This is a genomic window from Streptomyces sp. NPDC046887, from assembly GCF_040644755.1.
GTDB classification, from domain to species: domain Bacteria; phylum Actinomycetota; class Actinomycetes; order Streptomycetales; family Streptomycetaceae; genus Streptomyces; species Streptomyces lichenis.
In genome coordinates this window covers 341,164-398,834 of sequence record NZ_JBEYXH010000002.1, presented here as the reverse complement: position 1 = coordinate 398,834, position 57,671 = coordinate 341,164, and the positions used below count along the sequence as shown (strand labels likewise).

Sequence of the window (57,671 nt, the reverse complement as noted above, 5' to 3'; positions counted from 1 at the left end):
GGGCCTCGCCGACCTTCGCCTGCTCCAGCAGCTGGGTGAGCTGGCGGACGCGGAGCTCCTGCTTGCCCTGCTCCTCCTTGGCCGCGTGGTACCCGCCGTTCTCGCGCAGGTCGCCCTCTTCCCGGGCGGCCGCGATCTTGGCGGAGATCTCGGTTCGCGCGGGACCAGACAGGTACTCCAGCTCGGCCCTGAGCTGGTTGTACGCCTCCTGGGTGAGCCAGGTGACGTTGTCGCTGGTCTGGGTCACGGGTGCTCCTCGTCGGTACTGGGATACAAAGCATCGCCCTACCCGGGATTCTGTGCCGTCCTGGATGGGCGAAACCACGAGCCTAACAATTCAGGCGGGGAAGAGGGAGGACAAACGTGACGAAACTATCGCCGAGACCGTTGCCGATGGCGTCGGCGAGCGATCGCTTGTGATCGTCGGGGACGCGGCCTCGTCCTGGACCGCTCCTACCCCGGTACGGGGGGCCCTACCCGGGTCAGTCGGAGGTGCAGCCCATCAGCTGGGCGCTGGTCGCCCGGCGGGTGGTGCGCACGGTGACGACCTCGTCGATCCGGTCCACGAGCTGGTCGAAGCGGACGTCCCGGCGGCCCACCTCGCCGCCGTCCTCGGCGAGCGCGCGCAAGGTGCAGGAACCGGTGTCGCCGCTGTCCTTGCGGACCTCCAGATGCACCTGCACCCGGTCGTCGGCGGAGACGTCGAACTTGATCATCTCGGCGCTGACCTTCTGACCGGCGATGTAGTCGTAGCCGAACCAGCCGACCATGGCGATGAGCAGCACACCCAGCACCGAGCCGACCGCCTTGAGCCGCCGGTCGGCGCGCTCGTCCGCCGAGCGGCCGTAACGCCCCTCGGGCCGTTGCTCGCGCACCGTGCTCATCCGTCCGTATCCTCTCGCCCGGCCCCGGGGCCGCCTCCGGCCGTCTCCGGTCTCCGCGGCCGAGCGGGCCGTATGCCGCTCCGTGGCGGAATTTTCCGACCGCTGGTTCCGTCACTATAGAAGCCTGCCGAGCCACGATTTCATCTGAGCCACCCTTTCACCTGAGGACCGAGCCTTGACTGAGCAGCTGCGACTGATGGCCGTTCACGCCCACCCCGACGACGAGTCGAGCAAGGGCGCGGCGACGATGGCCAAGTATGTGTCCGAGGGGGTGGACGTGCTGGTCGTCACCTGCACCGGGGGCGAGCGGGGCTCCATCCTCAACCCGAAGCTCCAGGGCGACCGGTACATCGAGGAGAACATCCACGAGGTCCGCCGCAAGGAGATGGACGAGGCCCGCGAGATCCTCGGGGTACGCCAGGAGTGGCTGGGATTCGTGGACTCCGGGCTGCCCGAGGGCGACCCGCTGCCGCCGCTGCCGCAGGGCTGCTTCGCCCTGGAGGACGTGGACAAGGCGGCCGGCCGGCTGGTGCGCTCGATCCGGGCCTTCCGTCCGCAGGTGGTGACCACCTACGACGAGAACGGCGGCTACCCGCACCCGGACCACATCATGACCCACAAGATCACCATGGTGGCCTTCGAGGGCGCGGCCGACCCGGAGAAGTACCCGGAGTCGGAGTTCGGGCCGGTCTGGCAGGTGGCGAAGGTCTACTACAACCAGGGCTTCAACCGCGCCCGCACCCAGGCCCTGCACGACGGGCTGACCGCCCGGGGGCTGGAGTCCCCGTACGGCGAGTGGCTGGAGCGGTGGGACCAGTCCGAGCACGTCGAGCGGAACCTGACCACCCATGTGCCCTGTGCGGACTTCTTCGAGACCCGGGACAAGGCGCTGATCGCGCACCGGACGCAGATCGACCCGGACGGCGGCTGGTTCCGGGTGCCGATGGACCTCCAGAAGGAGCTGTGGCCCACCGAGGACTACGAGCTCGCCAAGACCGTGGTGCCCACATCCCTCCCCGAGGACGACCTCTTCGCGGGCATCCGCGACAATGCCTGACATGAGCGCACACCAGGCCATGGTCCACCTCGTCCCGCTCGCCAAGGAGCTGGACGAGAACAAGGTCACCCCCGGCGTCCTCGGCTTCATCGTCTTCGCGGTGATGGCACTGGCCGTCTGGGCCCTGATGAAGTCGATGAACCGGCACATGAAGCGGGTGGACTTCGAGGAGTCCCCCGCCGCGGAGGAGTCCGAGCCCGCCGCGAAGGCCAGGGCCGGCGCGGAGGCCGGCGCGGGGCGCGGTAGGTAGCAGGTCGGTACGCGGGCGGTCCGCACCTGCGGTTGGGCGGACGGCCCGTGGGTTGCCCGCGCCGGTGGTACGCGGAGGGCCCGGCCGGCAGGGTGTACGGCCCCGGGGTCGGGGCCGTACGTCTGCGTGCCCGCGCGTTGCGGGGCCCCGCCTCCGTAGCGCCCCGGGGTCAGGCTTTCGCGTCGCTGGGGCCGGGGGCGTCCGTGGGGAGGCCGACTGTTTCGGCGGCGGCGCGGGTGGGGGTGAGGCCGAGGGCCCAGGCCTGCCAGGGGGATTCGAGGCGGATGCCCCGTTCCAGGACCAGGCCCCAGGTGGCGAGGGCGTCGGCGAGGCGGGGATCACGGGCCGGGTGGTCGTCGGCGGCGAGACGGGTCAGCTCCTCCTGGGCGACGACCGTGCCGACCTCCACGCCGCCGGGTGAGGCGTACGGCAGCAGGGTGCAGCGCAGGAAGCGGGCCCAGTCGCCGCCGCGCCGGTCGCCGGCGGTGCCGAACAGGACGGCCGCCTCCTCGCAGAGGGCGAGCGCCTGCGGGGCGCGGCCGTTGCCCGCGTCGATCACCGCCAGTTCCAGGCAGGCCCAGCCCTCCCCGTACGCCAGACCGATCCGCCGGAAGTCGGCGCGGGCGTCCGTCAGCAGCTGGCGGGCGAACCCAGAGTTGCGCAGCCCCCCGGTGCGGGCGGCGCCCTGGTCCCGGGTGGCCCGGCCGGCGTGGTGGCGGGCGCAGGCCAGCCCGTAGACGTCCCGCATCCGGGAGAACATCGCCCGGGCCCGCTCCAGCTCCCGTACCGCCTCGTCCCGGTCGCCGCCGTCCTCCAGCGCCTGGCCCAGGTAGTACAGGGTCCACGCCTCGCCGCGGGCGTCCTCGTTGTCCCGGTGCCGGGCCAGGGCGGTCCGCAGTCCCTCCACGGCCGGGCCCGGGTCGCCGTCCACCAGCCGGGCCCGGCCCAGCTGGGTCAGCGCCCAGGCCTCGCCGCGCTCGTCCCGGGTGCGCCCGTACAGCTCCAGCGCGGTGCGCAGCTCCTCCTCGGCCCGGGCCACCTCGCCCAGCCGCAGCCGTGCCTGGCCGAGCTGGAAGTGCGCCCAGGCCTCTCCGTGCAGGGACTCGCCGCTCCGGTGGAGGGCGAGTGAGGTGTCCAGCAGGGCCAGCGCCTCGGCGACCTCGCCCCGGTCGCGCTCCACCGCCGCGAGGGCGTGCAGGGTCCAGGCCCGGTCGGCCGCCAGCTCCACGGGCTGCTGGAGCGCCAGCGCCTCCCGGAGCCGGTCCGCGGCCTCCGCCAGGTTGCCCTGGTGGTGCAGGGTGATGCCGAGCGAGCAGAGCGCCAGCGCGGTCTCCGCGTCCTGGTTGGCCTCCTGGTAGAGCGAGACCACCGAGGTCAGAGTGGTACGGGCGGTGTCCAGCTCGCCGAGCTGGCGGGCCGCGATACCGGTCCGCCACTGCACGGAGCGCTGGAGCAGCCCCTGGTCCACCTGCTCGGCCAGCTCCTGGAGTACCCCCAGCCGGTAGAGGTCGCCGCGCAGCAGGCAGTAGTCGCAGAGCGCGCCCAGCAGCTCCAGCACCGTCTGCCGGCTGACGTCCGCGGCGTGCCGCAGGGTCGCCGTGATGAACCCGGACTCGTCGTCCAGCCAGCGCAGCGCCGCCTCCAGCGAGGTGAAGCCGTGCCCGGTGAAGCGGCCCGCGCGGGTGGACATCTTGCCGTCGACCATCCGGATCACGGTGTCCGCCAGCTCCGCGTACGCCTTGATCAGCCGCTCCCGGGCGGCGGTCACCTCGGCCGGGTCCTCCTCGGCCCGCAGCCGGCCGGCCGCGAACGCCCGTACCGCGTCATGGAGCCGGAACCGCTCACCGCGTACCCGGTCCAGCAGCCCGGCCCCGGCCAGCTCGCGCAGCAACGCGGCCGCCTCCTCCTCGTCCGCGGCGATCAGCACCGCGGCCGCCGCCGCACCCAGTGAGGCCCGGCCGGCCAGCGACAGCCTCCGCAGCAGCCGCCGGGCCTCCTCGCCGAGCCCGGTCTCGTACCGCGCGGCCACGGCCCGCTCCACCGGGCCGCCGTCCCGGGCGGCCAGCGAGGCGGCGACCTCGGCGGCCGGACGATCGCCCACCGCCGCCCCGGTGATCCGCAGCGCGAGGGGCAGCCCGCCCGCCGTCTCCGCCAGGCTGTCCCACCCCTGGGCGTCGTAGGGGCGGCCCTCGGTGGTGTGCCCTGCCCGCAGCAGCGCCTCGGCGTCCGCCGGCTCCAGGGCGCCCACCGCCAGCTGGTGGGTCCGCGCGGGGACGTCCTCGCCCAGCTCCAGCGGCTCCCGCGCGGTGACCAGCACCAGGCTGTCGGAGCGCTCCGGCAGCAGGGCGCGCACCTGCCCGGCGTCCCGTGCCTCGTCCAGCACCACCACGACCGGCAGATCCCGCAGATGCTGGTGGTACAGCTCGGTGAGTCGGCGCAACTGCGGCTCGCTGTCCCCGCGTTCCCGGAACAGCAGCTGCTCGCGCGGCGCGCCCAGCCGGTTCAGCAGGTGCAGCAGCGCGTCCCGGGTGGACAGCGGCCGTCCGCCCGGCCCCGAGCCGCGCAGATCGACCAGGCAGGCGCCCCGGAAGAGGTCGCGCGACTGGTGGGCGGCGCGCACCGCGAGCGCGGTCCGGCCGGAGCCCTCCTCGCCATGCAGGACGACCACCACCGGCTGCGTCCCGGTGGCCGCCCGGCCCGCCCGGACCCACTGGCCGATCCGCTCCAGCTCGGCCCGCCGCCCGGCGAACGGCTCAGCCTCGGAGGGGAGTTGTGCGAAGGACTGCTCCAGGGCGGTACGGCGGCGGGCCAGCGCGCTGCGGTCCACCCCGCGCAGGGCGGGTCCGGAACCGGCCTTGGCGGCCGCGGGTGTGCGCTCGCCGGCCGCGGCCAGGACGCGCTGCTGGTCCAGGAAGGGCCGGATGCCCCGTACCTCCAGCGCGGTCAGCCACTGGAGCCGCAACTGCTCGGCGCCGCCCGGCTGGCCCGCCGCTCCGGCCCTGCGGTGCGCGGCCGGCCAGTGTCCGGCGGTGGCCCGCAGCACCGTGGTGGCCGCGCCCGCCACGGCGACCACGGCCCCGGCGCCCAGTGCGGTCCCGGCCGCGGTGCCCAGCGCCAGGTCCGCCCCGGCGGCGGCCACCGCGGCGACCGCGGTGACCAGCGCGGGCCCGCCCACCGCCTGCCGGCTCAGCCGCGCCGACAGCGGCGGCCGGTCCGCGCCCGCCTCGGCGAGCGCACCGGTGTAGGCGGCGTACTCCTCGGCGGCGCTCACCGCCATCCCGTCCAGCGCCGCCCGCCCCCGCGACAGCAGCACCCCGGCGTCGGCCCGCCCGCCCGAGCGGCGCACCTCGTCCTCCACGGCCCGCGCCAACAGCCGCTCCGCCTCGGTGCGATGGCTCTCCCGCATCCGCTTCCCCTCCGCCGGCGCCCGTCCCCATGGACGGTCTTCACGATCGTCGCCGCCCAGTCTCCGACGTTCGGCGGACGGATGCGAGGGGGTCGAGGGTCGGGGGAAGTCCGCCGTCGGCCGGGTGGAGGTGTGCCGTCAGCCGTCGACGTGCGTGCCGAGCACGCGTGGGCGGAACCGGAGGATGGCGGCGGCGACCGTGTCGAGGTGGCTCTCCAGGAGGAAGTGGCCCCCGTCGAGCAGGACGATCTCCGCGTCCGGGGCGTCGCGCCGGAACGCCTCCGCGCCGGCCGCCGCGAAGATCTCGTCGTTGCGGCCCCAGATCGCGAGGACGGGGACGCGGTGGGAGCGGAGCCACTCGTGCACCGCCGGGTACAGGGCCCGGTTGCCGGAGTAGTCGCCGAACAGGGCGAGTTGGGCGCGGTCCACGCCCGGGCGGGCGAGCAGGGCCAGATCGTGCTCCCAGGCGTCGGGGTCGATCAGGCTGGGGTCGGGGACGCCGTGGGTGTACTGCCACTCGACGGCCTCCCGGCCCAGGGCGGGCCGCAGCGCCGCCTCGGTCGAAGGGGTGGGCCGCGCCCCGTAGGCCCAGACGGGCTCCCAGAACTCCGGGACGAAGCCGTCCTCGTAGGCGTTGCCGTTCTGCGAGACGACGGCGGTGACGGCCTCCGGGGAGGCCAGCGCCAGGCGCCAGCCGATGGGTGCGCCGTAGTCCTGGACGTAGATCGCGTAGCGGTGCACCCCGAGGGCGGACAGGAAGCCGCGGGTCACCTCGGCGAGGGCGTCGAAGGTGTAGCTGAAGTCCGAGGTGCCGGGCGCCGAGGAGCGGCCGAAGCCGATGTGGTCGGGCGCGATCACCCGGTACGGACCGGCCAGCGCCGGTATCAGGTGCCGGAACATATGCGAACTCGTCGGATAGCCGTGCAGCAGCAGGAGGACGGGGGCGTCCGACGGGCCCGCCTCCCGGTAGAAGACGGTCAGGCCGTCGACGTCCACGGTCCGGTGATGAACAGCGACCACGGTAACCCCTAAAGTCGATTTAAGTGGTTAGGTTACTCTTATGGTGCACAGGGCCGGGTGGCGCGTCAAGGAGGAGGGTGGGTCGGTCGTGGTGGAGGACGAGGAACTGCTGCTCGCCGTGCTCAACAGCGCCCCCGTGGTCGACGGCCGCCCCACGGACGCCCTGGACGAGCCGGAGGCGGCCGACTGGGCGCGGGCGCTCGGAGGCTGTGGAACGGAGGGGGAGCGGGACCGCCTGCGCCAGGTGCGGGACGCCTTGCAGTCGCTCGTTCGGGGCGGGCCGGTGGAGGTGGGCGGCTTGGCCTCGGTGCTCGACCGGGTGCGGCTCCGCCCGGAGGTCTCGGCGACGGGGGTGTCCTGGCGGCTGGAGGCGGCGCCGGACGAGGAACTGGCGGCCCGGGTGGTGCTCGCCTGGTCCCGGGTCACCGAGGAACTGCCACGGCGGCTGCGGGCCTGCGCCAACGCGGAATGCAACCTCTTCCTCGTCGATCACAGCCGGCCCGGCACCGCCCGGTGGTGCTCCATGGCGACCTGCGGCAACCGGATGAAGGCGCGCACCCACGCGCGCAGGCGGCGCTCCGAGGGCTGACCGGCCGGTCCTTGGGCCGCCCTCAGCCCCTGATGTCCCGGGGTGCGAACACCTCCCTGAGGGTCGCGGTGGCCAGTTCGCGCAGCCAGGTATGGGCGCGGTCGTCGTCGTAGCGCCGGTGCCACAGCAGATGGAGCGGGACCTCGGGCAGGGGGACGGGCAGCGGCAGGGTGACCAGACCGAGCCGGTCCCGCTCCGCCCGGGTGGCCAGGTCGGGCAGGGTGACCACCACGTCGCCGTCCAGGGCGAGCCGCAGCGCGAACGCGGCGGTGGGACCGGCGGCGACCACCCGTCGCGCCAGGCCCCGTGCGGCCAGGGCGTCATCGATCGGGTCGCGCAGGCTGCCCCGCCGGGAGACGGTGACATGGTCGGCGGCCGCGTAACGCTCGGCGCTCAGCGGCTCGTCGGCGCTCAACTTGCCGTCGGTGCTCAGCGGGTCGTCGGTGCTCGACGGGCCCTTGGTGAGGGGGTGGCCCGGTCGGACGGCGACGATCAGCCGGTCGCTGCCGACGAGGCGGTGGCGGATGCCGGGGGCGGTCGGCTCGGTGGAGCCTGAGGCGAGATCGACCTCACCCCGGCGCAACTCGGGGTCGTCGGTGCCTGGTTCCGCCGACAGCCGCAGCCGGACGCCCGGGGCCTGCCGGTGCACGGTCGCGGTCAGGGCGGTGCCGCAGGCCGCGATCAGGGCGTCGTGCCAGCGCACGGTGAACACCCGCTCCAGGGACGGCAGATCGAGCTCCGCCTGCGTGGACAGCAGGCGGTGGGCCTGCTGTACGAGGGCGTGGACCTCGGCGCGCATGGCCAGCGCGCGGGTGGTGGGGACCATGCCGCGGCCGGTCCGGACCAGGATCTGGTCCCCGGTGACCTTGCGGATACGGCCCAGGGAACGGCTCATCGCCGGTGCGGTGACATGGAGCCGGGCCGCGGCGCCGGTGACGCTGCCCTCCTCCAGGAGCGCGTCCAGGGCGGTCAGCAGGTTGAGGTCCAGTTGCATGGCGGTAACTCTACAAGTGACAAGCATGCACTTGTTGTTAAGTATGCGGCGCCCTACGTTCGAGGTGCGTGGACGGGACGGTCCCCGGCCCCATGAACCCCGACTCCGAGGAGCCCACCATGACCGCAGCCATGCCCTTCGCCGCCGGAACGACGCTGCTCGCCGAGGTGACCGAGGCGGTGCGGACCGCCGGCCGCACGCTGCTCGACCGCCACACCCCGCACGCCCGGGGGGTGAGCCTGGAGGAGGTCGTCGCCGAGATCCACGCCAACGACGACGCGGTGCTGGAGGTGCTGCGGGAGCCGCTGCTGCGGGCCCGCGAGGGGTCGCGGTGGGCCGAGGACGAACTGGCCGGCGGCGCGCTCCCGCCGGGGGAGTGGTGGGTGGTGGACCCGGCCGAGGGCAACATCAACCATGTGCACGGCATGGACGACTGGGCCGTCACCGCCACCCTGGTCCGCGACAACCGGCCGGTCCTCACCGTCGTCCATCTGCCGCTGACCGGCGACACGTACACGGCGGTCGCCGGTGGTGGCGCCCAGCTGAACGACCGGCCGCTGAAGGCCTCCGCCAAGACCGACCTGGGTGCCGCGCTCGTCGGCACCGGGCAGGCCAGGCCCGGCGAGGACGAGCGCACCTTCCGGCGGATCGGCGACTCGGTCACCGCGATGCTCGTCAACGGCCTGGTGGTACGGGTCTCGGTGCCCGCCACGATGCAGCTGATCCATGTCGCCGCCGGACGCATGGACGCGTTCTGGCAGTTCTCCGACGTCCGCTCCGGCCTGGTCGCCGGCGCCCTGCTGGTCTCCGAGGCCGGCGGCACCGTCACCGATCTGGCGGGCGAGCCCTGGCACACCGGCAGCCGTGACTTCCTGGCCTCCGCGCCCGGCGTCCACGGGGCCGCCCGCAAGGTTCTCGAGCCCCTCGCCTGACCGGACGCCCTGCCTGGGACCGAGTGACCCGCCGGTCTTAAGGCTCAGACGTCCTTGACGATGACGCGCTCGCCGCACAACTTCGACCAATCGTCACGGTCGGAGGTCAGCACCAGCACGGGCCCCCGGGAGCGGAGGGCCAATGCGGCGACCAGAGCGTCGATGGCGTACTTGTGGCCGTGCAGCCCGCCGGCGTCACGGAGTAGTCGCACCGCGGTGGAGGAGTCCTCCGGCGTGACCGGCTCGACACTCAGCCGCGAGAGCACCCACCTGAGGCGCGCCAGGTCGGTCCGGGAATGCGCGGCTTCGACGACGGTCAACGCGGATACCAGTACAGGGACGCCAGCACGTCGGGACGCTTCCACACGAGCGGCCATCTGGCGGTCATTGCCGACGAGCAGCGACAACGCTTCGGAATCCAGGACCAGCGAGCGTACGGGTGGTTCTTTCACGCGGCGTCCCGTTCCGCGTCGGCTGCGGCGTCCTCTCCGAAGAGCTCCCGCTGCGCGGCGGCGATCTCCTCTTCGGTGAGCGCTCCGTGCTCGCTCTCGTGAGCCGCGACGATCTCGGCAAGCCCGTCCATGGCGAACTGGTGCCGGACCGCCTCGGTGATGTAGCCGGACACCCCTCGACGCCCTGCCCGAGCGCGGAGCTCGCTGAGCAGGTCCGAGGGTAGCGAGATCGAGATGTTCTCCGTCGTGCCGGGACGGTTCGGGTTCATGGCCACCATTCTACGACAACTTCTATTACAACGGGGTCCGACGTGAAAGGGTCCGATCACCCCGGCCTGCTCCCCGGCGCGAGGGGCCGGGGAGCTGCGCCGGCCACGTGGGGTGGCCAAGTGCCGGGGGTGAGGAGGCCGGTGGCGTAGGCGCGGGCTACCAGGGCGGTACGGCTGCGGGCGCCGAACTTCTGGCGCAGGCGGCCGATGTGGTAGTCCAAGCCCTGGCGGCTGAGGTGGAGTTCGCGGCCGAGCTCGGCGTTGCTGAGGCCCAGGGCCAGGCCCTCCACGATGAGCACCTCCACCGCCGAGAGGGCGGGGTGGACGGCCGGGGGCGGGGCGTCGGGGGCCGGGCCCGAGGGTGGGAGGAGGCAGCAGACCGCCTCGGCCGCGGTGTGGCCGGGCGGCACCAGCCAGGCGACCAGTTGGACGGCGGGGAGTCGGTGGCCGGGGAGGGTGAGGGGGACGGTGGTGTGGACGTAGCCGTACGGGCCGGAGAGCAGCCGCCGCCAGAGGGCCGTGTGGGTCTCCGGGCCGAGGTACGGGGAGAGGGAGGTGCCGGTGAGAGTGCCGGGCGTCCGGCGCAGGAGCCGTTCGGCGGCCGGGTTGGCCTCCCGTATGCGGCCGGTCCGGTCGAGGAGGGTGACGGCCATCCCGGCGCGGTCGAACAGGGCGGTGCGGTAGGGGTAGGGGGACTCGGTGCGGGGGGTGGGGAGGTCGGCCGGTGCGGGGCGGGGGCGGGCGGGGTGGTCGGTGTGGGGGGCTGGGGTGGGGTAGGGGGCGTTGGGGGTGCCGGGGTGCGGCGAGGTGTGGGGGGCGGCCATGGCGGGTCACCGCTGGCGGGAGGGGGAAGCGGGTGCGGTGTGGTGTCGCGGGGTCATGGACTGCTGGTGCGTCCGGGCGGGGCGTTCCAACCGCGGCCGACGGACATTGCACTCAAAAGCGGTCATGGGTGCCGGGCTGATCACCGGACCGCTCCGGGTTCGTGTGCCGAGTCGAGGCGGGAGTGCAGCGCCGCCGCGTAGGGGCGTATCCGGTGCAGCAGGGAGCGGGTCAGCCGGTCGCCCTCGTCGCGGTCCAGCAGCGCGGCCACCTCGCGGGCCAGTCCCGGCGGCAGGTCGTGGGCGACCCAGTCGCGTACCGCCTGGCCCAGCCAGCGGCGCTGGAGCAGGACCGCCGGATCCTGGTCGGCCTCCCGTACCGCCCGGGTGTCGGGGGCCGGGCCGGCCGCCAGCAGGCCGCGGCCCAGCAGCACCGGGGAGGTCCCGCCGCGCGGCAGGAAGCGGCGCACGATCTCGGCGCGCTCGGTGGCGGTGAGGGTACGCCGTAGCCGCTGGGTCTCGGCCTCCGCGTACCGCAAGTAGGCGGTCCTGGCCCGGCGTTCGCCCCGGGTGAGCGGGTCCTCGGCCCGCGCCGCGCCGGTCCAGGCGTTGCGCAGCCGGGCCTTCAGCAGCGCCGGCCACACCTCGTACCGCCGCCAGTCGATCCGGCGTACCGCCTGGAACACCTCCCACAGCACCTCACCGCGCACCGCCTCCCGGTCGGCGCCGGCCGGCACCCGTGCCGCCTGCGCCTGGGCGGTGCGCAGCGCCCAGGGCCAGAGCGTCTCCAGCAGCCGGTCGGTGAGCTCCCGCCGCGCCCCCTCGCCCCGGGCGTTCGCCTCCTCGGCGAGGGCCCGCAGCTCGGTGTCCACCCAGGATCTGCGGAAGGGGTCGGCTGCCGGGGCGGTGTCCGGGCGGGGGTCCTGACACGGTGGCGGCTGCATGAGCGCGCTCCTTTCCACGTGCTCGATCAGACGGTCAGGCCGACTGCTCGATCAGGGCCGCGGTCAGTGCGCCGCCCAGGCCGATGGGGGTCGTCCGGGCGTCCCGGGAGGACCAGCCCCGGTGCAGGTCGAAGCCGAGGTGGGCGGGACCGGGGCGGGCCAGGTCGAGCAGGACGGTGGGCCCCACGATGTCCCCGGCCGGGGCTCCGGGCCGCAGCGGCCGGGTGCCGAACGCCAGGGTGATCCGGGGCAGCGGGGTCAGGAAGACCAGGTGCCCGCCGTGGAGCGGGACGGCGCAGTACGGTGCCGGCAGCCCGTCGCCGTCGCCCGGCGGGGTCTGGGCGAGCCCGCAGGTGTACGGGTTCGGGGTGGTGTTGAGCACGGTGACCGCGCCCGGGTCGCCGCCGGGGCGGTCGTACGGGGCGGTGGCCGCGTCCGTGCCGACCGCCACCACCTCCCCGGCCCCGACCGGGCAGAGCCGGGGCGGGGCGGGCGGGGCGGCGGCGTAGGCGTAGGTCTCCGCGTTCCACGCCAGGGTGGTGGTGGGGGCGAGATCCCGGAGGACGGCCCAGACCAGCGGGACGCCGTCCCGCTGGTCGCAGCCGACCGCGTGGCAGAGGGAGAGCGCGTACCCGCCCTCGCGGAGGGCCCGCACGGTGGGCTCCGGCATGGTCAGGACGATCAGCCGCCGGGTCCCGTCGGTCTCGGGACGGACATCGGTGCCGATGTGCGTCATGCCGTTGCCCCCTCTCCCGGTCCGCCGGTCAGGGGTTGGGGATCTCCCGCAGCTTCTTGAAGTCGTACGGGTTGCCCGGGGCCTCCGGCACATAGGTGCACTGCACCTGCCAGGTCTCCATCACCGTGGGCCGGACGAAGAACTCCGCGATGTACACCTGGTCCTTGCGGATCACGGCGGCCCCGGCCTGCGGGGTCAGCACGGCGGCCAGCGAGTTCTGGTCGACGGAGCCGGAGGAGGCCCGGGCGATGATGTTGTTGGGCTGGAAGGGCTTGGTGCTCATCGGCGTCCAGATGGACACCGAGGTGACGGCGTCCCCGAGGAGGTTCGGCAGCCCGACGGACTGACCGAGGCCGGAGGGCACGATCAGGGTCTCGATGAACTGGTCGGACGGGATGTCCGAGGCCTGGTTGCCGGTCCACGACCAGCCGTTGTTGATGTCGTAGCCGAGGCTGATGTTGTTGCTGAGGGTGAGGTCGGCCAGCACGGCCGGGCCGATCGAGCTCTCGATGACCATGCCCTCCTGGTAGGGCGCGGCCGCGAAGACCAGGGCCACCTTCTCCAGCGGCACGATGAGGTCGAGGTTCAGCCCGTACAGCGGGAAGGCGCAGATCGGTGTGGGCAGTCCGCCGCCGGTCGGGTTGGGCTGGGCCAGCCCGCAGGTGAACGGGGTGGTGACGGTGTTCTGCACGGTGACCGCCCCGGGGGTGCCGCCGTCCACCACCGAGCCGACCGCCTGGCCGGAGACCTGGAGGATCTGGCCCAGGTCGATCGCCTCGGTGTCGCTGCTGCTGAAGTCGACGCCGTTCTGGATCTCCTCCATCGAGGCGTACGCGTAGTAGTCCTCGGTCCATGCCACCGACGTGGAGGTCGAGTACTGGGTGGTGGCGGCCCACACCGTCGGCGCGCCGCCGCCCACGGCGCTCTGCACCGCCTTGAACATGAACAGCTTGTAGTTGCCCTGGGCGAGCTGCTGCACGGTCTCCGGCGACATGGCCACGTTGATCATGTACGGGGTGCCCTCGGCGTCCCGGAACCGTCCGGCCGGCGGGTTGACGGCGAGGTGGGGGTTGCGCATGGGGACCACTTCCCTTCGGTGGGCCCGGGCGGTCGGCCCGGGCGGCTTGCGCACCTTCCAGTAGGCAGTCCGTCCCCCGGTCCGGAGCGGTCCGGACCCGTGCGCGGATCAAACCAGGCAAACGCCAGAGGCCAACCGGTGAGTAAACGATCCTTCGGGGAGATTCCTCAGGAGGGGCGGGGAGGGGGCTCAGCGGTCCGCCCCGCCGCGCGGGGCTCGACGTGGCGACCGGGGGGCCGGCGGCCGGCGCCGGGCGGAGCCGTCCATGGCCCCGGAGGAGGCGGCACGGTCGGCCTGATGCTGTGAGCCGCGTCTCAGCCGGTTGCCCCTGACGTCAATGTCACCGGTGAGGATGGCGACCGCGCCCGGAGTCGCCGGGCCGGTCGGACGAGAGGCGGCGGAAGATGGGGCAGGCGTGGGGTTTCGGCAGGTATGGCGGGCCTGAGGTGCAGGAGTCCTTCGATCGTCCCGATCCCGTCCCCGGTCGCGGCGAGGTGCTGATCCGGGTCACCGCGGCCGGGGTGAATCCCCTCGACCACCTGCTGCGCTCGGGTCTGGTCGACGGGCTCGACGGCGGGCGTCCGTTTCCCCGCGTGCTGGGCATGGAGGCGGCCGGAACCGTTCTCGCCCGGGGCGAGGACGTCAGCGGGCTGGAGGTGGGCGACGCGGTCTTCGGCTTCGCGCTGACCGGCGGCGGCACCTACGCCGAGACGACGGTGCTGTCCGCGCCCCACACCGCGCGCGTCCCGGAGGGCCTGTCCCCGACCGTGGCGGCGACGCTGCCGGTGGCCGGGACGACCGCGGTGGACGTGCTGGACCAGCTCGGCCTCCCGGCCGGTGCCACGGTCCTGGTGAACGGGGTCGGGGGCGGGGTCGGCCTCGCCGTCGCGCGGCTGGCCATCGGGCGCGAGCTGCGGGTGATCGGCACCGGGAGTACCACCAAGCGCGAGTACGCCGAGGCCATCGGGGTGCGGTTCATCGACTACACCGCCGAGGACGTCGCCGCCGCGGCACGCGAGCTGGTTCCGGGCGGCTTCGACGGAATCGTCGACCTGGTCGGAGGCGCCTCGCTGCGGACGGTCGCCCCGCTGGTCCGGCATCCCCGCGATGTCATCGCCGTGGGTGACGTGACGGTGCCCGATCTCGGTGGCCGCCTGGTCGAGCGCCGCATCGACCGCGAGGACCTGGAGCGGTCGGCCCGGCTGGCCCTCGACGGAGTCCTCGCACCCGTGATCACCGCGGTCCAGCCGCTCTCCGACGCCCCGGCCGCCCTCGCCACGGTCGAGAACGGACACGCCCCGGGCAAGGTGGTCATCACGGTGGCCTGAGCGGCGCCCGGCCGCCTGACACCGCCCGCCGCCCCGCCGGGCTGGTGCTCGGCGGGGCGAAGTGGTCGGGACTCCGGCCCAGGGACGGGGGTTGCCCTGGGCCGGAGGTCGAGGGGTCAGCGGCTGCGGTCGCCCTGCGCCGCGTCCTTGCGGGCCTGCTCCTCGATGCGGCGCTTGGCGTCCGCCCAGGTGATCGGCAGCTCCGCCACCGGCACCTCCCAGAAGGTGAACGTCGACTCGCGCATCACGGAGCGCAGACCGGTCATGATCGTCTTGTGGGGCTCGGCCTTGGCGTAGGCGTACAGGGCGTCCCTGTCCTCCCAGGCGGAGAGCGTGTAGAAGACGCCCTTCAGCAGCTGGGCCTCCAGGGAGGCGCCGAGCGCTCCCGGGGCCTTGCGCACCTGGCCCCAGGCGGAGAGCGACTTCCAGAAGAAGCGTGGGGTGTCCTTGCCGGACCGCACATCCAGCCGCGACGCCATGACGAAGGCGGTGGTGTCGGGCCGGGCCGGGTTGGGCGTGGTCCACGGAAGAGTCGGCACGGTATCCTCGCATCACAGTTGGTGAGTGGCGGTATCTATATTAGACAGTGGTACTGCCTAGTTGCCAGTGGGGAGCTGAAACCGGGTGAGGATTTCCGAACTGAGCCGTCGCAGTGGAGTGGCCACCGCGACGATCAAGTACTACCTGCGGGAGGGGCTGCTGCCGCCCGGGCGCGCGACCGCCGCCACCCAGGCGGAGTACGGCGAGGCCCATGTACGCCGCCTCCGGCTGATCCGGGCCCTGATCGGGGTGCGGGGGCTGAGCGTGGGCGCCGCCAAGGACGTCCTGGACGTCATCTCCGAGGGCAAGTCCGACACCCATGAGCTGCTGGGCCTGGTCTTCGGTATCTGGCCGTCCGGTGACGGGGGCGGGAAGGGCGCGGAGGAGGGGGAGAAGGGGGACGGGCTGGGGGTGGACCATCTCCTCGCGGAGATGGGGTGGGACGTCTCCGAGAACAACCCCGCCCGGGAGGTGATCACCCGGACTCTGCACACGCTCAACTCCCTCGGTGTGGAATACGGTTGGCGCGAACTGCTGCCCTACGCCGCGCTGGCCGAGCAGACGGCCACCCTCGACCTGGACCAACTCGAAGGGCCTGACGACCCCTTGGAGAAGGCGGAACGGGCCGTGCTGCTGACCATCCTGCTGGAGCCCGCGCTGCTGGCCCTGCGCCGGCTCGCCCAGGAGGCCGAGTCCACGATCCGCCACCGCGGTTGACCCGCCCCGATGACAGCGACGACAGCGATGACAGCACGGGGGCGGGTGGGGGTGCGTGAGTGGCGGGTACTCACCTTGTCCTGCCCTGTGCGGCGGCGTCGGTGGGGGATGGGTGGCTGAGGCCGGGGGGAAGTGAGTGGCCGGCCCTCAGGTGCGCCGGACGCGGCGGATGGTCTTCTCGCGGGTGGAAGGGCGCGGGGCGGAGGCCCTGCGTGCCGCGTGCGGGGAGGCAAGGACATGCAGTTCAGGATTCTGGGCCCGCCCGATCTACTGGACGAGGAGCGAGGCCTTCGGGCGCCGCTGACCAGCCCCAAGCAGCGGCGGTTGCTCGGCGCGCTGCTCGCCCGGCCGAACGCTCCGGTGCCCCGGGAGGAGCTGGTCCGGGAGGTCTGGGGCGGCGATCGGACCCCCAAGCACGCGCGCGCCGCGCTCGGCGCCCATATCGCCGGGGTGCGCTCCACCATCGCGGCGGTGGAGGGACCGGGCGGTGCGCGGGCACGGCTGACCGCCGGCCCGGACGGGCTGCTGCTGCGGGTCGCGGCCACGGAGACGGACAGCGGGCGGTTCGGCCTCGCCCTCGCCCGGGCCGGCCGGCTGCGCCGGAGCGACCCGGAGGGCGCGTACACCGTGCTGCGCGGCGCCCTGCCGCTGTGGCGCGGGGCCGTGCTGGACGGCGGAGGAGGACCGTACGGGCCCCTCGGTGCCGCGCTGGCGGACCGGCTCCAGGACGAGCGGCACCGGGCGCTGGAGCTGCTGTTCGACGCGGCGCTGCGTACCGGACGCCATCGGGAGATTGTCCCGGAGCTGCGGGAGGCCATCGCCGCCCATCCGCTGTGCGAGCGCTTCCATGACCAGCTGATGCTGGCGCTCTGCCGCTCGGGGCGGAGCGGGGAGGCGATCGGGGTCTACACCGAGGCCCGGCGCCGACTCACCGAGGCCCATGGCCACACCCCGCTGCTCCGCGCCCGGCTGGAGCAGATCAGTACCCGGGCCCCGGAGCTGTCCGGGGAGGGCACAGGGGAGCATCCCGCACTCCCGGCGCCTCGGCCGCCGCTGGACGGGCCCGTGCCCGCCGGGCGGCAGCGGTGCGCGGTCGTCGAACGGGAAGGCGGGCCGGCGGAGCGCTCCGTGCTGGGGTTTCTGACCGATCTCCTCAGTGGGCGGGAGCTGTACAGCGGGGGACGGTGAGGGGGAACGGCAAAGCCCCGGGGAGCGGGTTCCCCGGGGCGCTGCTGTGTGGACGGTCAGAGTTCGCTGATGATCCGGGCGGCCACGTCCATGCCGGAGGAGTACGCGGCCTCATGCGAGCCGATCTGGTCCACGCCGTGGCGCTTGGCGTGGAAGTAGGAGCCGCACAGCTTCACCCGGGTGCCGTCGTTGACGTCGTAGATGTGCTGCTGCATCTCGCGGACCGGCACGTCGATGACGGGGTGGGTGTACGGGAACTCGGCGATGACGGTCGCCGGGTCCACCTCGCCCGGGTAGTCCAGTGTGACGAAGTAGTCCTGCTCCGCGGTGAAGCCGTGCAGCTTGTTCATGTAGTAGGCGACATAGGTCTTCGGCTGCCCGTCGACCTCGACCTTGCCGTAGTTCCACGCCTCCCAGCGCTCCCGGTCGGCCGGCACCACGGAGGGGTCGGTGTGCAGAATGACCGTGGAGCCGTTGTAGGCCACCTTGGAGAGCACCTCGGTCTGCCGGTCGCTGGGGTTGTCCAGCAGGGCGAGCGCCTCGTCGGCGTGCGCGCCGATGACCACGTAGTCGAAGCGCTCGGAGCCCCGCGCGGTGGTCACCGTGGCCCCGTCGCCGTCCTGGTGGATCGCGGTCACCGGCTCGGCGGAGCGGATCTCCGGGCCGATCGCGGCCAGCGCCTTGCGCACGTAGGAGACCGAACCGCCGCCCACCGTGCGCCAGTCCACCCCGCGCCCGCCGAGGCCGCCCTCGTCGTGGCCCATGAAGAACGCGATGGCGGTGCTGGCGGGCATCTGCCAGATCAGCTCGGCCGGGATGGACCAGACCGCCGAGCAGAGCAGGATCACATACGAGTGGCGGAACGCCTGGCTGTAGCCGCCCCGGTCCAGGTACTCGCCGAGCGGGATGTCGGCCTTCTTGCGGACGAAGTCCTTGCGCCCCTCGGTGTGGAAGCGCCGTGCCTCCCGCCAGATGGTCAGGAACTCCTCGGAGTAGCGGGCGGTCACCTCCTCCTCGCTCAGGTCCAGCTCCCTGGTCCCGTACTCCAGGCCGCTGTCCCGGTCGAAGAAGTTGAAGGCGCCTCGGTGCTCGACGGTGTCGACGCCCAACTCCTCGAAGAACTCGCAGAGGTTGGTGTAGGCGGGGCGGTTGAAGACGACGAAGGCGGTGTCGATGCCGAGGGTGCGGCCGTTCTCCACCACCTCGACCGTGTTGGCGTGACCGCCCAGGCGGTCCTCCCGCTCGTAGATCGTGAGGTGGGCGCGCTCGCGCAGATGGTAGGCGGCGGAGATCCCGGCGGCACCGGCTCCGACGATGGCCACGCGCGGGCGGGTGGGCTGTGACATGGGGTGTCCTTCGGTGGGGTGGGGCGCGGTCTCAGACGGGGGAGAGGCGCGGGGGCGGGAGCGGGGCGAGGTCGGTGCGGCGCAGGGCCCCCGGGCGGCCGTCCTCGGCGGCGACGGCCACCAGGTGCCCGGGGGCGGGCCGCAGCAGGTCGAACCACCAGCGGGAGGCCGGCCGGTGGGGGTCGTGTACGCGGATGGGGCCGGCGCCCCGGGGGCCGAAGGCGAACGAGCCCAGGTCCCGGGTCAGCCCGGTGCCCAGCGCCTTGAGGTAGGCCTCCTTGAGCACCCACAGCTCGGCGGCGAGGGCGTCCCGGGCGCCGGGGTCCGCGGCGGCCAGCTCGGCCCGTTCGGCGGGGGCGAGCCGGGCCGCCAGCCGCGGTGCCAGCCCGGCGGGCGCGGGATCGGGGCCGGTGTCCACCCCGCACCCCCGGCCCCGGGTGACCACGCAGGCGATCAGCCCGGGGGTGTGCGAGAGGTTGAACCGCAGGCCGTCCCCGTCCCCGGACAGCTCCGGACGGCCGTACGGGCCGGTGGTGAACCGCCAGTGGGCGAGCGGCCGGGACGCGGTGGAGCTGAGCGCGTGCCGGCAGAGCAGCCGGGCGCCCAGGAAGCGCCGGCGGGCCCCCGGGGCCGGGCGCCGGGCCAGGGCGGCCCGTTCCGGGTCGGTGAGCAGCCGGACCCCGCCGAGGGCGGCGGCGAAGCCGTCCACCGCGTACTCCGGCAGCAGCCACAGGGAGGTGGGGTCGTCGTCCATCGGAGGGGCTTCCCGGGCGGTCAGCGGCGGGCGGCGGCGAGGTCGCCGGCGCGCTTGGCGAGCGGGAACTGCCAGTGCGAGAACAGCCGGTCCTCGCGGTGCAGCCGGCGCAGCACCGCCATCACCTCGTCCACCACCGACTGGTCGGTGACCTGCTCGACCGGGTGGACATGGCGGCGCAGCCGCTCCAGCATCAGCAGCAGCAGCGCCCCGCTGGGCAGCGGCGCCTCCGAGACCTCGGTGGAGTGGACGAAGGTGAGCACACAGGCGGAGACCGCGTGCAGCAGGCAGTACTCCTTGGACAGTTCGAACAGCTCGGCCGACTGGGAGTACGCCCGGCCCAGCTCCTCCTTGAGCGCGGCGGCCCGGTCGGCCAGCGATGCCGTCCGGTCCAGCAGCTCCTCGGCCACCTCGGCGGACCGCTCCAGCCGGTCCCGTTCGGTGTCCTCCGCCGCCTCGGCCAGCTCGCGCAGCCGGCGTATCCCGTCCGGGGCGGCGAGCAGCGCGTCGTCCGCGCCCCGGCTGAACAGCTCCTGCCGCCACGGCTCGTAGCGCGGCAGCTCCCGGTCCATGGAGAACAGCACCCCCGCACGGTCGGCGGCGGCCGCCCGGGTCTCGGGCGAGGCGTCCAGGGCGGTGGTCAGCAGGCCGCCCAGCTGCTGGCCCAGGTTGCGCAGGTTCACCACGGTGTTGCCGTCGGCGATATTGGCCACCAGCAGATCGCGCAGCATCTTCTGGTACGGGCCGTAGTGCGGGTGGTCGCGCAGGAAGAACCGCGCCCCGAGCACCGTGTTCAGCTGGGCCATGGTCCGCTCCAGCAGCGTCGGCACCAGGTACTTCACCGCCGACGACCAGACGCTGATCTGCTCCGGGGCGGCCTGGAGGCAGCGCACCGCGCCCAGGCTCATGGCGTCGGCGATCATCAGGTCGGCGAACACCTCGGTCAGCTGGCGGCGGCTGTAGGGGACGTCGCTGACCGCGGTGCCGAAGAGGATCCGGCCCTCGGTGAAGTCCAGCGTCAGTCGCAGCCCGGTGTCCACCGCGGACATCGGCAGGCTGCCGATCACGCAGCGCGCGACCTGGGTGGCCTTCAGCGCGATCTCCAGCCCCTGGCCCTCGGCCCCCAGCAGCGCGCCGTCCGGGACGAAGGCCCGCTCCAGGCGCAGTCCGCTGAGGTCCAGGGCGCGCAGCCCGTGCAGCTTCTCGATCGGCAGCTCCTCGACGGTCTCGGCCGCGAGGGTCCACTTGTCGACGAGGAAGATGGAGTACGCGGCGGGGCCGTTGCGCTTGCCGGTGCGGGCGTGGACGACCATGGTGTCGGCGACGGTGGCGTTGCCGATCAGCCACTTCTCACCGGTCAGCTCCCAGCCGCCCTCCACCTTGACGGCGGTCATCTCGTTGGCGACCAGATCACTGCCGTGTTCGCGCTCGGACAGCCCCCAGGACAGCCCGCCGCCCCGCTTCATCGAGGCGATGGCGGTGCTCTTCTGCTCCTCGGTGCCCGCGATCCACAGCGGCATGAAGCTGAGGTTGGTGATCACCAGCGCGGTGGCGGTGGTGGCGTCCCGGCGGGCGACCAGCCGCATCAGATTGAAGCCGGTCTCCACATTGCCCGCCCGGCCGCCCTGCTCCCCGGGCAGCGAGTACTCGTGTGCACCCCAGCGGCGCAACTGGCTGACCAGGCCGAAGGGGTACTCCTGGTTCTCGTCCAGGTCCAGCACCCGGTGGAAGGACATCCGGCTGCCGTCGTCCGACGGATCACCGAGATACTGCTCCAGATCGGCTGCGAGGGCGGTGAGATCGGCCTGGGACATCAGGACTCCTGTCGGGTCGTCGGCGCCAGCGCCACGGGCAGGGCGGAGAACAGCTGCCCGGACTCCCGCAGTGCCGACACGGCGTCCAGGGCGGGAAGCAGGGCGGCGCCATGGCGCCGGGGGTCCACGCCGTCGGCGCGGGCGAGCAGATAGCCGAGCACGGCACCCAGCCAGCCGGTGGAGCCGGGCTTGGTGCCGTACAGCGGGCGGTGCCGGTTGGCCTGCCAGAGGTGTACGCAGGTGGCGGCGGCGTGCAGCCAGGCGTACCGCTCGGCCGTGTCCACCAGGGCGTTGGGGTCGGCGCCGGGCCGCTGGGCGGCGCGGGTCAGCTCGCCGAGCCCGCCGGTGGCCTCGGCCAGCCGCGTCAGCAGCCCGGCCGTCACCCCGTCCTCCTCCGGTACGTCGTCGGTGACCGCGGCCAGGGCGCCGGGCAGGCCGGCGAGGACCGGGTCGGCGCCCCGGGCGAACAGGTCGAGCCGGTCCGGTCGGTACGGGGGGAGCTCCGCGTCCAGGTCGAAGACCGTGGCCAGGGCGGCCGGGTCCACCGGGGCGCCGGTGCCGGTCAGGGTGGGCAACTGGCCCGCGTAGGACCGGAGGTTGGCCAGGGTGCTGGAGTCGATGACCCGGACCACCCCCGAGTCCCGCGCGAGCTTCTGGAACAGCCCGGCGCCCGGCGCCCCCTCCCGTAGCACCGAGCGGGTGGCCAGCACGGTGCCGCAGCGGCGGATCAGCTCCTCGCAGGACTCCGCCACGATGTGCTTGGCGACCGGGGCCCAGACGCTGAACGCCTCGGGAAAGACGTGCACCCCGCGAGCCGCGGCCAGGGCCACCGCGTCCGCGGCCAGCAGCGCCGCCGAGGCGACGGCCAACTCGCGCCGGGGGTGCGGCGACTCGGTGAGCGCGGTGCGCCCGACCTTGCGGGACGAGGCGAAGTCCAGGGTGAGGCGGACCGCGCTGTCGGCGATGCCGAGGCTGCCGGCCATGGACATCAGCCGTACCGCCTGCTGCGCCTTGACCGCCGCCTCCAGACCCTCGCCGACCTTGCCGACCAGCGCGTCGTCCGGCACCCGCAGCCCGGTGAAGCGCAGCCGGGCCAGGTCGATGCCGCGCATCCCGCCGGTACGGGCGGCGGGCGCGCGCTCCAGCCCGCCGGTCTCCGCCGACGCCGTGTCGAGCAGGACGGCAGAGAAGGCCGCGGGGCCCCGGCCGCCGGTGCGGGCCACCACGTAGACCGCCTCGCAGCGGGTGCCCAGGCCTACCATCCACTTCTCGCCGTCCAGCATCCCGTCGGTCAGCCGCACCTCGCCGGACAGCAGATCGCTGCCGTGCGCCGCCTCGGTGAGCGCGAAGGCCACCGCGCCGCCGCCGCGCAGGATCTGTGCCGCCCGCTCCCGCTGCGCGGCCGAGCCGTGCAGTTGCAGACAGGTCGCGGCGATGATGCTGAACATGGTGCCCGGCATGATGTTGACGTCCCGCCGGGCCGCGCACCGCACCAGGGTCAGACTGCGGTCGAACGACTCGAAGGTGCCGCCCCACTCCCGGGGCAGGTAGTTGAGATGGAACCCGGCGCCCACCAGCGCCTCGCACAGGGCGGTGGGGAACTCGTCCCGCTCGTCCCGGGCCACCGCCGCCGCGAACCCGTGCGGCAGGCTGTCGTCGCCGGGGTCACCGAGCAGCTCCTCCAGCCGCTCCGGGGTCAGCGCCGCGCTCATCGCAGCCCCGCCGGGGTGTCGTCCACCGGGGCCTCCAGCGGCACCGGGCGGTAGTCGCCGACCCCCGCCGGGATGCGCACCCCGGCGCTGCGCAGCTGCGCCAGCCGGGTGTGGAAGGCCGCGCCCAGCATCAGATGGTGGGCCACGTCGGCGACCCGCCGGTTGCCCGGGGTCTTCAGATAGCTGCCGGTCACCCAGTCGTTGAAGCTGCCCATCGCCGGGCCGCACCAGACCTGGTAGTCCATCGTGCGGTCGCTCTCCCCGGTGACCGCCCAGCGCGAGGACATCCCCAGATACCAGCGGAACACCAGCGCCATCCGGCGCTTGGGGCTGCCCGCCGCGCGGGCCAGCTGCTCCGGGTCGCGCCGCTCGAAGTAGCCCACGCACTCCTGCCAGACGTCCTCCAGCGGCCGCCGGAACAGCTGCTGCTCCAGCTTGGCGCGCTCGGCCGCCGGGATCGCCTCGATACCGTCGTAGGCCTGGTACAGCTGGTAGAGCTTCCGGGCCCGCATCGGGAAGAGGGTGCCCTTCTTCAGGACCTGGAGCTCCACCCCCATCTCGAACATATCGGCCGCCGGTGCCATGTCGCAGTCCGCGATACCCGCCTCCGCCAGCATCGCCTTGGCGGCGGTGGACGCCCCGGACTCCACACAGGACTGGTTCACCGAGCCGGTCACCACATAGGCGGCCCCCATGGCGAAGGCGGCGCTCACCGCCACCGGGGTGCCCAGACCGCCGCCGGCGCCCACCCGCACCGGCACCGGGTAGCGGTGCTCGCGCTGCACGGTGTCGCGCAGCCGCAGGATCGTCGGCAGCAGCGCGGGCAGCGGACGGCGGTCGGTGTGGCCGCCGGAGTCGGCCTCCACGGTGATGTCGTCGGCCAGCGGTACGTGATGGGCGAGCGCGGCCTGCTCCTGGGTGATCAGCCCCTGCTCCAGCAGCGAGCCCACCAGGGCCGCGGGCGCCGGGCGCATAAAGCGCTCCGCCGTCTCGGTCCGGGAGACCTTGGCGATCAGCCGGTTGGCGGCCACCACCGTGCCGTCCGCCTCCCGGTAGAGCCCGGCCAGCCGGTAGCGGACCACATGCGGGGTGAGGTCAAGGTAGGCGGAGGCCTCCACACAGCGCACCCCGTGCAGCAGGAACAGCTCCACCGCCTCCCGCTCCAGCCGGTCCTCACTGGGGCTGTGGATGAGGTTGACCGCGTACGGCAGCTCCGGGATCTCGGCGGCGAACCGGCCGAGCGCCTGCTCGATCGTCCTGGGCAGCAGCCCGGCCGCCCCGTAGGAGGCCAGGAAACCCTCCCGGGCCAGGGCGATGACCAGGTCCGCCGAGGCGATACCGCCCGCCATGGCGCCGGCCATATAGGGGCTGCGCACCCCGTGGGCGGTCAGAAAGGCGGCCGACCCCAGCCGGTGCGGCGGCAGCGGTTGGGCGGCGGCGAGCAGCGGCCAGCCGGTGGCGTCCGTACCGGAGACCACCCCGCCGCCGGAGACGGCGCCGATCCCCTCGGGAGTGACGACGATGAAACAGGGTTGGTCGAGGTCGGCGAGGGCGCCGTAGATCCCCGCCGCGTCCGTGCTGGGGTACCGCTCTCCGCGCCAGCGCAGAGGCGTGTCATGAAGGTGATGCATGGGTAGACGAAGCTCCTAGGACTGGGCGCTGGACGGGCGGTCAGGCGCCGGGGCGGACCTCGATGGCCACGTCGGTGAGTTCGTAGATGCGCAGACCCGGCTTGGACAGGTCCGCGTCGGCGATCACGAGCAGCCGGCCCTCCTCGCGGCGGACCTCCTTGATGTGCACGTCGAACCGGAGCTCCCGGTCATGGCGCAGGATCTGGCCTCGGTACTTCCAGGCCGTCTCCACCTCGGTGGCCATCGCGAACCGGGGCCGCTCGAAGCCGGCGGCGAGGTCCTGCTCCAGCACGAACAGCCGCATCGCCTGGAGGATCGCCTCCACACCGAGCGAGCCGGGCATCACCGGGTCGCGGTGGAAGTGGCAGTCGAAGTACCACTCGTCCGGCCGGATGGCGCGGTACCCGTGCAGATACCCCTGGCCGTGCCGGCCGCCGTCGGTGACCAGGTCCACATGGTCCACCAGGGCGAACTGCTCGCCGGGCAGCTTCAGATGGCCGCCGGTCGGGTCGCGGTAGGCGGGGGCGTCCGGGCCGAGTTCGATCCGGCGGACCCGGTCGGGTGCCGGCTGCTCCCGCTCGATCCAGGGGGCCACGTACGTACCGCCGTCCAGACCCACCTGGTTGGCCAGGGCGGCGTCGCTGAAGTAGCCGAACAGCGACTCACCGGTGTAGAAAACCTCACCGTCGGCGGAGAGTTCGTAGCTGAAGTTCTGCAGCACCGCGCCGGAGACCGCGCTGGTCATCAGCAGCTTGGAATGGTGCCGGATGGTCTTGCCGCGCAGGTCCACGTCCTTGACCAGGGTGGCCCGGCCGTCCAGATTGCGGATCGCGTACTGCTCCTCGGGCGCCTCCAGGGTGGCGCCGAGGTAGTAGCCGAGGAAGATCGCGGCCTGGAGGGAGGTCTCCATATAGACCGCGTTCGGCATATGGGGGTGGGAGTTCTGCTGGTAGTACCAGGCGTCGGCCGGTGAGTCGTACTCGGTGACCATCTCCGAGCCAGGGCTGCGCAGATCGCCGCGGGTGCCCTTGAGGGACATCACCCGGTCAACGAACTGGAAGTCGCCATTGGGGATGTAGGGGGCCCGGCTGTCCCGGTAGACCTCGAACTCCGGGCCCATCGCCACGTCCAGCAGCCCCTTGGCGGCATGCGCCAGATGCATCTCGTTGATCATCGCGGCCTCGCCGTCCCGGTTGCGGCGGCCGAGGAACCGCGGGACGCCGCCCAGCTCGGGACGGAAGGGCGTGCCCTCCTTCTCCCGGACCTGGAGGCCCAGCCCCTTCATCCGGATCACCGGCAGATCGCCCAGGTAGATCAGTACGTCGGCGATGACCGTGGCGCGCGGCAGCAGCGTCAGCTCCATCACCTCGACCTCGTAGCGGATCTCCCGGTGCTCCTGGGTGATCTGGCCGCGCACCTGGACCTCGATCGGGACGTCGGTGACGCACTGGAAGCGGGCGTCCGGCAGGGTGAGGTGCATGCCCTGGTGCATCAGATAGATCTGGAGCAGCTGCACCGCGCCCTCGGCGACCAGCGAGCCCGCGAGCACATGGTCGTCCGGGAAGTGGCAGGTGAAGTACCAGGCGTCCGGCTCCAGCCGCTTGGTGGCGCTCAGCGTGCCCAGGCCGCGCGGACCGCCCTTGCGGTCGATGACCACCTCGTCCACCATCCGCAGCCGGGCGTCCGGCAGCCGGATCGCCGGGTTGACCCCAGGGTCCTGGGCGTGGTCCGGGCCGAAGACGTCACCGGGGCGGCCCTCGGAGAGGGTCTGCAGGTCCTCGGCGGTGAGGTGGTTCTTCTCGGTGTACGCCAGGGGCTTGAAGTACCCCTTCGGCAGCGCCGCGCGCTCGGCCTTCTCCTTGTCGGTCATCACCACGCCGAGCGGGGTGGCCAGCTCCTCCTTGCTGAAGAACCCGGCGCAGGCGTCGTGCAGTTCGAGGATCAGCTCGCCGTCGGCGTAGCACTGGTAGCTGAAGAAGAAGAGGGTGGTGTCGCCCTGGTGGACGAAGCGGTCGATGGAGATGTCGTAGCGGAGGGTCTGGCCGGTCCGGGGCAGATTGCCGCGGAAGATCAGGGTGCTGTCCAGCAGGCGGTAGACGCGCTCGCCCTTGTTGCGGAAGTCGATGCCCAGGTAGCTGACCAGCAGCAGGTCGCACTGGCCCGCCTCCACGGTGACGGCCGGCGGTACACCGCCGTCCACCGCGTACCAGGCGTCCTCGGGTACGTCGTACTCGGTGGTGATGGTGGAGGGCTTCAGCTCGCCGGTGGTGCCCTCCAGCGCGGTGACCCGGGAGACGAAGTGGTAGGGCTGCGCGGGCAGCCGGACCCGCTTGGCGTAGCCGTCGACCACGCCGAACTCCGACCCGAAGACCTTGGCGACCGAGCCGACCGCGAACTCCAGCAGATCGGCCTCGTCCCAGATGACCCCCTCCTTGACCGCCCGCTCCGGGGCCGGAGCGGCCGGGGGCAGGGCGGGGGCGGCCGGGGCCGCCAGGGGCGCTACGGGAAGGGGTGCGGGTGGGGCGCTTGCGGCGGGGGTGCCGCCGTCGAGCAGCGCCTCGACCCGGGAGAGGGTGGCGCCCTGGAGGATGCGCTGGGTCTCCATCACCACCGAGTGGGTGGCGACCATCTGCTGCCGGATGTCCCGCACCAGGTCGGCGGCGGGGGTGGGCGAGTCGGGGGCGGGGGGCGAGGCCGAGGTGGTCGCGGGGACGGCGGGGACGGGTGCGGTGGGGGCCGGGGTCGCGGGGACGGCTGGGGCTGCGGTGGGGGCCGGCGGCGCGGTGTCCTCCCCGTGCGGTGCGGGCACCCACGGCAGGAAGGAGACCGGGTCGCCGTCGAAGGCCATGGCCTCCGCGTCGGCGAGAGTCGGATCGGCAGGCATGGCGGGGTCCTCCGGCGGTACGGGCGGTACGGGCAGGACGGGCGCGGACGGTACGGCGGGGCGGGGGGTGCCCGGGCCCACGGCGGCCGGGCGGGCGGTGGCCCTCTCGCCGTCCGGCACCGGGGCGGCACCGGCGGCGACCGGGCCCGGTCGGGTGCCGACGGCGTGGGCGGTGGGTGCACCCGAGGCGGCGAGTACGGCGGGGACGGCGTCCGCGGCCGCACCCGCGGACGCCGTCGCGGTGGCGATGTCCCGGGCCAGGCGGGCCGGGAGCGGGTCACCGCCACCCACATGGAAGCGGTGGACGGGGGCGGTGTGCACACTGGTCGTCGGGGACTCCAGCAGCGCGGAGAGGTCCAGATCCAGGCCGTTGCCGACCAGCCGGGCCACCAGCCGGGCGACCGACCGGGCCGCCGGCACCCCGCGCCGGTCCACCGGGACCGCCACATGCGGGGCGTCCCCCAGGGTGTCCTGGATCCAGCGCGAGCAGGTCGCCCCGGGGCCGACCTCGACGAAGTAGCGGTACCCCCGGTCGTGTGCGTCCCGCACCAGTTGGGCGAAGTCGATGGTGGAGCGCAGGGTCCAGGCGATCCGGCGGGCGATCTCGCTCCGCTCCAGGGCCGGGAGGGCCTGGTAGTCGTAGGCGCTGAACAGCTCCAGACCGCCGGACGAGCCGGTGGGGTAGTCGTTCAGCGCGGCCAGGCCGTCCAGCTCGGCGTCCACGGCCGGGCAGTGCATCACCACGTTGACGGGTGAGCGGGCCGCCGGGCAGCCGATCTCCTTCACCAGCGCCTTGCACTGCTCGGGGTCGCCCGCGATCACCAGCTCGGCCGGGGTGTTCACATGGGTGAGGTAGACCCGGTCGTAGCGGGGCAGGGCGGCGCGCACCGTGTCCGCGTCGGTGAGCAGCACATGGCTGGCCCAGAGCGAGGCGTCCCGGGCGGAGTCCGGCAGCTGCCACAGCTCGCGCACGGTGCGCCGGGGACCGCACAGCCGGTCCTTGAAGACCGGGGTGTCGCTGATCAGGTCGTCGCGGCGGCCGGCCCGCTGCCAGCCGCCGGTGGCGAACAGCATGCTCGACTCGCCGAGGCTGTAGCCGAACGCGCCATGCGGCCGGACGCCCAGCACCTCGCGCACCAGATCGGTGTAGAGCAGCGCGAAGTTGGTGCCGGTGGCCAGCATGAACGGCACATCCTCGCCGAGCCCGGCCTCCAACTCCATCAACTCCCGCCGCCCCAGGGCGCTCTGGGCGCGCGGGTAGAGCGAGGCGGCGCGCAGCTGGCGCTCCGGCTCGGTGGCGTCCTCCTCGAACCGGTCCAGCAGTCCGGGGAAGGCGCGGAAGAAGTCCTGGCCGAGACCGGGGTACGAGTTGAAGGCGCCCGGGTAGACCAGGGCGACCTTGCCGTCCGGGCCGATCGGCCGCGCGGTGGAGTAGCTGCCCGCCGGGGTGGCCCACTCGCCGCCCTTGGCGTGCACCCCGGGCAGATCACGGGCGGCCAGCCGCAGTTGGGCCAGCAGCTCGTCCCGGTCCTGGCCGACCAGCACCACCCGGGGCCCGCTGCCGCTGAGTTGGCGGGCGGCCTGGCGGGCCAGGGCGTACGGGTCGCCGTCGGCCACCAGCTCCGTATGCCGCTCGACCGAGGCGAGCAGCGCGTCGAAGGAGTCCGCCGACAGCGGCAGTACGACCGGTCCACCGGCCCGCCGCCAGTCGGCCGGGGCGACCCGGCCCCGGGTGGCGTCGGCGGAGAGCACCAGATGCCCATGGGCGCCGGAGGGTCCGACGAAGTCCACAGCGGCGTACCGGCGTCCACCGGTGCTCCGGCGCATCCAGGGCCGGGAGGCGGTGGGTACGTAGAGCGCCGAGGCGCCGAAGTCGCCGGCCAGCTCCTCGGCCGGGCGGGTCCAGCCCTCGGTGCCGGGCAGATAGCCGTGGTGCAGGCAGAGCACGGTGCGGATCAGCCCGGCCATGGTGGCCGCGCATCCGGCGTCACCGACCAGGGCCTTGGCGCTGCCCAGGGCGACGCTGCCGCTCCCGGCCGGGTAGACGCGGGCGAGCGCCGCGATCTCGGCGCGGTCCTGGACCTCGGTGCCGCCCGCGTGGGCCTCCAGATAGCCGATGTCGGCCGCGGTGACACCGGCGGCGGTCAGCGCCTCCTCGGCCGCCGCCGCCAGGACCGCCGCATCGGCCTCCGGCAGCGCGCCGTCCACCGGGGCGGCGTGCCGGATGGCGACCGCGTCCAGCCGGGCATAGGCGGGGCGCTCCCGCTCCCCGGGCCGGGTGACCACCAGCGCCCCCGCGCCCTCGCCGATCCGCCGGCCCCGGGCGCCCTCGGCGAAGGTCAGCCCGGCCTCGGCGACCACGTCCGGGCGCAGCAGCAGGTTCTCGGCCGAGCCGGCCAGGTCGACCGCGCCGACCAGCACCGCCTCGATACCGGGGTCGAGCAGCAGCAGTCGCGCCACCTCCAGTGCCTCGGCGGTGCCGGAACCGTCGGAGGAGACCGTGAAGGAGGGGCCGGTCAGGTTCCAGAGCGAGGAGATACGGCTCGCCATGACGTTGCCGATGAAGCTCAGCACCTCGTTGGCGACGATGGGGTCCACCACCGCGTCCCGGCCCGCCGCGCTCACCGCGGCCAGCCGCTCCTCGTCCACCGCGACCCCGGCCCGGGCGAACTCCTCGCGGACGAAGGCGCCCAGGCTGCGGCGGGTGAGCCGCAGATGGGTCATCGGCTCGATCTCCATCCCGACCACCACCGCGATCCGGCGGGGCTCGGGCGCGCCGCCGCCGGGGGCCGTGGCGCGGCTGAACCCGGCGTCCCGCAGCGCCTCGTCGGCGACCTTGGTGACCAGGGCGTGCTGGAGGTTGTACGTCCGCAGGTCGGCCGGCGGGATCTTCAGGTCCACCGGGTCGATGCCGAGGCCGTCCACGAACGCGCCGTACGGCAGCGCGTCCGGCGAGACACCGGTGGCGGCCTCCAGCGAGCCGCCGCGGGTCTGGTCCAGCCCGCGCCAGCGCCGCTCGGGCAGCGGGACGAGGGAGCCGGCGCCCCGGTGGACCGCCTCCTCGAAGGCGTCCAGCGACTCCAGCGGGCCGAAGTGGGCGCCCAGTCCGACGATGTCCAGCGCGGGTACGGGGGTGGGCTCGGCGTCCCCGGTGGCGCCGTCCGCCGCGGTGGCCGCCTCGGAGAGCACCACATGGGCGTTGGTGCCGCCGAAGCCGAACGCGGAGACCGCGGCCCGGCGGGGCCCCTCGCCCTGGGGCCAGGGGCGGCCGGTGCGGACCAGCGAGCCTTCGCCGACCCGTCCGTCCTTGGAGGCCACCGGCTGCTCGACGCCGGTGGTCGGCGGGATATGGCCGTGGCCCATGGCCAGGATGACCTTCAGCAGGCTGCTCAACCCCGCCACGGTGAGGAGATGGCCGATGTTGCCCTTCACCGAGCCGACCAGCGGGACCCGGCCCGCGCCGCCGAAGAACTCGGCGACCGAGTCCGCCTCGGTGGCGTCCCCGATCGGGGTGCCGGTGGCGTGGCACTCCAGGTAGTCCACGGTGGCCGGGTCCACCCCGGCGTCCGCGTAGGCCTGCTCGTACGACTGGAGCTGCCCGCCGCCGCGCGGGACCAGCAGATGGCGCCCGCTGCCGTCGTTGGTGAGCCCGATCCCGTCCACCACCGCGTACACCCGGTCGCCGTCCCGTACCGCGTCGGCCAGCCGCTTCACCGCGACCATGCCGGCGCCCTGACCGGTGAGGATGCCCCCGGAGCGGCTGTCGAAGGGCTGGCTGAAGCCGTCCCGGGGATAGGCCTGGAGGTCGGAGAAGGAGAGGTGGATCAGGGTGGGGTCGGGCGCGCAGACCCCGCCCGCCAGCACCAGATCGGCCTGGCCGGCGGCCAGGTGGTCGCAGGCCAGCTTGAGCGCGTACAGCGCGGAGGAGCAGGCCGCGTCCAGGGCGTAGCGGGGGCCGCCCAGGCCCAGGGCGCCGGCGGCGACCGAGGCCGGTGAGCCGCTCACCCGCAGGTCCTCGGGGCGCAGCCGGGACGGGTCGATCCGCCGGCTCTCGTCGGCCAGCGCGCCGAGCGCCGGGTGCCCGGCCCGGCGCAGGCCCTCCAGGACCGCTTCCCGCACCAGGGGGACGCTGACCCCGGCGGAGGCCGGGGTGGGGAAGGAGTAGTTGCCCAGGATCAGCCCGGTGCGAGCCAGGCCCTCGGGGCGCTCCAGCTGCCCGCTGTCCCGCAGCGCCTCCCGGGCCACATGCAGCGACCAGTGGAAGATCCGGTCCAGGCCGGCGAGGTGGCCGGGGTCCAGCAGAAAGCCCTCCGGGTCGAAGGCGAAGTCGGTGACAAAGCCGCCCCGGGTGCAGTAGACGGCGTGCCGCGGGTCGGCGTCCCGTGCGTCGATGCCGGGCCCGAAGACCCGCTCGCCGCCTTCCGCGCGGCTGTCCGTCCCGGCGCGGAGGTTCCGCCAGAACTCGGCAGGGCTGCCGGCCCCCGGGAACAGGCAGGAGAGGCCAACGATGGCGTACTTGCTCATGAGAGCTCTACGGTCCCTTCTTGGGGCGGGCCGGCCCGGGCGGCGCGGGGGAGGCGCCGTCCGGGCCGGACCCGATCGCGTGCGTCGGGTACGAAGGGGGGATCAGCCGCTGATGAACTTGGCCGCCAGCTGGGGCGCGGAGACCACGGAGACGTCCTCGAAGCGGGTGATCACCTCTCCGCCCGGGGTGCACGCGGTGATGGTGAGCGAGGCGCCGGAGCCGGTGGAGGCGGTGGAGGAGGAGGCGGCGGGCTCGACCACGACCACGAAGGGCTCACCGTCCGGCAGCGGCCGGTGCAGGTCCGCACGGCCGACCGACAGCGGCAGACCGGCCGTGCCCCGGAACAGCCGCACCCAGACCAGACCCGCCTGGAGCAGCAGGTCCGCCGCGCCGGGGGCGAACCGGCCGCCCGCGAACGCGCCTCCGGCGGTGCGGAGTTCGGTCAGCTCGCACTCCAGGACCAGCCGCTGGGCGGTCTCGTCCTCGGCCAGTACCCGGCGCACCCCGCGCAGCGAGGGGCCGTGGAAGAGGGTGCCGTCGCCGTAGAGCTCGTCGGCGGAACGGCCGCTGCCGAGGGCGGGCAGCGCGCCGGGGGAGACCGGGGCGAGCGCGGCCGCCGGGTCGAGGACCGCCCCGTAGTGCGGCCGCACGGCACCCTGGGCGTCCGTGGACCGGATCGCGCCGCGCACCGAGGTGCCCTCGGCGGTCAGCTCCAGGGCGATCCGCTCCGGCTGGGAGCCGTCGAAGACGATGCCCTTGTGTACGGAGAAGTCCCGGACCTGGCGCACCTCGGCGCCGTGGATCCGCTCCGCCGCCCCGATCATCCAGCCGAGCGCCAGCACCGCCGGGAGCACCGGGGCCTGCCCGATGACATGGTCGGCGAGGATCGGCTCGCCCTCCAGCGGGGCCGTCGGCCGCTCCACCACGGTGGCGGTGGGAACGGTCCGCTCCGGCACCGACAGCGGGGTGGTCGGGCCCAGCACGGTCACCACGTCACCGGCACGGTCGGGGGCGAACTGCTCGGTGAACAGCCGGGCACCGGTGTCCACCGGGATGAGCGTGAGGCCGCGCTCCCGGAAGACGGCCTTGACCTCGGGGGAGACCATGCCGCTGTCCCAGGCGCCCCAGTTGAGCGAGGTGACCCGGGCCGCCGGGTGGCGCTGCTTCCAGGCGGACGCCCAGGTGTTCAGCACCTCGTTGGCCATCGCGTAGTCCGACTGGCCGCGGTTGCCGAAGAAGCCGGCCACCGAGGAGAAGAGGACCACATGGCGCAGGGCGCCGGTGTCCAGCGCGGCGGTCACCGCGCGCAGCCCGGTCAGCTTGGGCGCGAACACCCGCTCCACCTCGGAGGCCTTCTTCTGGGCGATCAGCTGGTCCGCGAGGACCCCCGCGCCGTGCACCAGACCGGTGACCCGGTCCCGGTGCGGGGCGAGGGCGGCGGCGGTGGCGACCGGGTCGGTGATGTCCGCGGCCAGGTACTCCACCTCACTGCCCGCGGCGCTCACCTCGGTGAGGGTGGCGCGGATCTCGCGGGCGCCGACGACGCCCTGGTAGAGCTGCTCCACCCGCTTGGGGGTGGGCTTCTCGCCCGCCGACTTCAACCGGGCGGCCGCGGCGGCCTTCAGCGCGGCGGTGTCCACGCCCTGGGCCCAGTCCGGCTCGTCCGCCAGCGGGGTGCGGCCGAGCAGCAGCAGACCGGGACGGTACCGCCGGGCCAGCTCGATCACACAGGCGGCGGTGATCCCGCGCGCCCCGCCGGTGACCACCAGCACGTCGTCAGCGGTCAGTTCCGGCACCTCCGCCGTCTCGGCAGCGGTCGGCAGCTCCTCGGCGAGGGTCAGCCCGACCCGCCGGGCCCCGTCCAGGCCGACCTGCACCGGGTCGGTGACGGCGTCGCCCAGTTCGGCGAGAAGCAGCTCGGCTCCGGTCTTCGGGCTCAGCGCCGGGGCCAGGTCGACCGCCCGGCAGAACAGCTCCGGCGCCTCCACGGCCAGCGTCTTGACCAGCCCCCCGGCGCCACCGGCCGGGGCCAGCTCCTCCGCGACCCCGCCGAGCCCGAAGGCCCCGTCCAGCCGGGTGACGGTGAGGAAGGCGGCGCGACCGGAGGCGGCGGCGGACGTCAGGGGCCGGACCGCGTGCTTGGCGACCAGCAGGGTGTGCGCCAGCCGCCGCACCCCGTCGGACCAGTCCCCCTCACCCGCGGCGGTCAGGTCGATCACGGTGCTGACCCGGTCGGCAAGGATCTCCTCCATCCGCTCGGCCAGCTCGGTCACGCCCCAGCCGCTCAGCGCATGGTCCTTCACCCCGCTGGCCCGCTGGGCCACCCCGGGCAGCCGCAGTACGTGCACCCGGCGGCCGGACTCGATCAGTCGCTGGGCCAGCACCGGCGCCAACTCGGCGCCGTCGTCCACGATCAGCGCGCCCGAACCCTCGGCGAAGGCGCCGACCAGCTGGTCCGGGGTGGGCAGGGTCACCAGGGCGGCCTGCGCCCGGCCTATGCCGCCACCGGTCGGGGCGGCCGGGTCGGAAGCGGCCGGCTTGGCAGCGGCCGGTGCGGGGGAGGCGGCGGTGCCGGCCGGGGCGGTGCCGGCCGACGGGGTGGCTGCCCCGCTGGTGAACTCCACGATCTGGCGGAGGGTGCGGAGTTCGGCGAGCTGCTCCGGCCCGGCGGTGATGGCTCCGGGGAAGCGTTCTTGGAGGATGCCCATGATTTCGACGCGTTTGATGGAGTCGATGCCGAGGTCGGCTTCGATGTCCATGTCGAGTTCGAGCATGTCGGCGGGGTAGCCGGTCTTGAGGGCGACGACATCGAGGAGTGCGGTCTGGGCGGTGGCGGTGTCGGGGCCGGTGAGTGCGGCCTGGGTGGCGGCGGGGGCGGTCTGGGTGGTGGCGGTGAACTCGACGATCTGGCGGAGGGTGCGGAGTTCGGCGAGTTGTTCGGGGCCGGCGGTAATGGCTCCGGGGAAGCGTTCTTGGAGGATGCCCATGATTTCGACGCGTTTGATGGAGTCGATGCCGAGGTCGGCTTCGATGTCCATGTCGAGTTCGAGCATGTCGGCCGGGTAGCCGGTCTTGAGGGCGACCACGTCGAGCAGCGCGGTCTGGGCGGTGGTGGCGTCGGGCCCGGTGGGGGCGGCGGGGGCCACAGGGGCCGCCTGGGTGGAGATGGCAGCGGTGGTGGCGGTGAACTCGACGATCTGGCGGAGGGTGCGGAGTTCGGCGAGCTGCTCCGGCCCGGCGGTGATGGCTCCGGGGAAGCGCTCCTGGAGGATGCCCATGATCTCGACGCGCTTGATGGAGTCGATGCCGAGGTCGGCTTCGATGTCCATGTCGAGTTCGAGCATGTCGGCCGGGTAGCCGGTCTTGAGGGCGACCACGTCCAGCAGCGCGGCCTCGGCGGTGGTGGCGTCGGGCCCGGTGGGGGCGGCGGGGGCCACCTGGATCGGGGCTGTGGGTGCGGGCTGGGCGGGGGCCGCGGGGGCGAGGGGCTGCGGGGCGGGGGCCAGGGCGGCGGGGATCTGGACGGGGGCGGGCCGGTGGAGGGCGGGCGCCGCGGGCGGGGCCGGTACGGCGGGTGGTACGGGGGTGGGGGCCGTCGGGGCGGGGGCGGCGCCGAACTCCAGGCCGGCCAGGTCGCGCAGGATCTCGTTGGCCCGCAGATGGCTGCGGCCGATGTCCAGGCCGTGCTCCTTGACGGCGTTCACCCCGGCCAGCACCTGGTGCACCTGGCCCTGGGCGGCGGCCCGCTCCAGCAGCCCGGCCAGCCGCTCCGCGCTCTGCAACTGGCCGGTGAGGTAGTCGTCGTGCAGGGAGAGGTGGTCGGCCACCAGACCGGCCAGGCGATCACTGTCCACGTGAGGGGTCTCCAAGGCGGTGGGTGCGGGCACGGCCGGGGCCGGGGCGGTGACTGGCCGGACGGCCGTGACCGTCGACGCGGCGACCTGGGCGGCCGCCCGTACCGGTGCGGGGGTCGGCAGTGGCGCGGGCCGGGGGGCGGGGATCGCCGGCAGTGCCGTCGCGGCGGCGGGCGCCGGGGCGGCGGCCTGCCCGGGTACCACCGGGGCGGCGATCCGGTAGCCGTGGTCGATCGCCTCGCGGTACGCGGCCCGCCGCTCGGGCGAGACGTAGTTGATGCCGTTCAGCAGAATGGACATGCCCTTGGTGGGCTCGGCCACCGGCGCCGGGGCGGTATAGCGGTCGGTGGTCTCCAGCGGCAGTCCGAGGACCGCCAGTTGGGCGACGGCCTGCTTGACGGCGGCGTCGGCGTCGCGGCCCGGGCCGGCGTCGAGCGCCACCACCCAGTGCTCCCGGTCGCCGAGGATGCGCCGCACCAGCTGGGTGAGAACGTTCTTGGGCCCGAACTCCACGAAGACCCGGAACCCGGCGGCGTACATCTCCTCCACCCGCCCGGCGAAGTCCACCGGGTTGACCAGCTGTTCGGCCAGTAGGGCGCGGTTGGCGGCGATGTCCTCGCCGTAGCCCGCGCCCCGGGTGTTGGCGAACACGGTCCCCCGCGGCCGGCCGACCTCGACCCGCTCCACCTCGGCCCGGAACGCCTCCAGCGCGTGGCCGACCAGGGGCGTGTGGAAGGCCGCCGAGACCGGCAGCCGGCTGGCCCGCAGCCCCGCCTCCTTGGCGGCGGCGACCAGCAGGTCCACCTCGGCGGTGGGGCCGCCGACCACGATCTGGTCCAGCGCGTTGCGGTTGCAGACGACCACCCCCGGCCGGTCGGCCAGCAGTGCGGCGACCCGCTCCTCGGGGGCGGAGACCGCGGCCATCGCCCCGGGGTCGAACCCGGCCTCCGGCGGCGGGGCCATGGCCTTGCCCCGGGCCCGGGCGAGGGTGAAGAACGCCTCGTCGTCCAGGGATCCGGAGGCCCACAGCGCGGTCAGCTCACCGAAACTGTGGCCGAGGAACCCCTCGGCGGCGAAGCCCAGTTCGGACAGGTAGCGGAACTGGCCCGCGGAGAGCGCGCCGATGGCCGGCTGGGCGTACGCGGTCGCCCGGAGCGCGGCCTCCTGCTCGGCCGGGACCTCCGCCCCGAACAGCGGCGGCGGGAAGGCGACCCGGGACAGCGGGGTCTCGCCCGGCGCGGCGGCGTTGGCCCGGTCGAAGGCGGCCCGCAGCGGGGGCAGCGCCATTACGGCGCTCCGGCCCAGGTTGACGTACTGGCTGCCCTGTCCCGCGAAGAGCGCCCCGACCCGGCCGGCCGGTGCGGCCCGGCGGCGGTAGTGCAGGCCCTTGGGGTGCGACCACGCCTCGGCGTCGGGGCGGGCGCGCAGTTCACCGAGGGCCAGCTCGCGCAGGGAGGCCAGCTCATCGGCGGTGCGGGCGACCAGCGCGAGGCGGGCGTGGCCCTCGGGGGCCGGGCCGCCGGTGGCGGGCGCGTCGGCGGCGAGCAGCGCGGTGAGGGCGGCGGTGTCCGGGGCGTGCCACAGCTGGACCGCGGCGACCGGGTAGGTGACCTTCAGATCGTCGCCGTCGCCGTGCTCCTCCAGCACCATGTGGAAGTTGGTGCCGCCGAAGCCGAACGAGGAGACGGCGGCCCGGCGCTTGGGGCGCTCCGGGTCGCGGATCCAGGGGCGGGCCTCGGTGTTGACGTAGAACGGCCCGGAGGCGAAGTCGATGGCCGGGTTGGGCTCGTTGACGTTGATGGTGGGCGGCAGGACCTTGTGGTGCAGGGCGAGTGCCAGCTTGATCAGCCCGGCCGCCCCGGCCGCCGCCTTGGTGTGCCCGATCTGGGACTTGACGCTGCCCACGGCCGCGTACTGCCGGTGGTCGTTGCCCTCGGAGACGACGGCGGACAGCGCGCTGAGCTCGGTGGCGTCTCCGACCGCGGTGCCGGTGCCGTGCGCCTCGAAGAGCTCGATGCTGGACGGGAGGCAGTCGGCGTCCTCGTACGCCCGGCGCAGCGCGACGACCTGGCCCTCCTTGCGCGGGGCGTAGATCGACTTGAACCGGCCGTCGCTGGAGGTGCCCATACCGCGCAGCACCGCGTAGATCCGGTTGCCGTCGCGCTCGGCGTCGGCGAGCCGGCGCAGCGCGAGCATCCCGATGCCCTCGCCGATCAGGGTGCCGTCGGCGTCCTTGTCGAACGGGCGGATCCGCCCGGACTTCGACAGGGCCGGGGTCTTGCTGAAGCAGAGGTACATGAAGATCGTGTTCTCGGCGTCGCAGCCGCCCACCAGCATGGTGTCGGAGCGCCCTTCGAGCAGTTCGCTCACCGCTGTGCGGACCGCGCCGAGGGAGCTGGCGCAGGCGGCGTCGATCGTCATGTTGATGCCGCCGAGGTCCAGCCGGTTGGCGACCCTGCCCGCCACCACGTTGCCCAGCATCCCGGGGAAGGAGTTCTCCTCCCACGGGGCGTACGCCAGGCGGAACTTGGCGGTGATCTCCTCGGCGTCCCGCTCGGACAGGCCGCAGCTGCGGACGACCTCCTTGAGCACCGGGCTCTGGAGGCGGGCGGTCAGCGGCTGGGTGAGCTGGTTGGCGCCGGTGATGCCGAGGACCACGCCGGTGCGCGAGGCGTCGTACCAGGGCTGGTCGGCGCCGGCGTCCTTCAGCAGGTCGCGCGCGACGACCAGGCTGAGCAGTTGGAGGACGTCGGTCACCTCCAGGGTGTTCGGCGGCAGGCCGAACTCCAGGGGGTTGAACGGGACGTCGGGGATGAAGCCGCCGCGCTTGGAGTAGGTCTTGTCCGGCACGGTGGGGTCGGGGTCGTAGTGCTCGTCCACGTCCCAGTGGCCCGCGGGCACGTCGTCGATGCAGTCGGCGGCCGAGACGACGTTCGCCCAGAAGTCCCGCACGTTGCTGGACTTGGGGTAGAGCGCGGAGAGGCCGACGATGGCGATGGGGTCCCGGGCGAGCCGACGGTCGAGGTCGGGTTCCTGCGAAGGGTTCACGGCAAGTCTCTCTGGATCTGGGCGAACAGGGACTCGGTTCGGGGCACGTCGGCCCCGGCTCCGGCGCGGAGGGGCCGAGGGGCCGCGGGGGCTGCGGGGGCTGCGGGCAGGTCGTCCTCAGGGGCGGAGGAGGGGCCGCCGGGACCGGTGGTCTCGCGGTGGCGGCGGTACGGGCGTGGTGCGGGCGGTCGTACGCCGGGAGCGGCCGGCCCGGTTGTGGCGCGGGGGCCGAGATGTCCTGGGGCGGCCGGGTACGGGGCGGGACCTGCCGGGAGTGCCGGGTTCGGCCGGGGGCGCGCGGCGCCGCCCGTCGGTGGGCCGCACGGGGCGGCCGGGCCCCGGCTCGTCTCCGTACGGCCGAGCGCTGTACGGGCCGGGTAGAGCCCGGGAGCGCGGTCACCGGAGCCGTGGCCACCGGTCCCGTACCGTCACCGGTCCCGTACCGTCACCGGTCCCGTACGACCACCGGGCGCTGAAGTCGGCGCGGGCGATGGCCCGCGCGGCCCGGGGGCCGGGGCGGCCAGGCCCACGGCGGCTAGGCCGCGGCGGTGTGCTTCTGGCTCTCCTCGGCGATGTGCGCGGCGAGCGCCTCGATGGTGGGGTGGTACCAGAGCGCCGTGGTGCCGAGCTCGAAGCCGAGCCAGGTCTCCATCTCACCGGCGATGATGAGCGCCTGGGTGCTGTCCAGGTCGAGCTCGTCGAAGTACTGGTCGGGCGGAACGTCGGCCGGTGCCACGCTGAGCCGCTGGGCGATCTCCTCGATCAGCCACTTCTGGGCTTCCTCGGCCGATATGTTCTTCGCCATTTCCCGTCCTCTCGAAATGTCTGCTGCCCGCGTCCGGGAAACATCAGGGAATTCCCCGGGGCACGCCTCTCGTCCGAGGCGCCGAAGGGTGGTGAGCGGGGGAGTCGGGGCGGTAGCGCGCCCCGGGCCGTCCCGAGATCCGTGACCCTAGGACGGCACCCGTCGCGGAGCAACCGGACCCGGCCCGCGCCAAGGCGGGCCGATGCCCTTTCCGAGCGGAATGTCAGCGGCGTGACCGGTAACGGCCACGCTGAGCTGGGCTGATAAGCGCTGAGGGGGAGGGATGGCAGGCGCTGTCAGCCTGCCGTAAGGCTGTCAGCGGCCGTGTCAGGCAGTCGTGTCAGCGCGGCCATGTCAGCCGGTCGCGGCGGGCCGTCAGGCCGGAGGCCGGGGCGGGGTGGTGCGGGCGAGGTCGGCGGCGAGCCCGGCGAGGGAGCCGGACGGGGTGGCGGCGAGCTCGGTGACGGCCCGGCGCAACGGCAGCGGCAGACGGCCGCAGACGGCCGCCAGCTCCTCGGCCGCGCCCGGTTCGGCGGCCGTGCGCTCGGTGCCCAGGTGCGTCACGATCAGCTCCTGCGCCTCCTCGGCGGTGAGCGCGCCCAGGCCCAGCGAGAGCGCGCCCTCGCGGGTCTCCAGGTCGGCCAGCGGGGTCCGGCTGGTGGCGACCACCGCGTTGCCGGGGGTGCCCGGCAGCAGGCAGCGGACCTCGGAGGCGTTCTCCACGTCGTCCAGCACCACCAGGAAGCGGCGCCCGGCCAGCAGGCTGCGGAAGAGGGCGGTCACCTCGTGCGGGGTGTCGGGTATCCAGTCGTCGCGTACGCCCAGGGAGCGGATGAAGCCGGTGACCACCGTGCACGGGGTCACGGTCCGCTGCTCGGGGTCGACGCTGCCCTGGAGGCTGGCGTAGAGCTGCCCGTCGGGGAACTCGGCGAGCCGGTGGTGGGCCCAGCGCACCACCAGGGCGCTCTTGCCGATGTCCGCCGGGCCGTGCACCACCGCGATCCCCGGGGAGCCGTGGCCGCCGTGCCGCTGGAGCAATGCACGGTCCAGGGAGGCCAGTTGGCGGGCCCGGCCGGTGAAGGGGGCGGGTACCAGGGGAAGCTGGGCGGGCGCCCCGATGCTGGGCGAGCGGCCCGCCGGGGCGGCCGCCGGGTGGACCGGGCCGGGGGCGCCCGCGCGGGGCAGCGGGCCGGACGTCCGCGACCTCGGCGACCGAGGTGCGGGGATGGCGGAGAGAACCCGCTGCTCCGGGGCGCCGCCGCCCCGCAGGACGGTCTCCCGCGCCCGCCGGATGTCGTCGCCCGGCTCGACGTCCAGCTCCTCCTTCAACCGGGTGCGCAGCTCGGCGAAGAGCTGGAGGGCCGCCGCCCGGCGGCCGGAGCCCGCGAGCGCCAGCATGATGCGGGCCTGGAGGGGTTCATGCAGCGGTTCCTCGTACGAGGCGGTACGCAGATGCTCCACGGCGAAGCCGGGCCGGTCCAGCCGCAGGGCCAGGTCGGCGGACTCGATGGCCACGTCGATATGGCGCTGGGCCACCCGTACCACCGAGGGGTGGTGCCAGAGCTGGGGCAGGTCGTGCAGCAGCCGGCCCTGCCAGCAGTGCAGGGCCTGCCCGTAGAGGTCGAGCGCCACCAGCGGTTCATGGGTCACGGTCCGGCGGGCCAGGGCCACCCGGTCCTCGAACCGGCACAGGTCCAGCCGTACGTCCGTACTGTTGAAGACATAGCCGCCGCGTACGGTGCTGATCCGCCGGGCGGTGGCGGTGGCCGCCCCGGCGGAGGGCTCCACGATCCGGCGCAGCCGGGCCACATGGGTGTGCACCAGCTGCGGATAGGAGGACGGGGCCTCGCCGTTCCACAGCACGTCCGCGATCTCCTCGTGGCTGACCGTCCGGTCCGGCTGGACGGCGAGCAGCCCGAGCAGGGCGCGCTGCTTGCTCGGCAGCGGTACGGGCCGGTCGGCCGAGAGCACCGCGAGCGGCCCCAGTACCCGGATCTCCTGGGCGGCCGGCCCGGTATCCGGCGCGGAGCCCGGCTCGTCCGGTGGATCCGCGGGCCGCCAGCCGACGACTTCGGCGATCCGCGTCAGCGTCTCGCGCCGGGGCGTCTTCACCTGGCCGTGCTCGATATGGCGGATGGTACGCACACTCACGGAAGCCCTTCGCGCCACCTCTTCCTGGGTCAGTCTCGCCCTGGTGCGCGCGGTGCGCAGTTCAGAACCTCGTATAGTTCTCAACTAATCCCCCGTCCTGAGCGGGTCGGCGAAGAAAAAAGAAAACCCGCCGGTTTCTTTCCGCTCGGCTCCTGGTCGTTCCCTTGCGCAGAGATTATGGGAAAGGGTCGTCGGCCATACGGAGATCGTGCGGTCCGGTGGCCCGGACCGCACATTCCCGATCAATGCACCGGCGGCGCGATTCCCATCAACTCCCCGGTTCCGGCGGTCCGATCAACTCTCCGGTGCCCGGTGACCCGATCGATTCCCGGTGCCCGGTGGCCCGATGGATTCCCCGGTGCCGTCGGCCCGGGGCGGGGGTCATACGGCGGCTGCCGGGCTTTCCGCGGCGGGCCGCGCCTGTGTGCCCGGCCCGGGCTCCGCGGTGTCCGGCTGCTCGGGCGACCTGCGCACCAGCACCAGCACCAGCACCCCGGCCAGCACCGCCGCGAGGCCGCTCACCAGGAAGGCCCGGTCGAGCCCGGCGGCGTAGGCCTGCTCGATCACCCGCTCGCCCGTCTCCCGTGCCCCGGCGGGGAGTTCGGCGATCAGGCGGGCCGACTGGCCGCCGGTGGCCAGCTCGGCCACCGCGTCGGAGTCGGGGAACACCCCGCTGTCGGCCGCCTTCCGCCCGATCACCCCGGACAGGATGGCGCCCACCACCGGGATGCCGACGGCGAAGCCGAGCTGCCGGAAGGTGTTGGCCGCGCCGGAGGCCATGCCCGCCCGGCTGGCCGGGGCCGCGGCCAGGGCGGCCGAGGCGAGGATCGGCGAGGCGATGCCGACGCCCACACCGCTCAGCAGCATGCCGGGGAGCAGCGCCGTCCAGCCGGATGTCGCGGTCAGCCGCATCTCCAGCAGGGTGCCGGCGCCGATCAGCAGCAGACCGATGCCGATCGGCCACTGCGGGGCCACCGAGGAGAGGAACCGGCCCGCGAGCCCGGCCGCCACGAAGGACATCCCGCTCAGCGGCATCAGGATCAGACCGGCCTCCACCGGGCTGAGGCCCAGCAGCGACTGCGCCCAGACGGAGACGAACACCAGGTTGGCGAAGGCGGCGGCGCTGAACACCACCGCACCGGCCATCAGCCCGCCGAACGAGGGCGAGCCCAGCAGCCCCAGGTCCAGCATCGGGTCCCGCTTGCCGCGCTCGACCAGCAGGAAGGCGATCAGCGCGACCGCGCTCCCGGCGAACAGAGCGAGCGTGGTGGACGAGCCCCAGCCGTCCTCACCGGCGTGGATCAGGGCGAAGATGAGCAGGGTCGCGGCGAGGGTGAAGCCGATGGTGCCCGGCAGGTCGATCCGGCGGGCGACACCCGAGGGCGCGCCCTTCAGGTGCCGGTGGCCGACGAAGAGCGCGATGGCCGCGACCGGCAGGTTGACGAAGAAGATCCAGCGCCAGCTGGCGTGTTCGGTGAGCAGACCGCCCAGGATCGGCCCGGCGGCGGCCGCCGCGCCGTTGACCGCGCCCCACAGGCCGAAGGCGATACCGCGGTCCTTGCCCTGGTAATTCCCGGCCAGCAGTGCGGCGTTGGTGGCGAACATGGCCGCGGCGCCCAGACCCTGGACGCCCCGGGCGGCGATCAGCAGCGCACTGCCGTCGGCCAGTCCGCAGGCCAGCGAGGCGGCGGCGAAGACGGCCAGGCCGATGAGGTAGACCCGGCGGGCGCCGACCAGGTCGGACAGCGAGCCGATCGACATCAGCAGGGCGGCGAGCACCAGGACGTAGATGTCCACCACCCACTGGAGGGCGGAGAACGAGGCGTCGAGCGAGTCCGTCATCTGGGGCAGGGCGACGCTGACGATCGTCACATCGATCAGCAGCATGAAGGTGCCCAGGCAGACCGCCAGCAACGGCATCCATTTGCGCATGGCGCGGTGCCTTTCTCAGGAAAGGATCAGGAAAGGAGGTGACGTGAGGGAAAGGAGGTGTCTTCTGAGGGACAGGAGGTGCGGGAGGCGGGACCGAACGGTGGGGGAGGCGGTCGGTCCGACGGAGCGGGGCGCGCTGTCCGGTTCGCGACGGGCGGCGCGGCGCATGGGGGTGCGCGGCCGATACGAGCCGGTCTTAGACAGTGGCTAATAGGTTAGGCTGACTCTATGCCCTGCGGGACGCCGGGCGTCAAGTCGCACCGGGTGCCGTACCCCCGGTAGCCCCCCAGCGTGAGGTGACAGCCATGCCCGAATCCGTATCGCGCGCGCCCGAATCGGCTCCCCGCCGCCGGTCACGCGCCTCCGCGGGCCTGCCGCCGATCACCGCCGAGAAGATCGTCGAAGCGGCCGTCGAACTGACCGCCGAGCGCGGCCTGGACGGCTGGTCGATCCGGCAGATCGCCACCCGGCTGGATGTCTGGCCGGGCGTGGTGGCCCACCATGTGGGGGACCGGGAGGCGGTGGTGATGGCGGTGACGGACCGGATCGTCGGCCGGATACCCGTGCCCGGCACCGATGTCGGCTGGCGTGAGTGGTTCAGCCGGCTGACCTTCGAGGGCCGCGCCATCCTGAAGGAGTACCCGGGGGTGGCGCGCCGCCTGGTGGTGGTGGGCCCCACGGTGCGGTCCGCGCTGCCGACGATCGACGCGGGCATCCGGGTCCTCCAGGCGGCGGGCTTCGGGGACCGCGCCACCGACATCTACCGGTACCTGCTGAACAGCGCCTTCATGCTGGTGGCGGTGGAGGACGACCGGGGCAGCTACTTCCCCCAGGCCCGCGCCGAGATGGGCCGCACCATGGCCGCCTTCGCCGAGGACCCCGAGCGGCCGGGCCTGGCGGCGGCGGGCGCGCGGGCGCTGGCCAGCAGCGAGGACCCGGCCGACCAGGACCTCGCCTTCTTCCGGCTCACCGTGGAGCGCTCGCTGGACGGCGCGGAGGCGCTGCTGAACCGCGACTGAGGCCGGACCGCAGGGATACGGGGGAGGTACGGGCCCGGGGCAGAACGGGGCCGCGCCCCGGGCGGGAGGCCCGGGGCGCGGCTGGGTGCGGATGTCCCTGTGGGGGTACGGGGTTGAGGCGGGTTACGTTCCGGCGGGGGCCTCGTCGGGGGCGCGGGTCGCCAGCACACCCGCCAGGAAGCCCGCGATCTCGCTCACCGACGGGTAGTTCCACAGCAGGGTGGCCGGCAGCGCCACCCCCAGGTCGCGCTCCAGGGCCACCCGTACCGCCGCCGCCAGCAGCGAGTCCACGCCCGCCTCGGTCAGCGGTCGGTGCACCCCGATGGCGTCGGGCCGCAGCCCGAGCACCGAGGCCACCCGACGGCGTACGTCATCCAGCAGATACGCCGCCAGCTCGTCGCCCGACAGGCCGACCCAGTCCGGGACTTCGGTCGGTGGGGCCGTCTCGTCCCGGGCCAGCTCCGCCAGCAGGGCGGGGCGCGGGCCCCGGTGGCCGCGGAGCAGCCCGAGCACCGCGACCAGCGGACCCGCGGCGCCCGCGGCGATCTGGTCGAAGGCGCGCAGCGCCCGGTCCGGGGCGATGTCGGCGGTGCCGCGGGCGGCGAGTTCGACGTCGGTCGCCTCCGCCGCCGTGGCCATGCCCATCCCGCGCCAGCTCGTCCAGGCGATGGACACCGACTCCCGGCCGCCCAGGGCCCGCCGGTGCGCGGCGAGCGCGTCCAGATAGGCGTTGGCCGCGGCGTAGGCCCCCTGACCGGGCAGCCCCAGGAGCGGGCCGGCCGAGGAGAACAGCACGAAGAAGTCGGTGGAGCCGGGCGGGAACAGCTCGTGCAGCACCCGGGCGCCGTCCACCTTGGGCCGCATCACCTCGCGCAGCGCCTCGGCCTCCAACTGGTGCAGCAGCGCGCTGTGTACGGTGCCCGCCGCGTGCACCACACCCCGTACCGGCGGCAGTCGGAGCCCGGCCAGGGCCGTGCGCACCGCCTCCCGATCGGTGATGTCCACCGCGAGGGTGGCCACCGTGACGCCCGCCGCCTCCAGCCGCCGTACCGCGGCGGTCCGGCGGTCCTCGTCGGACCACTCGGCGCGCGGCGGCAGCGGGGTGCGGCCCAGCAGCACGATCCGGCGGGCGCCCCGCTGGGCCAGGTGCTCGGCCAGCTCCAGGCCCAGCACGCCGAGGCCGCCGGTGACGAGGTAGGTGCCGTCGGCCCGGCAGGCGAACGGTTCGCCGTCCGGCGCCGGTGCGGCGGGCACCAGCCGGGGTACGTGGACCGCGCCGCCGGCCACCGACAGCACCGGCTCCGGGGGCCGCAGCGGGAGCAGGTCCAGCAGCAGCGTGGCGGACTCCTGGTCCAGGGGGCCGGCCGGTACGTCCACCACCCCGCCCCAGAACTCCGGGTGCTCGCTCGCCGCCACCCGGCCCATGCCCCAGAGCGGTGAGCCGCCGAGGTCGCCGGCCGAGGCCGCCGCGCGCACCCCGGAGGTCAGGCACCACAGCCGGGGCTTGCGGCCGGGCAGCGCCGCGATCTCACCGACCAGTCGGGTGAACTCGCTTGCTGCGGCGGCCGGTTCGGCGTCTCCCGGCGCGTAGAGCACGTGGTCGGCACCGGCGAGTCCGGTGGCGTCCACGCTCACCGTGGCGCCCTGCCCCGCGCAGGCGGGGACCAGGGAGCGGGCGAGCGGATCGGGGCCGAGCACCAGCACGGTCCGGCCGGGCAGGGCGGTGTGCGACCCGCCGCTCACCGGGAACGGCTGCCACTCCACATCGAAGCGCCCGCTGGTGCTCCGCTCCTCACCGGAGAGGTTGCCGTCGAGTTCCCCGTACCGCAGTCCGCGCAGCGAGCACAGCGACGCGGCCCCACCCCCCGCCGTCTCCGGCAGTCCGCGTACGTCCACATGGACGGTGGTGGGGCGGTCGGGGTCGAGTGTGACGGTGATCGCGGCGGTGCGCGGCGCCGGGCCGGAGCGGCTGACCCGGTCGATATGCGCGGGCATCCGCAGCACCGCGGGGCCGGTGAAGATCACCGAGGCCATCGAGAGGGCGGCGTCCAGCACCGCCGCCCAGCTGCGGTCCAGCCCGGCGCTGACCACGGCGGTCAGCACGCCCTCGCCACGGTGCAGTTCGTCGATCCGCCAGGGGTATCCCATGTCGGCGACGCCGAGTTCGGCCAGCCGGTCGACCACATGGTCCGGGTCCACCGGCTCCGGGGCGCTCACCGCGCCGATCGGCTCGGTCTCCCCCTCGCCGCCGATGGCCGCCAGAGTGTGGGTGGACCAGGCGGTGTCCGGGGCGCCCAGTCGGCGGGTGACCAGCCGCAGTCCGGCGTCGTCCCGGACGATCTGTATCTCCCGGGTCTCCTCCCCGGGCACCACCACCGGCTGCCGCAGCCGCAGATCGGTCAGCACCTCGGTGCGGCCGGCGGCGAGGAAGGTGTTCACCAGCACGGCGGCCGGGATGATCTCGGTGCCCTGGACCGGGTGGCGGCGCGGGTAGGGCCGGGTCCGCAAATCGAGCGTGGTCCGCCAGATCCGCAGCCGGGCCCCGTGCACCGCCGTCTCGGTGCCGAGCAGGGTGTCCACGGGCGACTCGGTGAGCCCCCGGGCGTCCACCCAGTGCCGCTCGTGCTGCCAGGCCCTGGTGGGCAGCTCGGCGCGGTGCCCGGCCGGCTGGAGCACCGGCCAGTCGACCGGTACGCCCGCGCAGTGCAGCCGGGCCAGCGAGGCGAGCAGGGTGGCGCGCTCCGGCTTGTTGCGGCGCAGGGTCGGGACGACCAGCACGCCCGGGGTCCCGGCGGTGGTCTCGGTGACCGAGTGGCTGACCACCGGGTGCGCGGAGACCTCCAGGAAGGTGCGGTGCCCGTCCTCGGCGGCGGCCCGTACGGCGTCGGCGAACCGCACCGGCTCGCGCAGGTTCGCCGCCCAGTAGGAGGCGTCCTGGCGGCGGCCGGAGCGCGGGTCCCGGACGGCGGTGAGATAGAGCGGTACGCGGGCGGGGCGCGGCTCCAGGTCGGCGACGGCCAGCGCCAGGTCGGCGCTGATCTCCGTCATATGGGCGCTGTGGAAGGCGACGTCGGAGTCCACCCGCCGTACCGTCCAGCCCTGTTCCGCCCACCGCTCGGCGGCCTGGTCCACGGCCGGGATGTCCCCGGCGACCACGGTGGAGGAGGGGGCGGCGGCGATGGCGGCGCAGAGGGTGTCGGTGGTGCCGATGGCGGCGGCCACCTCGTCGAACGGCCGGTCCACCATGATCATGGCGCCCATCCCGGCGACCTTGCGCAGCAGTGCGGAGCGGCGGCAGACCAGCCGGGCGCCGTCCACCTCGCCCAGCACCCCGGCCGCCACGGCGGCGGCGATCTCGCCCACCGAGTGGCCGATGATGGCGCCGGGCACCACCCCGTAGTGGCGCCAGACCTCGGCCAGCCCGATCTGCAGGGCGAACAGCATCGACTGGATGGTGTCGACCGAGCCGAGGTCGCCCCCGGTGAGGACCTCGCGCGGGGTGAGGCCCAGCTCCTCGGCGTAGACGGGGCCGAGCCGGTCGATGGCGGCGGCGAACACCGGCTCGTCCGCGAGGAGTTCGCGGCCCATGCCGGACCACTGGGCGCCGTGCCCGGAGAACACCCAGACCGGGGCGCGGGACGGGCCGGAGGCGTCCCCGGTGACCAGGGCCGGATGGGCCTCGCCGTCGGCCAGTGCCGCCAGCGCGGCGGCCAGCTCCTCCCGGTCGCCGGTGACCACGGCCGCCCGCTCGGCGAGGTGCGCCCGGCGGTGGGCGAGGGTGTGCCCCACGTCCCGTAGCGGGTGCGCGCCCACGGCCCCGGCCAGCCGCCCGGCCTGGGCAGCCAGCCCGGGACCGTTGGCGGCGGAGACGGGGTACAGGGTCAGGGCCCCGGCGGCGTGCTTCCGCGCGCTCTCGGAGTCGGCGCCGACGGCGCGCTCCCGCGCGGATTCGCCGGCCTGGACCTCGACCTCCAGGGGTCCGCCCGCCTCGGAGCCGTCCCCCGCCGGGGCCTGCTCCAGCACCGCGTGGGCGATGGTGCCGCCGTAGCCGTAGCTGGCCACCCCGGCCAGCCGGGGGCGTCCGGTCTCGGGCCACGGGGTCGGCTCGGCGACCAGCCGCAGGCCGGAGGTGGCCCAGGGGATGTCCTTGCGGGGGCCGGCCACCGAGAGGGTGGGCGGGATGACGCCGTGCTCCATCGCCAGCACCGTCTTGATGAGCCCCGCCACCCCCGCGGCGGACTCGCAGTGCCCGATGTTGGTCTTCACCGAGCCGATCAGGCACGGGCCGCGGCCCTCGGCCCGGTCGCCCACCACCTCGGCCAGCGCGGCCGCCTCGATCGGGTCGCCGACCTTGGTGCCGGTGCCGTGCGCCTCGACGTAGTCCACCTCGCCGGGCGCGACCCCGGCGGCCAGGTAGGCCCGGCGCAGCAGATGGGCCTGGGCGGTCGGGCTGGGCGCCATGATGCCGTCGGTGCGGCCGTCCTGGTGCACGGCGCTGCCGCGGACCAGGGCGAGCACCCGGTCGCCGTCGCGGCGCGCGTCGGAGAGCCGCTTGAGCACCACGACCCCGCAGCCCTCGCCGCGCCCGTAGCCGTCGGCGGCCTCGTCGAACGCCTTGGAGCGGCCGTCCGGCGAGATGGCCCCGGCGATGTCCAGCACCGTGGTGAGGCCCGGGCCCGCCATCAGCATCACCCCGCCCGCCAGCGCCACCGGCACCTCGCCGCCGCGCAGCGCCGCGCAGGCCTGGTGCAGGGCGACCAGCGAGGAGGAGCAGGCGGTGTCCACGGCCAGGCTGGGGCCGCGCAGGTCCAGGGCGTACGAGATCCGGTTGGGCACCCCGCACAGCGAGGAGCCGATCCCGGTCCAGGCCTCGACGCCGGGCAGGTCCTCCAGCAGCCGGCGGCCGTAGTCGTCGGTGCCCACGCCGATGAAGACACCGGTGTCGGTGCCGGCCAGCTCGGTGGCGGGGATGCCGGCGTGCTCCAGGGCCTCCCAGGCCACCTCCAGCGCCATCCGCTGCTGCGGGTCGAGCTGGCGGGCCTCGGTGGCCGACATCCCGAAGAACGCGGCGTCAAAACCGCTGATGTCGTCCAGGAAGGAGCCGTGGGAGATCACCCGCGACAGCACCGCCGCGTTCTCCCGGGACAGCGCGCGCTGCGGGGCCCAGCGGTCCTCGGGCACCGGCCCGGAGGTGCCGGCCTCGTCGGTCAGCAGCCGCCAGAAGGCCTGCGGGGAGTCGATGCCGCCGGGGAAGCGGCAGCCGATGCCGACAACGGCGATCGGTTCATCGGGGGACGGCGGCAGAGGGGGCGTGTCACTCACCATGGGTCACCGCTCACGGGTCGGGGCGCCGTCCACTGCGGACGACGGGGAACGACGGGGGACGAGGGGAAGCCGGCCGGGGCCGGGGGCGGGGCGCGACAGGGCAGGGGCGGTCATGCGTACATGACCGCCCGGTCCCAGTCCTCGCCCTCGCCGAAGAGGTAGCGGGCCTTGAGGATGTCGCGCGGCGCGGTGAGGGCCGAGGTGGGCACCAGGGTGCCGAGCGGCAGTCCGGTGATCCGGTGCGGTACGCCGAGTTCCCGGTCGACCAGCGCGGTCAGTTCCTTGACCGCCCGCTCGCGGACCGCGTCCGGCGCCTCGAACTCGACGCGCAGCAGGTCCCGGTGGGCCATCGCCCGCCAGAACATCACCTCGTACTCGAAGGGCAGGCTGAACACCAGCTCCTCCAGGCGCTGCTGGGTGACCGTGCCGGAGCCGACCGGGTAGCCGGCGCCGGACCGGCCCAGCACCCGGACGGTGGGCAGCACCCAGTCGCAGCCGCACCCCTCAGTGGCCACCTCGACGTCGTCGGCGAGGTTGTAGCGCAGCAGGGGCATGGCCTCGCGGAACAGCGGGGTCACCACCAGCTGGCCGCGGCCGGTGGGGGAGAGTTCGCCGGTCTGCGGGTTCCACACCTCGAAGACCGCGCGGTCCGCCCACAGGTGCAGGGAGCCCTGGGGGCACTGGCCGGCGATGGTGCCGGTCTCGGTGGAGCCGTACTCCTCCACGATCGGGATGCCGCCCCAGATCTCGCTGATCCGCTTCCGGCGCACCTCGGTCAGCGGCTCGGCCGCGGTGAACATGGCGCGCAGGGCGGGGAAGTCCTTCTCGGGCCGCAGCCCGGCGGCCTTGGCGGCGGCCGCCAGCATCATGATCTCGGTGGGGTTGCACCAGGTGAGGGAGACGTCCAGAGCCCGCATCACCCGCACCATCCGGGGCAGCGGGGTGGCCAGCGAACGGGCGTCGCCCGGCACGATGGTGGCTCCGCGCAGCCGTCCGGCGGCCTGGGCGAGATGGGCGGTGATGACCAGGCCGTAGGGGGTGCGGACCAGGAAGGTGTCCGAGGGGCGGATGCCGACCCACTTGCGGGCGTACCGCTCGGCCAGATCGGTCCAGTCCTGGTCCGTGTAGTACGAGGCGGTGGGATCGCCGGCGGTGCCGCTGGACTCGTGGTAGGTGGCCAGCTTCTCCCGCTCCACGGCGAGCATCCCGAAGGGGTACTGGTCGCGTAGGTCCTGCTTGGTGGTCAGCTCGATCCCGGCGAAGTCCGCCGCCTCCACCGGCTTCGCGCGCCCTGCGTAACGGGCCGCGTAGAAGGGCGAGCGCATCGCCTGGGCGAGCACCCGGGGCAGCTCGGCGGCCTGGAGCCGTGCGAGTTCGGCGGGTTGGGACCAGTCGCCCGGTTCCGGACGCGACTCCGACATCGGATCTCCCTCGTCTGTGTCCAGGGCCGCGGGCTGCGGCGCGCGGCGGTGACGCGCACAGCACAGCACCGGCGCCCCGGGCGCGCCCGAGTAGTCGCTACTCAACTCGCCCGGGGCGCACCCCGTACCCACCACATCGGCCCGGTCCGTCAACGCATGTGCGTACGACGGGGGTTGAGTACCGCCTACTCATGAGGGCCCGGTGGCCCGGCTGCTCTGCTTGCGGCCAAGGCCACCCACCACGAAGGAGTCGGCGCGATGAGGACCGAGAACCTGTATCTCGCCGGGATCGGCAGCCAGCTGCCGCCCCTGTACCCGGCCGGGCGCGCGGTGGAGGAGGGGCTGTACGACGAGGCGGCCCGGCAGTCCTCCGGTATGCGCTCGGCGGCCGTCAGCGCCTCCACGCCCGCCCCCGACATGGCGATCGAGGCGGCCCGCACCGCGCTGGCCGGCTCCGGGCACGGGCCGGACGACATCGGCGTCCTGCTGCACAGCTACACCTACCACCAGGGCCCCGACGGCTGGTCGGCCGGGCACTACGTGCTGCGGAACACCGTGGACCGCCCGGTGCCCGCGATCGAGGTCAAGCAGGGCTGCCTGGGCATGCTCGCCTCGGTGGAGGCCGCCGCCAACCGGCTGATCGCCAACCCCACCCATGACGCGGCGCTCATCACCACCGGCGACAACTACTCCACGCCCGGCGTGGAGCGCTGGCGGGCCTCCGGGCTGTTCGTGCTCGCCGACGCCGGTTCGGCCGTGGTCCTCTCCCGGCGCTCCGGCTTCGCCGAGCTGCTGGCGGTCGGTTCGCTCTCCGACTCCTCGATGGAGATCCTGCACCGGGCCGGCGAGGAGCTGTTCCCGCCGGGCGTCACCCGGGGCCGGGGCCTGAACTTCTCCGAGCGGGCCGAGAAGGTCCGCGAGCAGTGGGCGGCCGGCCAGGCCCCGCCGATCAAGAACTTCGGCGACCGGGTCGCCGAGATCGCCGAGCGCACCCTCAAGGAGGCCGGGCTCACCCTGGACCAGGTCAGCCGGGTCTGCCATGTCGGCTTCGCCCGCCCGGCGCTGGAGGCGATGTTCCTGCTGCCGCTGGACCTCCCCGAGGAGAAGAACGTCTGGGAGTACGTCAGCACCATCGGGCACACCGGCGCCGCCGACCTCTTCCTCGGCCTGGAGCACCTGTGGCGCGGCGGCGAGGTGGGCCCCGGCGACCACGTCCTGCTGATCGGCGCCAGCACCGGCATGGAGGCCGGCGCCGCCGTCGTCCGCATCACCGAGTCCGCGCCCGAAGCCGCGTGAGAGGGGCCGACCATGCTTGCCGGATGCACGCCCTGGCCGCCGGAGACCGCCCGGCGCTACCGCGAGCAGGGGATCTGGCGCGGTGACACGCTGGGAACGGTGCTGCGCGCCGCCGCCCGTGAGTACGGCTCGGCCACCGCGCTGGTCCACGGCGAGCGGCGCATCAGCTACCGCGAACTCGACGCCTGGGCCGACCGGTTGGCCGCGGGCTTCGTGGAGCACGGCGTCCGGGCGGACGACCGGATCGTGGTGCAGCTGCCCAATGTGCCGGAGTTCGTGGCGATCTCCTTCGCGCTGATGCGGATCGGCGCCAAACTGGTCTTCTCGCTGCCCGCGCACCGCGAGACCGAGATCGGCCATCTGGTGGAGCTGAGCGGTGCCACCGGCTACGTCCTGCCGGAGACCCACCGCGGCTTCGACCACCGGGAGATCGCCCGTACGGTGCTGGCCGGCAGCTCCACCCTGCGCTCGCTGTTCGTGCTCGGGGACAAGAGCGAGGGCTTCACCGCCGTCTCCGAGCTGGAGAGCGCGGTGGCCGACCCTCGGCCGCTGCCCGAACCCGACCCGTCCGATGTGGCGTTCTTCCTGCTCTCCGGGGGCACCACGGCGCTGCCGAAACTGATCCCGCGCACCCACGACGACTACGTCTACCAGGCGGGCCGGGCCGCCGAGGTCTGCGAACTGACCGCCGACGACACCTATCTCGCGGTGCTGCCGATCGAGTTCAACTTCGCCTACGGCTGCCCCGGGGTGATCGGCACCCTGATGACCGGCGGCACCGCTGTGCTCGCCGACACCCCCAACCCGCTGGACTGCTTCCCGCTGGTGGAGCGGCACCGGGTCACCGTCACCGCGATGGTCCCCTCCATCGTGCAGCTGTGGCTGGAGGCCGCCGAGTGGAGCGGGGAGGACCTGGGCAGCCTGCGGCTGGTGCAGGTCGGCGGGGCCAGGATGACCCGCGAGTTCACCGAGCGCATCGGCCCCACCCTGGGCTGCTCGCTCCAGCAGGTGTTCGGCATGGCGGAGGGCCTGCTGACCTTCAGCCGGCCCGGTGACCCGGCCGAGTCGGTGCTCACCACCCAGGGCCGACCCATCTCCGAGGCGGACGAGGTGCGCATCGTCGACGGCGACGGCGCCGAGCTGCCCCCGGGTGCGGTGGGCGAGCTGATCACCCGCGGCCCGTACACCCTGCGCGGCTACTACGGGGTGCCGGAGTACAACCGGCGCGCCTTCACCGCCGACGGCTTCTACCGCACCGGCGACCTGGCCCGGCTCACCGAGGACGGTGACCTGGTGATCGAGGGCCGGATCAAGGAAATGATCATCCGAGGCGGCGACAAGGTGTCCGCCGGCGAGGTGGAGGACCATCTGCTGGCGCTCGACGGCATCGCCGCGGCGGCGGTGATCGGGGTCCCCGACCCGTTCCTCGGCGAGCGGATCTGCGCCTATCTCGTACCGGACGGACCGGACGGGGCGCGAAGAGCCCTTCCCGAGCTCAAGCAGGCCGTGCACGCCCGCGGGGTCGCAGACTACAAGCTGCCCGACGCGGTGCGTTACGTGTCCGAACTCCCCCTCACCCCCCTCGGCAAGGTCGACAAGAAGGCGCTGGCGGCCGCCGCCGCGTCCGAGCAGGAAGGCTGACGTGGACAAGTCCCCCAACCCGACCGAGCAGGACCTCCGCGAGACCCTCGCGCCGCTGCTGGGCACCGACCCCGCCGAGATCGCCCCGGACGCCAACCTGGTGGTCCTCGGCCTGAGTTCGCTGGAGCTGATGCGGCTGGTCAGCGGCTGGCGCCGGGCCGGCGTCCCGGCCCAGTTCGACGCCCTGGTGGCCGACCCCACCCTGAACGGCTGGCTGGCGCACTTCGCCGGGCTGGCGGACACCGCCCCCGCCGCCGACTCGGGGGCGGCCCGGTGAGCGCCCAACTGATCACCGGCGGCACCGTCTACACGGCCGACGCCCAGGAGAGCGTGCACCCCGGCGGCGCGGTGCTGGTGGTGGACGGCAGCCTCGCCGCCGTGGGCCCCGCCGCCGAGGTCGAACGGGCCGTCGCCGCCCTCACCCCCGAGCAGCGGGCGGGCCTGCGCCGGCGCGACGCCCGGGGCATGATGGTGCTGCCCGGCTTCGTCAACGCCCACTGGCACGAGATGTTCGCCATGCGGCTGCCGATGCGCGGCGCGCTGCGCCCCGCCTCCGACCGGGACGACCAGGTCGCCTTCATGGGCGGCGGCGGGGACATGCACCAGATCTCCGCCACCTTCGACCGCTTCGACGAGCTGATCGACGCGATGACCCCCGAAGAGGCCGGGGCCATCGCCGAGTACTCGATGTGGACCCAGCTGCGCGGCGGGGTCACCACCCTCGGCGACATGGGCTCGCTCAACCGCCCGCACGCCATGGTCGCCGCGGCGCGGCGGCTGGGCATCCGGTTCTCCGCCAGCACCTGGGCGAGCGACGCGATCTGCCCGGCCGACGGGGACCGCCCGGTGCGCACCCGGGACACCGACGGGGTGCTGGCCGGGGTGGCCGAGCTGCTGGAGCTGACCGCCCAGGACACCTCGGGCCGTATCCGCTTCCGCCCCAGCATCGCCTATGTCACCAATATGACCGACGAGTTGGCGCGGGGCATGGCCGAGCTGGTGGCCCGCCATGACCTGGGCTTCGCCACCCATGTGGGCGCGCTGCGCAACGAGACCGCCCTGATGCGCACCTACTACGGCGAGACCGGGGTGCGCCGGCTGGCCGGGTTCGGGCTGGTGGACGAGCGGCTGATGGCCGGCCACTGCGCCTTCGTGGACGAGGACGAGCAGAAGCTGCTGCTCGCCGGGCGCGCCCACATCAGCCACTCACCCGGCAAGTACGGGCCGTCCGGCGAGTCCTCGCTGACCGAGACCGGCGCGGTGCCCGCGCTGCGCCGGCAGGGCCTGGACGTCTCGCTGTCCACCGACGGCTCCTCGATGCCCAGCGCCGGGATCGCCGAGACCATGCGGGCCGCCTGGCAGATGTACAACGAGATGAGCGCCGACCAGACCGAGGTGCTGCCCACCGACGCGCTGGCCATGGGCACCCGGATCGCGGCCAAGGGGCTGCGCTGGGACGACCAGGTGGGCAGCCTGGAGGCCGGCAAGCAGGCCGATCTGGTCCTGGTACGGGCCGACGACTGGCGCTATCTGCTCAACCCCCGGCCGCTGGAGAGCTTCCTGTGGCTGGCCGGCTCCACCGACATCGACACCGTCATGGTCGGCGGCCGCACCCTGGTCTCGGCCGGCCGGGCCGTGGAGGTGGACGAGGCCGCGCTCCAGGAGCGCTATCTGGCCGCGCTCGGCTCCTTCTCCACCCGCGCGCTGCGCATCCCCGAAGAGGTCGTCGGCCGGGTCCTCGGCGGGTGGTCCCGATGAGCGCCCCGCAGTCCACCACCGCCCGCCCGTCCGGGGCCGCCCCGCTGTCCGGGACCGCGCTGGTGACCGGGGCCGCGGGTGGCATCGGCGCCGCCGTGGTCCGCGCCCTGGTCGCCGCCGGGTTGCCGGTCGCCCTGCTCGACCGGGACGTACCGGCCCTCTGGGAGCTGGCCGGCGAACTGGCCGCGACCGGGGCCCGGGTGCTCGCCGTCCCCGCCGATGTGACCTCCGCCAAGGAGGTGGACGCGGCGGTGGCCACCGCAGAGGCCGAACTCGGGCCGATCGAGAACCTGGTCAACGGAGCCGGGGTGCTCCGCAGCGGACCGGCGATCGAGATGGATGACGAGGACTGGGAGACCACCCTCGCGGTCAACGCGGGCGGCGTCTTCCACACCAGCCGGGCGGTGGCCGCGCTGATGGTGCCCCGGCGCCGCGGCGCGATCGTCACCATCGCCTCCAACGCCGCTGCCACCCCCCGTACCTCCATGGCCGCCTACGCGGCCTCCAAGGCGGCCTCGGCCATGTTCACCAAGTGCCTGGGGCTGGAGCTGGCGCCGTACGGCATCCGCTGCAACGTGGTCGCCCCCGGCTCCACCCGCACCCCGATGCTCACCGCGCTCCAGGGCGACGCCGCCGAACGCGCCTCGGTGGACGGGGTGCCCGCCGCCTACCGCCTGGGCATCCCGCTGGGCCGGATCGCCGAGCCCGCCCATATCGCGGACGCCGTGCTCTTCCTGCTCTCCGAGCGGGCGGCCCACATCACCCTGCACGACCTGACCGTAGACGGCGGCGCCACGCTCGGCGTCTGACCGAACCCGTGAGAGAAGGAAACGTTCCGTGGCCATTGCGCCGATCGACTCCTATCCCATGCCGCGGGCCGCCGACCTGCCGGCCAACACCGCCGCCTGGACCGTCGACCCCCGCCGGGCCGTGCTGCTGGTGCACGATATGCAGCACTACTTCCTCGCCCCCTTCGCCGAGGGCGCCGAACCGCGCACCCGGCTGCTCACCGGCGTCACCGCACTGCGCGAGAACTGTGCCCGGGCCGGTGTCCCCGTCGTCTACACCGCCCAGCCCGGCGGGATGAGCCCCGAGGACCGCGGGCTGCTCCAGGACTTCTGGGGGCCCGGCATGTCCGCCGCCCCCGAGGACCGGGGCATCCCGGACGCCATCGCGCCCGGCCCGGACGACACCGTCCTTACCAAGTGGCGGGCCAGCGCCTTCCACCGCACCGAGCTGCTGGCTACCCTGCGCGAGCAGGGCCGCGACCAGCTGATCGTCTGCGGCGTCTACGCCCATGTCGGCATCCTGCTCACCGCCTGCGACGCCTTCGCCCACGGTATCCAGACCTTCGTGGTCGCCGACGCGGTCGCCGACTTCACCCCCGAGTTCCACAGGATGGCGCTGAGCTACGCGGCGACCCGGTGCGCCATGGCCGTCACCACCGCCACCGTGCTCGGCGCCCTGGCCAGTGGCGCCCTGGCGAGCGCGCCCGCCGCGCCGGCCGGACGTGCCTCGTGACCACCCCCGACGAAATGACCACCCTCAAC

General features: G+C 74.0%; 38 protein-coding genes (1 of these 38 running past the window's edge). 14 read left to right on the top strand and 24 right to left on the bottom strand.

Annotated features, from left to right (window positions below; translation table 11 throughout):
• Positions 1-247 carry the start of a transcription elongation factor GreA gene (greA, locus tag ABZ945_RS04730; protein WP_361263817.1) on the bottom strand. 251 nt of this gene lie to the left of the window's left edge, so only the first 247 of its 498 coding nucleotides appear in the window; the start codon lies at positions 245-247; its stop codon lies beyond the left edge, outside the window.
• A gap of 235 nt (positions 248-482) precedes the next feature.
• Positions 483-884: a DUF4307 domain-containing protein gene (locus ABZ945_RS04725; RefSeq protein ID WP_361263814.1), complete on the bottom strand. Its 402-nt coding sequence runs from the start codon at positions 882-884 to the stop codon at positions 483-485.
• Between the two features lie 175 nt (positions 885-1,059).
• On the opposite strand from ABZ945_RS04725, the gene mca reads away from it, so the two are divergent.
• Together mca and ABZ945_RS04715 are read left to right on the top strand one after the other, a co-directional pair.
• On the top strand, positions 1,060-1,941 hold the full coding sequence (gene mca, locus ABZ945_RS04720; protein WP_361263812.1) for a mycothiol conjugate amidase Mca: 882 nt from the start codon (positions 1,060-1,062) through the stop codon (positions 1,939-1,941).
• The gene (locus ABZ945_RS04715; protein WP_361263809.1) at positions 1,934-2,191 is read left to right on the top strand and encodes a hypothetical protein; all 258 of its coding nucleotides are present in this window, start codon (positions 1,934-1,936) and stop codon (positions 2,189-2,191) included. Before mca ends, ABZ945_RS04715 begins: the two co-directional genes overlap by 8 nt.
• 169 nt (positions 2,192-2,360) lie before the next feature.
• Here ABZ945_RS04715 and ABZ945_RS04710 read toward each other — a convergent pair whose 3' ends face one another.
• Together ABZ945_RS04710 and ABZ945_RS04705 are read right to left on the bottom strand one after the other, a co-directional pair.
• Complete coding sequence (locus ABZ945_RS04710; protein WP_361263806.1) at positions 2,361-5,597, bottom strand: tetratricopeptide repeat protein; 3,237 nt, start codon at positions 5,595-5,597, stop codon at positions 2,361-2,363.
• 138 nt (positions 5,598-5,735) lie between these two features.
• The gene (locus ABZ945_RS04705; protein WP_361263803.1) at positions 5,736-6,617 is read right to left on the bottom strand and encodes an alpha/beta fold hydrolase; all 882 of its coding nucleotides are present in this window, start codon (positions 6,615-6,617) and stop codon (positions 5,736-5,738) included.
• Between the two features lie 40 nt (positions 6,618-6,657).
• On the opposite strand from ABZ945_RS04705, the gene ABZ945_RS04700 reads away from it, so the two are divergent.
• Positions 6,658-7,206 (top strand): CGNR zinc finger domain-containing protein, encoded by a 549-nt coding sequence (locus tag ABZ945_RS04700; RefSeq protein WP_361263800.1) that lies wholly within the window; start codon positions 6,658-6,660, stop codon positions 7,204-7,206.
• Positions 7,207-7,228: 22 nt separating this feature from the next.
• Here the strand turns inward: ABZ945_RS04700 and ABZ945_RS04695 are convergent, their stop codons facing one another.
• On the bottom strand, positions 7,229-8,200 hold the full coding sequence (locus tag ABZ945_RS04695) for a LysR family transcriptional regulator (RefSeq protein ID WP_361263798.1): 972 nt from the start codon (positions 8,198-8,200) through the stop codon (positions 7,229-7,231).
• Between the two features lie 119 nt (positions 8,201-8,319).
• On the opposite strand from ABZ945_RS04695, the gene ABZ945_RS04690 reads away from it, so the two are divergent.
• Complete coding sequence (locus tag ABZ945_RS04690) at positions 8,320-9,132, top strand: inositol monophosphatase family protein (RefSeq protein WP_361263795.1); 813 nt, start codon at positions 8,320-8,322, stop codon at positions 9,130-9,132.
• Between the two features lie 44 nt (positions 9,133-9,176).
• On the opposite strand, the gene ABZ945_RS04685 is transcribed toward ABZ945_RS04690, so the two are convergent.
• From ABZ945_RS04685 to ABZ945_RS04660, 6 genes are all read right to left on the bottom strand, one after another.
• Complete coding sequence (locus ABZ945_RS04685) at positions 9,177-9,584, bottom strand: PIN domain-containing protein (RefSeq protein ID WP_361263792.1); 408 nt, start codon at positions 9,582-9,584, stop codon at positions 9,177-9,179.
• A complete protein-coding gene (locus ABZ945_RS04680; protein WP_361263790.1) occupies positions 9,581-9,853 on the bottom strand; it encodes a hypothetical protein in 273 nt (90 codons plus the stop codon). The genes ABZ945_RS04685 and ABZ945_RS04680 overlap by 4 nt, the downstream gene beginning before the upstream one ends.
• A 56-nt stretch (positions 9,854-9,909) precedes the next feature.
• Entirely contained in the window at positions 9,910-10,677 is a 768-nt protein-coding gene (locus ABZ945_RS04675) for a LuxR C-terminal-related transcriptional regulator (protein ID WP_361263787.1), read from the bottom strand.
• Between the two features lie 140 nt (positions 10,678-10,817).
• A complete protein-coding gene (locus tag ABZ945_RS04670; RefSeq protein ID WP_361263784.1) occupies positions 10,818-11,618 on the bottom strand; it encodes a hypothetical protein in 801 nt (266 codons plus the stop codon).
• A 34-nt stretch (positions 11,619-11,652) separates the two neighbouring features.
• On the bottom strand, positions 11,653-12,354 hold the full coding sequence (locus tag ABZ945_RS04665; protein WP_361263781.1) for a hypothetical protein: 702 nt from the start codon (positions 12,352-12,354) through the stop codon (positions 11,653-11,655).
• 28 nt (positions 12,355-12,382) lie between these two features.
• Positions 12,383-13,432 carry a hypothetical protein gene (locus ABZ945_RS04660; protein ID WP_248635805.1) on the bottom strand — a complete coding sequence of 350 codons (1,050 nt, stop codon included), beginning with the start codon at positions 13,430-13,432 and terminating at the stop codon, positions 12,383-12,385.
• Positions 13,433-13,878: 446 nt separating this feature from the next.
• On the opposite strand from ABZ945_RS04660, the gene ABZ945_RS04655 reads away from it, so the two are divergent.
• Complete coding sequence (locus ABZ945_RS04655; RefSeq protein WP_361263777.1) at positions 13,879-14,760, top strand: NADP-dependent oxidoreductase; 882 nt, start codon at positions 13,879-13,881, stop codon at positions 14,758-14,760.
• A 116-nt stretch (positions 14,761-14,876) separates the two neighbouring features.
• Here the strand turns inward: ABZ945_RS04655 and ABZ945_RS04650 are convergent, their stop codons facing one another.
• A complete protein-coding gene (locus ABZ945_RS04650) occupies positions 14,877-15,299 on the bottom strand; it encodes a DUF3291 domain-containing protein (protein ID WP_361263774.1) in 423 nt (140 codons plus the stop codon).
• A gap of 85 nt (positions 15,300-15,384) precedes the next feature.
• Between ABZ945_RS04650 and ABZ945_RS04645 the strand changes: the two genes are divergently transcribed.
• Both ABZ945_RS04645 and ABZ945_RS04640 read left to right on the top strand, forming a co-directional pair.
• Positions 15,385-16,017, top strand: a complete 633-nt coding sequence (locus tag ABZ945_RS04645) for a MerR family transcriptional regulator (RefSeq protein WP_361263771.1) — start codon at positions 15,385-15,387, stop codon at positions 16,015-16,017.
• 237 nt (positions 16,018-16,254) lie between these two features.
• Positions 16,255-17,205, top strand: a complete 951-nt coding sequence (locus ABZ945_RS04640; RefSeq protein WP_361263768.1) for an AfsR/SARP family transcriptional regulator — start codon at positions 16,255-16,257, stop codon at positions 17,203-17,205.
• Between the two features lie 56 nt (positions 17,206-17,261).
• On the opposite strand, the gene ABZ945_RS04635 is transcribed toward ABZ945_RS04640, so the two are convergent.
• The 10 genes from ABZ945_RS04635 to ABZ945_RS04590 form a co-directional block, all read right to left on the bottom strand.
• Complete coding sequence (locus ABZ945_RS04635) at positions 17,262-18,551, bottom strand: FAD-dependent oxidoreductase (RefSeq protein WP_361263765.1); 1,290 nt, start codon at positions 18,549-18,551, stop codon at positions 17,262-17,264.
• 31 nt (positions 18,552-18,582) lie between these two features.
• Complete coding sequence (locus ABZ945_RS04630) at positions 18,583-19,305, bottom strand: 4'-phosphopantetheinyl transferase superfamily protein (RefSeq protein ID WP_361263762.1); 723 nt, start codon at positions 19,303-19,305, stop codon at positions 18,583-18,585.
• 20 nt (positions 19,306-19,325) lie between these two features.
• The gene (locus ABZ945_RS04625; protein WP_361263758.1) at positions 19,326-21,119 is read right to left on the bottom strand and encodes an acyl-CoA dehydrogenase family protein; all 1,794 of its coding nucleotides are present in this window, start codon (positions 21,117-21,119) and stop codon (positions 19,326-19,328) included.
• A complete protein-coding gene (locus tag ABZ945_RS04620) occupies positions 21,119-22,831 on the bottom strand; it encodes an acyl-CoA dehydrogenase (protein WP_361263755.1) in 1,713 nt (570 codons plus the stop codon). The genes ABZ945_RS04625 and ABZ945_RS04620 overlap by 1 nt, the downstream gene beginning before the upstream one ends.
• On the bottom strand, positions 22,828-24,462 hold the full coding sequence (locus ABZ945_RS04615) for a PfaD family polyunsaturated fatty acid/polyketide biosynthesis protein (RefSeq protein WP_361263752.1): 1,635 nt from the start codon (positions 24,460-24,462) through the stop codon (positions 22,828-22,830). The genes ABZ945_RS04620 and ABZ945_RS04615 overlap by 4 nt, the downstream gene beginning before the upstream one ends.
• A 40-nt stretch (positions 24,463-24,502) precedes the next feature.
• Positions 24,503-31,870: a beta-ketoacyl synthase N-terminal-like domain-containing protein gene (locus ABZ945_RS04610; protein ID WP_361263749.1), complete on the bottom strand. Its 7,368-nt coding sequence runs from the start codon at positions 31,868-31,870 to the stop codon at positions 24,503-24,505.
• A 102-nt stretch (positions 31,871-31,972) separates the two neighbouring features.
• Entirely contained in the window at positions 31,973-38,773 is a 6,801-nt protein-coding gene (locus ABZ945_RS04605; protein ID WP_361263746.1) for an SDR family NAD(P)-dependent oxidoreductase, read from the bottom strand.
• Positions 38,774-39,308: 535 nt separating this feature from the next.
• Entirely contained in the window at positions 39,309-39,578 is a 270-nt protein-coding gene (locus ABZ945_RS04600) for an acyl carrier protein (RefSeq protein WP_361263743.1), read from the bottom strand.
• A gap of 375 nt (positions 39,579-39,953) precedes the next feature.
• Positions 39,954-41,813, bottom strand: coding sequence for a BTAD domain-containing putative transcriptional regulator (locus ABZ945_RS04595; RefSeq protein WP_361263740.1), 1,860 nt, complete (start codon positions 41,811-41,813; stop codon positions 39,954-39,956).
• Between the two features lie 297 nt (positions 41,814-42,110).
• Positions 42,111-43,661 carry an MFS transporter gene (locus tag ABZ945_RS04590; RefSeq protein WP_361263737.1) on the bottom strand — a complete coding sequence of 517 codons (1,551 nt, stop codon included), beginning with the start codon at positions 43,659-43,661 and terminating at the stop codon, positions 42,111-42,113.
• A 305-nt stretch (positions 43,662-43,966) separates the two neighbouring features.
• Here ABZ945_RS04590 and ABZ945_RS04585 point away from each other — a divergent pair, with 305 nt between their 5' ends.
• Entirely contained in the window at positions 43,967-44,680 is a 714-nt protein-coding gene (locus ABZ945_RS04585) for a TetR/AcrR family transcriptional regulator (protein ID WP_361263734.1), read from the top strand.
• 123 nt (positions 44,681-44,803) lie between these two features.
• Here ABZ945_RS04585 and ABZ945_RS04580 read toward each other — a convergent pair whose 3' ends face one another.
• Positions 44,804-50,005, bottom strand: a complete 5,202-nt coding sequence (locus tag ABZ945_RS04580; protein WP_361263731.1) for an SDR family NAD(P)-dependent oxidoreductase — start codon at positions 50,003-50,005, stop codon at positions 44,804-44,806.
• Between the two features lie 110 nt (positions 50,006-50,115).
• The gene (locus ABZ945_RS04575) at positions 50,116-51,426 is read right to left on the bottom strand and encodes an AMP-binding protein (protein WP_361263728.1); all 1,311 of its coding nucleotides are present in this window, start codon (positions 51,424-51,426) and stop codon (positions 50,116-50,118) included.
• Between the two features lie 258 nt (positions 51,427-51,684).
• Between ABZ945_RS04575 and ABZ945_RS04570 the strand changes: the two genes are divergently transcribed.
• Genes ABZ945_RS04570 through ABZ945_RS04545 form a run of 6 tightly spaced genes read left to right on the top strand, consistent with a single transcriptional unit; the run spans position 51,685 to position 57,642 of the window.
• Positions 51,685-52,722 (top strand): ketoacyl-ACP synthase III family protein, encoded by a 1,038-nt coding sequence (locus tag ABZ945_RS04570; RefSeq protein ID WP_361263725.1) that lies wholly within the window; start codon positions 51,685-51,687, stop codon positions 52,720-52,722.
• Between the two features lie 12 nt (positions 52,723-52,734).
• Positions 52,735-54,363, top strand: coding sequence for an AMP-binding protein (locus ABZ945_RS04565; RefSeq protein WP_361263722.1), 1,629 nt, complete (start codon positions 52,735-52,737; stop codon positions 54,361-54,363).
• A 1-nt stretch (position 54,364) separates the two neighbouring features.
• Positions 54,365-54,640, top strand: coding sequence for a phosphopantetheine-binding protein (locus tag ABZ945_RS04560; RefSeq protein ID WP_361263719.1), 276 nt, complete (start codon positions 54,365-54,367; stop codon positions 54,638-54,640).
• A complete protein-coding gene (locus tag ABZ945_RS04555; protein WP_361263716.1) occupies positions 54,637-56,121 on the top strand; it encodes an amidohydrolase family protein in 1,485 nt (494 codons plus the stop codon). Before ABZ945_RS04560 ends, ABZ945_RS04555 begins: the two co-directional genes overlap by 4 nt.
• Positions 56,118-56,930 (top strand): 2,3-dihydro-2,3-dihydroxybenzoate dehydrogenase, encoded by an 813-nt coding sequence (locus tag ABZ945_RS04550; protein WP_361263713.1) that lies wholly within the window; start codon positions 56,118-56,120, stop codon positions 56,928-56,930. The genes ABZ945_RS04555 and ABZ945_RS04550 overlap by 4 nt, the downstream gene beginning before the upstream one ends.
• A 28-nt stretch (positions 56,931-56,958) precedes the next feature.
• A complete protein-coding gene (locus ABZ945_RS04545; RefSeq protein ID WP_361263710.1) occupies positions 56,959-57,642 on the top strand; it encodes an isochorismatase family protein in 684 nt (227 codons plus the stop codon).
• Positions 57,643-57,671 lie beyond the last annotated feature (29 nt).

Excerpts from the sequence above, each read along its gene's own strand:
- ABZ945_RS04725 (WP_361263814.1), bottom strand. The coding sequence starts at position 884 with ATGAGCACGGTGCGCGAGCAACGGCCCGAGGGGCGTTACGGCCGCTCG.
- ABZ945_RS04715 (WP_361263809.1), top strand. The coding sequence starts at position 1,934 with ATGCCTGACATGAGCGCACACCAGGCCATGGTCCACCTCGTCCCGCTC.
- ABZ945_RS04710 (WP_361263806.1), bottom strand. The coding sequence starts at position 5,597 with ATGCGGGAGAGCCATCGCACCGAGGCGGAGCGGCTGTTGGCGCGGGCC.
- ABZ945_RS04700 (WP_361263800.1), top strand. The coding sequence starts at position 6,658 with ATGGTGCACAGGGCCGGGTGGCGCGTCAAGGAGGAGGGTGGGTCGGTC.
- ABZ945_RS04695 (WP_361263798.1), bottom strand. The coding sequence starts at position 8,200 with ATGCAACTGGACCTCAACCTGCTGACCGCCCTGGACGCGCTCCTGGAG.
- ABZ945_RS04690 (WP_361263795.1), top strand. The coding sequence starts at position 8,320 with ATGACCGCAGCCATGCCCTTCGCCGCCGGAACGACGCTGCTCGCCGAG.
- ABZ945_RS04680 (WP_361263790.1), bottom strand. The coding sequence starts at position 9,853 with ATGAACCCGAACCGTCCCGGCACGACGGAGAACATCTCGATCTCGCTA.
- ABZ945_RS04675 (WP_361263787.1), bottom strand. The coding sequence starts at position 10,677 with ATGGCCGCCCCCCACACCTCGCCGCACCCCGGCACCCCCAACGCCCCC.
- ABZ945_RS04670 (WP_361263784.1), bottom strand. The coding sequence starts at position 11,618 with ATGCAGCCGCCACCGTGTCAGGACCCCCGCCCGGACACCGCCCCGGCA.
- ABZ945_RS04665 (WP_361263781.1), bottom strand. The coding sequence starts at position 12,354 with ATGACGCACATCGGCACCGATGTCCGTCCCGAGACCGACGGGACCCGG.
- ABZ945_RS04660 (WP_248635805.1), bottom strand. The coding sequence starts at position 13,432 with ATGCGCAACCCCCACCTCGCCGTCAACCCGCCGGCCGGACGGTTCCGG.
- ABZ945_RS04640 (WP_361263768.1), top strand. The coding sequence starts at position 16,255 with ATGCAGTTCAGGATTCTGGGCCCGCCCGATCTACTGGACGAGGAGCGA.
- ABZ945_RS04635 (WP_361263765.1), bottom strand. The coding sequence starts at position 18,551 with ATGTCACAGCCCACCCGCCCGCGCGTGGCCATCGTCGGAGCCGGTGCC.
- ABZ945_RS04630 (WP_361263762.1), bottom strand. The coding sequence starts at position 19,305 with ATGGACGACGACCCCACCTCCCTGTGGCTGCTGCCGGAGTACGCGGTG.
- ABZ945_RS04625 (WP_361263758.1), bottom strand. The coding sequence starts at position 21,119 with ATGTCCCAGGCCGATCTCACCGCCCTCGCAGCCGATCTGGAGCAGTAT.
- ABZ945_RS04620 (WP_361263755.1), bottom strand. The coding sequence starts at position 22,831 with ATGAGCGCGGCGCTGACCCCGGAGCGGCTGGAGGAGCTGCTCGGTGAC.
- ABZ945_RS04615 (WP_361263752.1), bottom strand. The coding sequence starts at position 24,462 with ATGCATCACCTTCATGACACGCCTCTGCGCTGGCGCGGAGAGCGGTAC.
- ABZ945_RS04610 (WP_361263749.1), bottom strand. The coding sequence starts at position 31,870 with ATGAGCAAGTACGCCATCGTTGGCCTCTCCTGCCTGTTCCCGGGGGCC.
- ABZ945_RS04600 (WP_361263743.1), bottom strand. The coding sequence starts at position 39,578 with ATGGCGAAGAACATATCGGCCGAGGAAGCCCAGAAGTGGCTGATCGAG.
- ABZ945_RS04590 (WP_361263737.1), bottom strand. The coding sequence starts at position 43,661 with ATGCGCAAATGGATGCCGTTGCTGGCGGTCTGCCTGGGCACCTTCATG.
- ABZ945_RS04585 (WP_361263734.1), top strand. The coding sequence starts at position 43,967 with ATGCCCGAATCCGTATCGCGCGCGCCCGAATCGGCTCCCCGCCGCCGG.
- ABZ945_RS04580 (WP_361263731.1), bottom strand. The coding sequence starts at position 50,005 with ATGGTGAGTGACACGCCCCCTCTGCCGCCGTCCCCCGATGAACCGATC.
- ABZ945_RS04575 (WP_361263728.1), bottom strand. The coding sequence starts at position 51,426 with ATGTCGGAGTCGCGTCCGGAACCGGGCGACTGGTCCCAACCCGCCGAA.
- ABZ945_RS04570 (WP_361263725.1), top strand. The coding sequence starts at position 51,685 with ATGAGGACCGAGAACCTGTATCTCGCCGGGATCGGCAGCCAGCTGCCG.
- ABZ945_RS04565 (WP_361263722.1), top strand. The coding sequence starts at position 52,735 with ATGCTTGCCGGATGCACGCCCTGGCCGCCGGAGACCGCCCGGCGCTAC.
- ABZ945_RS04550 (WP_361263713.1), top strand. The coding sequence starts at position 56,118 with ATGAGCGCCCCGCAGTCCACCACCGCCCGCCCGTCCGGGGCCGCCCCG.